The following is a 57671-nucleotide window of genomic DNA, read 5'->3' on the forward strand; positions in this document are numbered from 1 at the left end:
CAAGGCGATTATTTCTTAAAGTTTGGAATAAAACCGTCTTCAAGAAGCAGAGATAAAGAGCATGGAATTTCAAAAGACACCTTGGAAGCTTTTCATAGGGAGCTCAAAAAACTGATTTTAGAGATTTGTAATCCTGAAATTGATTTTATTGAGAAAGAGGTCCGGAAATTTTAATTGAGACATTCCCTTTTAATAATTTTGAAAGACCTATTTGTAAGTTAAACTCAACTTTCAATTATTAGCAAAATGAACAAAACAAAAAAAGCAACGCTTTCACGTTGCTTTTTCCTGTGGAGAAGATCGGGCTCGAACCGACGACCTCTTGACTGCCAGCCAAGCGCTCTAGCCAACTGAGCTACATCCCCAAATTTATTTTAATGAACGGCAAACTTACTATATTTTTCTATATATCCGCTTCAATTTTGCCTTTTAATTCTAATGATTAAAAGAAGTCTATTTTAATCCGCTCAAAACTAACACTGGCAATTTTGAACTATTAAAGTCTTTCTTTAGAATGGTATTATTTTCCCATATTTTGGTAAAAAAACCGCGCTTTCTGCGTACCACACATAACAAGTCTGGATTACTTACTTTATAGTTTTCCAAAACGCCCTGAAATGTTGTGGCATTTTCACTATAAATCGTGTTGTCCACCAAACTTGCCAATTCCGCGTTGACTTCAAAATCGCCTTCGTTGTGAAATGGTGTTTGCACCAAAAGCAATTCAATTTTGGACTTGAACTTATTTTTCATAGAAATTAAGGGATCTAAAACATCTTCTTTTTTAATAACAGCTGATTTTAAGGCTACTAAAATATTTTCGATGGGCGCAAACTTATAGTTTTCTGGAACAATCAACGCAGGAATATTTGTGCGCTTAATAATCTTACCTGAAGTTTTCCCTAAATAGACCTCTTCTTTGATAGAATTGGTTCTTGGCTCAATTAAAATCAAATCAATATCTGCCGTCTGACAAATCAATTCTATAGTATCTACCAATTTTCCTTTGAAGGTCTTTACAACGACCTCAACACCGGCAGTATCCACTTTTTCCACGTGTGCTTTTAAGAAAGCTAAACTTTCTCTCTCTAAGATATCATCAACTTTTATCATGGTGCCCGCCTTAGTGTAGACATTAAATATTTGAACAACATATAACTTTGCACCAAATGCCCTGGCAAAATCCACTGCATATTGCAAATGACTTACTGCATTATTTGACGTCCCTACTGGAACTAATATATTTTTCATATCTAAATTTAACACTAAATTTAGGCAAAAATAAACATTAAAATGATTCGGAAAGCGACTTCCTCAGATATTGAAAATATTATGCTCTTGACAAATGCCTGCGCCAAGAACATGACTAGCAAGGGCATCTATCAATGGAATGAGCACTACCCTAATGCCGAAGCCTTTCACAACGATATTAAACGTGATGAACTGTATGTATTGGCGCATGACCATAAAATCGTCGGTGTTATTGTAATTTCTACCTTTATGGATGATGTATACAAGCCTATAACATGGCTGACACCAAGTGGTAAAAATATTTATATCCACCGATTAGCAGTGGATCCCGAATACCAAGGACGAGGATTTGCTCAACGACTAATGGACTTTGCCGAAAAATATGCTTTAGATAATATGTATAACTCAGTCAGATTGGACACTTTTTCTCAAAACGAGAGAAACCAAAGATTTTACGAACGCCGTGGTTATAAGCGTTTAGGATCCATTTATTTTCCCAACAAAAGTGAACATCCGTTTTACTGTTATGAAATGGTTTTATAACTTAGAAATGTTATTTTGCCAAGCGAACAAAACAAGTACCTTTGGAACTATATATTTTAAAAAAAACTATGGAATTTCTTGAATTTATGAGTGGCAATGGCTTGTTTTTAGTATTAGCCGTGATATTGGTTGTTATTTATGTTTATAACCGAAGAAAAAAGAAGTAAGATTATCTAGTTTTTAACCACCCTGTAATGCTCAATCGTTCCGTTTTGACCGGCCTTACTTCGTGTTCAATAATCTGACTTTCAAAAATAACCACGCGACCCGGAAAAGGATAAATTATTTTTTCGACCTCCATGCCTTGGTCATCTAAATATAACACCAATTCCCCGCCATTCTCTGGCAACCAACCGGCCTCGTTCAAATAACACACAAAGGATAATTTGCGTCGGTCATCATTCTGAAAGGTATCAATATGACGTTTATAAAAGGTGCCTGTAGGATATAAAGCATAATGAAATTCTTTACGCAGAATCCCCAAAAAGCAGGTTTTATTCAAATAAGTGATTAGATGATTAATTTTATTAAAGAATAAGGATTCAGCCGCGTTGGTATGTGCTTCATCAATCCATAAAATGACATCGCCTCTTATAGACTTTACAATAATTTCATTGACTCTATTTCCAATTGCTGCTTTTTTAAAGACGTCTTCTTCATGTTTAGCGATTAAAGACTGTCTTAATACGGAAATCTCCTCTGCAGTGAAAAAATCTTCAACGACGGCATACTTTTGAGTCACAATATCGTTGATAATCCTCTCATATAAGGGATTTTCAACAAATTCAATATCTTCGAAAAGCGCGTTCATTTTATCATAACTATTTATTGACTTTGGATATAAAAAAGTGCCAAATTTCGATCAAATGTAATCTAAAATCAGATTCCTTTTACAAATTGAATATCTTTGCAATAAATTGACGTTATATGAGCAAAATTCGAATTACAAAGCAATTTTCTTTTGAAACTGGTCATGCCCTTTATGGCTATGATGGCAAGTGTAAAAATGTGCACGGACATAGTTACAAATTATCGGTCACGGTGTTTGGAACTCCAATTAGTGATACTTCCAACGTAAAATATGGGATGGTCATTGATTTTTCAGATTTAAAGAAAATCGTTAAAAGTGAAATTGTTGATGTTTTTGACCACGCTACGGTATTCAACAAAAACACGCCACATGTAGAATTGGCCAAAGAATTGGAAATTCGCGGCCACAATGTACTTTTGGTCGATTATCAACCTACTAGTGAAATGATGGTCATTGATTTTGCTGGGAAAATAAAAAAATATTTACCTGAAAACATTCAATTGCACTCTTTAAGACTTCAGGAAACTGATTCGAGTTTTGCAGAATGGTATGCGAGCGATAATTAAGTCCTCAGTGGGCAGTCCACAGTTAGCTGCGTTCACGAAACATTCGTAAATTCGTGGCTGTTTTCAATATCTCTATTTAATGAATATTCCAAAAGGAAAAAAAATATACTTTGCTTCTGACAATCATTTGGGAGCTCCTACTAAAGAAGAATCCTATCCACGCGAAAAAAAGTTCGTTGCTTGGTTAGACGAAATCAAGGAGGATGCTGCTGCCATTTTTTTGCTTGGCGATCTCTTTGACTTTTGGTTTGAATACAAAACGGTGGTTCCAAAAGGTTTTACCAGAACCTTAGGCAAGCTCGCTGAAATTAGTGACTCCGGAATTCCCATCTACTATTTCGTAGGCAACCACGATTTGTGGATGCATGGGTATTTTGAAGAAGAATTGAATATTGATGTCTTCCATAAACCAAAAGAGTTCATTTTTAATGACAAAACCTTTTTTATAGGTCATGGCGATGGTTTGGGGCCTTATGATAAAGGTTACAAACGCATGAAGAAAGTGTTTACCAATCCGTTTTTCAAATGGTGCTTTAGATGGTTACATCCGGATTTGGGCGTTAAAATTGCCCAACATCTTTCTGTTAAAAATAAATTGATTTCGGGAGATGACGATGCCAAATTTTTAGGAGAAGATAAAGAATGGCTGGTACAGTATTGCAAAAGAAAACTCCAAGACCAACATCGCGACTTTTTTGTTTTTGGACATCGACATCTTCCCATGGAGATTAAGTTAAACGAAAATTCTTCATATGTCAACTTAGGCGATTGGATCCAATATTATACCTATGGTGTTTTTGATGGTGATAAAATGGAACTAAAAACCTATTAAGTTTCCTTCTCATGCTCCTCCAAATCCTTCATGAGATCTAATTTTCTAAAGTATGGAGAGACGACTCCAGTAGTCACAACAGTTAATAAGGTCATGACGCCACCAAAAACGACGGCCGTCACTGTTCCCATGAGTTTTGCGGTCAATCCACTTTCAAAGGCGCCCAATTCATTGGAAGACCCAACAAACATGGAGTTCACCGAAGCCACACGTCCGCGCATATGATCTGGTGTTTTTAATTGTAAAATAGTTTGACGGATCACCATCGATACCCCGTCAGTAACGCCACTGAAAAACAAGGCCATCACGGAAATCCAGAAAATGGAAGACAAGCCAAACACAATAATACAAACGCCAAAGCCAAATATGGCGGTTAGGAGTTTCATTCCAGCATTTTTACTAATGGGAATATAAGCTGTAATCAACATGGTTAAAAAGGCACCGACTGCCGGCGCTGCTCTTAAAACGCCAAAACCTTCTGAGCCCACTTTCAGGATATCTTGTGCAAATATGGGTAATAAAGCCACGGCACCACCAAAAAGCACGGCCACCATATCTAGAGTTAAGGCACCTAAAACGGCTTTAGTCTTAAATACAAATTTGATGCCTTCCTTTAAACTTTGCATCACAGGTTCGCCAATTTTAGGATTTAAGATTGGTTTCTTAGAAATACGGAGCAAATTAATTAAAGCCATAAGCGCAAAGGCCATAATCAAGCACATGGACCAATGCACACCAATCCAACTAATGCTGAATCCAGCCAATGCAGGCCCAAGAACTGAACCTACTTGCCACGTGGAACTGCTCCAAGTTGCAGCATTGGGATATAATTTTTTTGGAACTATTAAGGCGATCAAAGAAAATACGGTGGGCCCTATAAACGCTCTGACCAATCCTCCCATAAATACTAAGGCATAAATACCGTAAAGAATCGTGTTTGTGGACCAATTTGCCACAACCATAGGCCAGGTCAATAAAAAGAGACCTAAGCTGATGACCGAAAAACCAATAATGCATTTGATCAGTAGCCCTCGTTTTTCATTCTGATCTACAATATGACCGGCGAACAAAGCTATTGAAAGTGCGGGAATAATTTCCATGAGTCCGATAAGACCAAGTGACCATGGATCTTTTGTTATGGAATAAACTTCCCATTCGATCACAACAAATTGCATGGACCATGCAAAAACAAGTGCAAAACGCACCAATAGAAACGTATTGAATTCCTTTATACGAAGGGCAGCGTAGGGGTCTTTTTTAACTGGTTTTTGTTTCATAGATATCAGACCTTTCGCAGTCAATGGATTTATAATCCTGAAAGGCGATTAATTTTAATAAGATAACCAAAGTTATAATTTTCTTTTTTCGTCAAATTCTGAATCAATTCTAAGATTTTAAATCTCTTAATTTCAATTGCAAACTCACAGTGCCTTGCCAGTGATTTTCGTCCACGGAATACACGGCTTTAAACGGTTTCTTGTTGGTAATTAATTCGCATTTATCTCCAAGATTAAAGCCGATGGCGACGATTCTATCCGAGTTATTCTGCTGGACGGTCACTCTTAAATGTTTATCATCTTCGCCAACACACTTGCCGTAACCGGTATCCTGCAAATTTTCAGTCATAAAAACAGGTGCCATATTTCCTGGTCCGAAGGGTGCAAATTGCTTTAGAATTCTGTAGAATTTCGGAGTAATATCTTTCAAATCGATGGGCATATCCACTCTGATTTCTGGAACCAACAACGCCCGATCGATGGTTTTGGAAACCTCATCTTCAAATGCTTGTTTAAACGCTTCATAGTTTTCTTCCTTGAGCGTTAAACCTGCGGCATATTTATGACCGCCAAACTGCTCAATATGTTCACTGCACGCTTCTAAGGCATTGTACACGTCAAATCCAGATACAGATCGTGCGGAAGCGGCCAATCTATCGCCACTTTTAGTAAACACCAAAGTTGGTCGGTAGTACGTTTCAATCAAACGCGACGCCACAATACCAATCACGCCTTTGTGCCAAGATTCTTGATAAACAACCGAAGTGAAGCGTTCGTGCTCCTCAGATTCTTCAATTTGCATTAAGGCTTCTTGAGTAATGAGCTGATCAGCTTCTTTTCGGTCGGTGTTGAATTGTTCAATTTGAAGCGCGTAGGTTTTTGCAAGTTCAGCATCTTCTTCAGTCAGCAAAGCCACGGCATGATTCCCGTGTTGCATTCGTCCTGCGGCATTTATTCTTGGCGCCACAATAAAAACGACATCGGTTATGGTCAACTCCGTTTTTTTAGTCTGATCAATAATGGCTTTAATTCCTGCACGCGGATTTTGGTTAATCACTTGCAATCCAAAATAAGCCAAAATCCTATTTTCTCCAGTAATAGGAACGATATCGGCACCAATCGCCATAGCAACCAAATCCAGATATTCGATTAAATCCTCAATGGTTTTGCCGTTTCTGGAAGCTAAAGCCTGAACTAATTTAAAACCCACACCACAACCGCACAACTCATCATAAGGATAAGAACAATCGTCTCGTTTTGGATCTAAAATAGCAACGGCATCAGGAAGTTCGGCACCTGGCCTGTGATGGTCGCAAATGATAAAATCGATACCTTTCTCTTTAGCATAAGCAACTTTATCGATGGCTTTGATACCACAATCGAGCGCTATAATCAGCGAAACATCATTGTCATGTGCAAAATCAATTCCTTTTATGGAAACGCCATAACCTTCCTCATAACGATCAGGAATATAAGTGGCAACAGCATCTGTTCTTGTTTTTAGATAGGACGACATTAAGGCCACTGAACTCGTTCCATCCACGTCATAATCACCAAACACCAAAATATTTTCCCCGTCGGCAAATGCTTTTTCAATGCGTTCCACGGCCTTGTCCATATCCTTCATTAAAAAAGGATCATGTAACTCATCAAGACTTGGCCTAAAAAACTGTTTGGCGTCTTCATAAGTCTCAATGCCACGTGAAAGCAATAAGGACGCAATGGCATCCTCCACTTGAAGTGCCTCACTCAAATGCTTTACTTTAGAAAGTTCTGGTTTTGGTTTTAGAGTCCAACGCATTTTTTAGTTTCAAGTTTCGGGTTTGAAATGTTTCAAGTTTAGTATTTATTAGACCTGACAGGTTTTCCGCCTGCGCTGAAGCTTCGGCGGACAAGTAAAAACCTGTCAGGTCTTGATCCAAACTATTTATTTATTATGATAATGTATTGACGTGTTTACTTTGGCAAATTTCCGGAACATTTCCATAACGCCACAATATTTCTCGATGGATAAATCGACTGCTTTTTTAATTTTATCTTCGTTTAAGTTTTCGCCATAAAAGTGATATTCTACAGAAACGGTATGGTAAATTTTTGGATGCTCTTCGGTCAATTGGCCATAAGTATCCATTCTGAAATCTGAAATCTGAACTTTCATTTTGTCCAAAACAGATACCACGTCTAATCCTGAACATCCCGCCAAAGCAGAAAGCATCATAGCTTTTGGGCGTAATCCAGAATTATGGCCGCCGTGTTCTTCAGAAGTATCCATAAAAAGGGTTTTTCCGCTTGGGTTATCGGATTCAAATTGTGAGTTGCCTTTCCAGTGCGTGATGACTTTATCTTCCATTTGTATAAGTTTTAAGTTAAAAAGTATTTGAAGTGCCAAGTACTTCTAAGGTTATATTCTTTTATCCAAAAATACCACTAAATATTAAGATTAGGCCTTCTAGGAAAGCGCAATATATTTAGTGTCAAAAAGAAATTGATAATTTACAAAACCTAACAAAGTTTGTTATGAAATTTTCAAAAATTCATGTTCTTTGATAATCAAAAAGATTAGCTAAACCATAATTTGGGTCAAGTCACGTCACAGTAATATTCTGTGCACCGATTTATTTTAGCGTTAAAATGGAAAATCATGAATACACCTGGGAAAACTTTTACTTATTTATTTATAATAATAATTCTAATTTTAGAAATAATGAAATCTGTCAGAATTTGCCAACTTAAAGAGGTAGAATCCCCAACAATTGAATCGATTGGAAATTATGAAATGAAATCAAAAATAGATTATCTAAAAAGCACAGATTCCATCATAAAGATCAACAAGCCTAATTGAAAATTATTTATAATCCAATTTAAGAATTCAGGATAGCTTTGATTGCTAGATTCAACTCCGGCACAACCTCCTTCTCAAACCATGGATTCCGAGTCAACCAAAACCGATTTCTCGGACTTGGATGCGGCAATGGAAAATAGTTAGGTAAGTATTCTTGATAATTATCTACCGTTTCCGTCAAGGTTTTCTTCGCATCTTTCTTCAAATAATAACTTTGAGCATACATTCCAATCAACAATACGAGTTCAACATTGGGCATAAATTCTAATAACTGTTCATGCCATTGTGGAGCGCATTCTGAGCGCGGTGGTAAATCGCCACTTTTACCTCTACCGGGATAACAGAAGCCCATCGGCACAATGGCGAACAATTTCTCGTCATAAAACTGTTCGTTCGTCACGCCTAGCCATTTTCTCAATTGTTTGCCACTGGCATCATCCCATGGAATTCCAGAAGCGTGCACTTTAGTGCCAGGCGCTTGACCAATAATCATAATCTTGGCATCGGCATGAGCAGTCACTACCGGCCTTGGTCCAAGTGGCAAATGAGCTTTGCACGTACTACAGTTTCTTATATTTGAGAGCAAATCCTTCATAACTTATCGTCTCCTATTTTCATTCTCCATCATCTTTTTTAAGTCCATGCTAAAAGAAGGATACGACATGATCATATGCTTAAATGCCTTAACGGTCATTTTATTATATATTGCCGTGGCGAAAACGTTGATACTCTCATTGGCTTCAGGACTCAACAGATGCGCGCCCACAATTTCGTCAGTGCGCTCATTCACTAAAATAGTGTAGGCATAAGTATCCTCATTTTCCTTTTTCGCATTGTACCAACCGCTGCAATCGCCTTGATAAACCTTGACGTTTTTATATCGCGACTTGGCTTCTTCCTCCAAATAACCGACGGATGACAAATTTGGAGTTGTAAAAACGGTTGAAGGCACACAGGGCACATCCAAAGTTTTCGAGTTCTCCTTGACGACATTGTTCCCGACAATATATCCCTGTAACCCAGATAAAGGCGTCAATGGCAAGGATTTATTCGAAACATCGCCACAGGCATAAACCTTTGGATTGGATTTGCTTTGTAGATGATCATTAACCACAATACCGTTGTCATCGGCTTCAATCCCAGCTTTATCCAAATCGAGCACAGCAATTGATGGCACTCTTCCCGTCGCATTAATTACTTTTTTGGATTTATGGGTTTTGGACTCGCCGTCTTGATTATAGGAGACTTTTAAATTCTTTTTTAGTTTTTTAAGCGCAGCGACCTCAGCATTAAAAACAAATTTAATTCCTAAACTTTTTAATTTCCCTATTAATTTTTCAACCAAATACGGATCAAAATCTGCAAGAGCATTATTTTCCTTTTCGACAATTGTGACCTTACAACCTAACGTCGCCAACATACAGGCAAATTCCATAGCGATATAACCTGAGCCAATAAACGTGACGGATTTTGGAATTTTCTTCCAGTTGAGAATGTCCTCACTTACCTTTAAATATTCTTTGCCTTCAACATCTAATGGCCTTGGAATATTTCCGGTAGCGATCACAAAATAATCAGCAGATATCACCTTCCCTTCTAATTCGACCTCATTGTCACTGATAAATTTAGGCGAATGATGGTAAAGTGACATGCCTAAATCGGTTAACTTTTGTTCAGTATTTGGTGGAATTGGATCAGAAAACGATCGTTTAAACTTCTGAACTTTTTTCCAGCTCAGCTTTGGCTTTTCCTCAACTCCGAACCCTTTTAAATTCTGGCTTTTATAGAGGAGTTCTGAAAACTGAAGCATGATGCGTTTGGAATCACAACCTCTGTTGGCGCAAGTACCACCAAATTCCCTATTGTCCGTAATGGCAACGTTTAAGTTTTGAGCTCTACAAATTTCTGCAGCGGTTTGTCCTGCGACGCCACTTCCAATAATCAAAACGTTATAATGCTTTTTTTTCATAATCTTCTTATCTGAGCAAAAAGATACTGAAGTTTTAAGCAGAAAATGTTATGAAAAATCTAAAGTTTGAAATGCGCTAAGATTTATGCTTTCCAGCAACAACGATCACAATTTCGCCTTTTGCAGGTTTTGCAGTGAAGTGTTCGAAGACTTCTTTTGCAGTTCCTCTAACGGTTTCTTCATAGAGTTTCGTCAATTCCCTCGATACGGAAATTGAGCGATCTTCGCCAAAATACTCGCAAAAATGAGCTAAGGTTTTAAGAAGTTTGTGTGGACTTTCATAAAAGATAATTGTTCGGGTTTCTGCCGCCAGAAGTAGTAATCGGGTTTGTCTCCCTTTTTTAACCGGCAAAAAACCTTCAAACACAAATTTGTCGTTTGGCAATCCACTATTGACCAGCGCCGGGACAAAAGCAGTTGCACCTGGCAGACAATCCACTTCAATATTATTTTCAATACAGGCACGCGTCAATAAAAATCCTGGATCAGAAATGGCAGGCGTTCCTGCATCACTAATTAATGCCACTGTAGTACCCGATTTGATCTTTTCAATCAAATGCTCCACCGTTCTATGCTCATTGTGCATGTGATGCGATTGCGCAGGCGTTCCAATTCCATAATGCTTAAGGAGTTTACCAGAAGTACGCGTGTCTTCGGCCAAAATTAAATTAACTTCTTTTAGAACCTCAACAGCCCGAAAAGTCATATCCTTTAAATTTCCTATAGGTGTGGGTACGATGAATAATTTGCTCATTAATTAATCGAACTTGCCTTCTATAATAGTCATAAAACGCGCTTCAACATCTTCCTTTCCTAACCAACCATTATAGTCTGGCTTCACAATATTTTGAATTAAATTCTCAGCTTCACCAAAAGAACTTGACGTATTGATTTGAGAAAGTACGCGTTCATAATCTTCACGTTCGCCATCAAAAAGATACTTTATAAAAGCAATTTTATCATTTAAACCAATATTAAGACCGTGTTTAAGTTTGTCGTTCAGAGATTTTTTGTGAGGATCCTGAGATTTTGAAGACGGCACCGGATCAAAAACTGGCATGTTTTTAAAATCGGCAGTCAAGGAATCAAAATCATTTTTGGACTCTACTATTTTGACCTCCTCAACCTTATTCTCTTCAGCTTTAGCTTCTTCAATTCTGGACTCTTCAACTTTAGTTTCCTTATTTTTGGTTTCTTCAAATTGAGAAAGCGGCTCGTCAAAAAGCGCATCAATTGCATGGGCTTCATGTGGCATTTGCGCCACAATATCCTTAATCTTCTCCATGACGGGCTCCATGATGCCATCATCTTCTATTTCATCAAGGTTGACATAAATTCTATCGCCACGTTCAATATTATCACTCACTTCATTATTGAAAGCTACATCCAACATGTCAAAAAATGACGAATCAACGCCAATAGTCGGCGAATTTTGTTCTAAATTTTCATGGGCAAATTTCAAAACACTTAGTTTTTCATATAAAAGACCGGTCTCACGATGAAGCTCAATCACATTCTCTCTACCCTTCAGTTTTAGAATTCGATGTGCAATGCTCATTAGTTCAGACTCCAACTTCTTCTTCATAACTTTTAACTTTAATTCGATTTTATACTTTTGATTTTTAATAAATTTGCGCCACCTTTATAGAATACAAAGGTAAGCTTTGTTAAGTGTTAAAATTACAAAATGTTTCTTGAAAATACAGTAAATCCTAAAGAACAATTTGGGTGGATTGAGGTTATTTGTGGCTCTATGTTTTCGGGAAAAACCGAAGAATTGATCAGGCGTCTTAAGCGTGCGCAGTTTGCAAAACAAAAAGTTGAAATTTTTAAACCTGCCGTCGATGTGCGGTATGACGATGCTTTCGTGGTATCTCATGATGCCAATGAAATCCGTTCTACGCCGGTTCCTGCCGCGGCTAATATTCCTATTTTAGCTGATGGTTGCGATGTGGTGGGCATTGATGAAGCTCAGTTTTTTGATGATGAAATCGTCCGGGTTTGCAATGATTTGGCAAATAAGGGCGTTAGAGTTATCGTTGCCGGATTAGACATGGATTTTAAAGGCAATCCCTTTGGCCCAATGCCAAACTTGATGGCCACGGCTGAATATGTCACTAAGGTTCATGCTGTTTGTACCCGCACCGGAAATTTAGCACAGTATAGCTACAGAAAAGCTAAAAGCGATGCCTTAGTACTTTTAGGAGAAGTGGAAGAATACGAACCCTTAAGTCGTGGCGCATTTTACAAAGCAATGGCCCATGACAAAGCAAGAAACATGAAAGTCAAAGACGCCCAAGAACTTATCCCAAAACCCAAAAACCCCAATGCCTAAAGCGCAAGAAACCGTACTCGAAATTGATCTTTCTGCCTTAAAACACAATTTTGAATACCTCAAATCCAGATTAAATAAGAACACCAAATTTTTAGCTGTTGTCAAGGCATTTGCCTATGGCAACGACGCTGATGAAATCGCACTTTTTCTGCAAAACTTGGATGTCGATTATTTTGCGGTGGCGTATACTAATGAAGGTGTTGCCTTAAGAAATGCAGGAGTCACAAAACCTATTTTAGTATTGCATCCGTTGCCTATCGGTTTTGAAAACCTTATAAAACATGGTTTGGAACCCAGTATTTATAATGCAAAAGTACTCCATGAGTTTTTACAGGTTGCTTCTGATAAAAAGCAAAAACACTATCCTATTCATCTCAAATTTAATACAGGACTCAACAGATTGGGTTTTTCTGAAGATGATATCGAAAGACTCTATTCAAAGGTAAACACGTCGGAAGCTGTTGAAGTTAAATCGATTTTTTCACATTTGGCGGCCAGTGAAGATTTGAAAGAAAAGGAATTCACACTGCAACAAATAGCGTCGTTTAAAACTATCACAGAAAAGTTTACAACGATTTTCGGCTTTCAACCGATGCTGCATTTAAGTAATACCTCTGGCATTTTAAACTATCCGGAAGCTCATTTGGATATGGTACGCAGTGGAATTGGTCTTTATGGCTTTGGCAATTCTGAAAAAGAAAACAAACATTTCAGACCTATTGCTTCGCTTAAATCGGTTATTTCACAAATACATGAAATTCCAGAAGGCGAAACGGTTGGCTACAATCGTGCCTATAAAAGCAAATCATTAATGAGAACGGCCACTATTCCCATTGGTCATGCCGATGGTATTGGCAGACAATACGGGAACGGAAAAGGATTCGTCATTATTAATGAGAAAAAAGCACCAATCATTGGTAATGTTTGCATGGACATGATTATGGTTAATGTTACAGACATTAATTGCGAGGAAGGCGACGAAGTTATTGTATTTGACGCTTTGCATACTGCTGAAAACCTAGCGAGTTGTGCAAACACCATATCATATGAATTAATTACAGCTATTTCCCAACGTGTTAAACGAGTTATCAAAAAATAATTTCTTATGAATAATTTAACTTTTATATAATTTTATTACCTTCGTTACTAAACAGTTAACCAAATATACCTATTATGTGGAAAGACTTTAAAGATTTTATTATGACCGGCAACGTCATTGACTTGGCAGTTGCGGTTCTTTTGGCTGGAGCTGTTGGCTTGGTTGTCAATGGTTTTGTCACCGACATTATGATGCCAATCGTAGGTTATTTCTCTGGAGGCATGGATTTTTCAAACATGTTCATCTCCTTAGATGGAAAAGAATACGCCTCTTTAGCCGCTGCAAATGAAGCTGGAGCAGCAGTAATTGCTTATGGTAAATGGATCAACTCCATCATCAATTTAATAATTGTTGGTTTCGTATTATTTATGATTGTTAAAGCCTACGCTAAGGTAAGAGCTAAAAAAGTAGTTGCTCCTGCACCTCCTGCTGGTCCTACTGAAATCGATTTATTGAAAGAAATCAGGGATGCATTAAAAAAATAATCGCGCTACTCCCATATTCTAACTTAAGCCCGATTTTCAAAAAATCGGGCTCTTTTTTTTATATCAGGTTTTTTAAATACATTGAATTAATGGTTAATTTAGCAACTTAAAAATTTTTAATTATGAAAGTAGCTGTTGTTGGTGCCACTGGAATGGTGGGCGAAGTAATGTTAAATATCCTTGAAGAACGTAATTTTCCATTTACGGAATTGATCCTGGTAGCTTCAGAAAGATCGGTTGGCAAGGAAATTACCTTTAAGAATAAAACCTACAAGGTCATAGGATTAGCTGAAGCAGTTTTAAAAAAACCAGATATCGCTTTCTTTTCTGCAGGCGGAACCACCTCATTAGAATGGGCTCCAAAATTTGCAGAAGCCGGCACGACGGTTATTGACAATTCCTCCGCTTGGCGCATGGATCCTTCAAAGAAATTGATCGTTCCAGAAATCAATGCACATCTGCTAACTAAGGACGATAAAATCATTGCTAACCCAAACTGTTCAACCACTCAAATGGTCATGGTTTTGGCACCGCTTCATAAAAAATATAAAATCAAAAGAGTGGTCGTTTCTACCTACCAATCCATCACAGGAACTGGGGTAAAGGCAGTAAAACAACTGGAAAATGAGTTGGCTGGCATTACAGGAGAAATGGCTTACCACTACCCAATACATAAGAATGTCATTCCACATTGTGACGTGTTTGAAGAAAACGGCTACACAAAAGAGGAGATGAAGTTAGTTCAGGAAACTCAAAAAATTCTTGAAGACCGATCGATCGCAGTAACGGCAACCGCTGTAAGAGTACCAACGCAAGGCGGGCACAGCGAAGCGGTTAATATCGAATTTGAAAATGATTTTGACGTTACTGAAGTTCGTAAATTACTAAGCCAAACTCCTGGCGTTGTGGTTCAAGATAATACGGATGTCAACACTTATCCTATGCCTATATATGCCAACGGAAAAGACGATGTTTTTGTGGGACGTATCAGACGTGACGGCTCACAAGCTAACTCATTAAATCTATGGATTGTAAGTGACAACCTAAGAAAAGGTGCCGCTACAAACACCATTCAAATTGCTGAATATTTAATTGAAAGACATCTTGTTTAATCAGATGGTTTTGAAAAAAGAATACTATTATTAAGAAATAGATGTCTTAACATTATATTAAAAAAGCTCTTACACCTGTTTGTAGGGGCTTTTTTGTTTATTTTTGGAACTCAACATTTAACACGTTTACTTTTATGAAAAAATTAGCGCTTGCAATGGTCGTTCTTACTACAATTACCGCTTGCAAAAATGAAAACGAACTTAAAAAATCCAATGCGATTGCTGTGACTTATCCTGAAACCAAAACGGTGGATACCGTTGATACTTATTTTGGAGTACAAGTAAATGATCCCTACCGCTGGCTTGAAGATGACAGAAGTGAAGAAACCGGAGCATGGGTAAAAGCTCAAAATCAAGTTACGGGCGATTATTTAGCACAAATCCCATACCGTCAAGAATTGAAAGATCGATTGACAGAAATTTGGAACTACGAAAAAATCGGCGCTCCTTTCGTTGAGGGCGATTATACTTATTATTACAAAAATGATGGTTTACAAAACCAATCGGTTATATACAGAAAGAAAACTGGAGAAGATAACGATGAGATCTTTTTAGATCCGAATACGTTTAGTAAAGACGGCACCATTTCATTGGGGGGTCTTAATTTCTCTAAAAACGGAAAACTTGCTGCTTATCAAATTTCTGAAGGCGGAAGCGATTGGCGTAAAGTCATTATTTTGGATGTCGACACCAAAAAACAAATTGAAGATACACTTGTCGATGTTAAATTCAGCGGTATTTCATGGAAGGACAACGATGGCTTTTATTACTCAAGCTATGACAAACCTAAAGGCAGTGAGCTTTCAGCTAAAACTGATCAACACAAGCTTTTCTACCATAAATTAGGAACGTCACAAAAACAAGACCAATTGATTTATGGTGGCACTGCTGAGCAAAAACACCGTTATGTTGGTGGTGGCGTTACTGAAGATGGTAAATATCTATTCATCTACCCAAGAAGCTCTACCTCTGGCACAAAGCTATTAATGCAAGATTTATCACAGCCGAATGGTAAAATGATTACCATTTTAGATAATACCGATACCGATACCAGCGTCATTGAAAACGTAGGAAGCACGCTTTATTTAATCACCAATAAAAATGCGCCAAATCAAAAAATCGTCACTGTTGATGCTTCAAATCCAAGTCCAGAAAACTGGAAGGATTTCATTCCTGAAACAGAAAATGTATTGAGCGTTTCTACTGGTGGTGGTTATATTTTTGCCAGATATATGGTGGATGCTGTTTCTAAAGTATTGCAGTATGATTATGACGGCAAGTTGAATAGAGAAATCAAACTTCCAGGGGTTGGAAGTGCTGGCGGTTTTGGTGGTAAAAAAGAAGATAAAACACTCTATTTTTCCTTCTCTAACTATATCACTCCAGGTACTATCTATACTTTGAATCCTGAAAGTGGTGTTTCTGCAGTTTATAAAAAACCAGCTATCGATTTCAATGCCGACAATTTTGAAAGCAAGCAAATATTCTACACTTCAAAAGACGGTACTAAAATACCAATGATCATTTCTTATAAAAAAGGTGTCAAACTTGATGGTAAAAACCCAACCATTTTATACAGTTACGGCGGATTTAATATTTCTATGACTCCTGGATTTAACATTGCCAATGCGGTCTGGATGGAACAAGGCGGTATTTATGCCGTTCCTAATATCCGTGGTGGTGGAGAATATGGCAAAAAATGGCATGATGCCGGTACCAAAAAAGAAAAGCAAAATGTGTTTGACGATTTTATCGCTGCCGCAGAATATTTAATTGACAACAAATACACGTCGTCAGATTATTTAGCGATTCGTGGAGGATCAAACGGCGGATTGTTAGTTGGTGCAACCATGACCCAACGCCCAGATTTAATGAAAGTAGCACTTCCAGCGGTTGGCGTATTGGATATGTTACGTTACCACACCTTTACATCAGGAGCTGGTTGGGCTTATGATTATGGAACATCTGAAGATGACAAAGAAATGTTTGAATATTTAAAAGGCTATTCCCCTATCCACAACGTTAAAGAAGGTGTGGCATATCCTGCAACGATGATCACCACAGGCGATCATGATGACCGCGTGGTTCCTGCGCATAGTTTTAAATTTGCGGCCGAATTACAGAGCAAACAAACTGGCGACAATCCAACGTTGATCAGAATTGAAACCGATGCTGGCCATGGTGCCGGAACTCCTGTAAGCAAGACCATTGAAGAGTATGCTGATATTTTCGGTTTTACGCTTTACAATATGGGCTATGAGGTGCTTCCTAATAAAACCAATGCAAAAATAAAAGGATAAATAATTCAGAATTGATTTCAGACCTGTCAGTTCCGAAGTATCGGAAGTGACAGGTTTTTATTATAAAATTACCATGCTAAAAGTCGATAACCTTACCTTTTCTTATAATACAAAAAACACAGGTTCCCCTGTCCTTAGTAATATCAACTTTTCGGTAAATAGAGGCGAACATGTTTCTATTATTGGCGAAAGCGGCTCCGGAAAATCCACGCTTTTAAAATTGCTTTACGGCGAATATGATTTGAACGAAGGTTATATTTTTTGGGAAGACACCGAAATTTTAGGCCCAAAATACAATCTTGTGGTAGGCTATGATTTTATGAAATATGTCGCACAGGAATTCGATTTAATGCCGTTTATAACGGTTGAAGAAAACATTGGCAAACACCTGTCCAATTTCTTTCCAGAAGAAAAAAAAGAACGTGTGGCAGAACTTTTGGAAGTGGTTGAATTAACCGATTTCGCAAAAACGAAAGTGAAGACCTTAAGTGGCGGACAAAAACAACGTGTGGCCTTGGCAAGAGCTTTGGCAAAAAAGCCCGAAATCATCTTGTTGGACGAACCCTTCAGTCATATTGATAACTTTCAGAAACAATCCTTACGCAGAAGCGTATTTAATTATTTAAAAGAAAAAAACATCGCCTGTATTGTGGCTACGCACGACAGTGAAGATGTGTTGGGATTTGCGGATAGAATGATTGTTCTGCACGATTCAATCGTTATGTCCAATAAATCGCCTCAGGAACTTTATAAAAACCCAGAAATGCCCTTAACCGCATCCTTTTTTGGCGAGTTTAATCTCCTCAATGATGACATCATCTATGCACATCAACTTAAAATTGTTGAGAAATCAGATTTAAGAGTTGATGTCTACCATAATTATTTTAAAGGCCACTATTATTTGATTGAAGCGCATACAGAGGATGATATTATTTATTTTGAGAATCGAACTGCATTAGAAATAAACTCAAAAGTCTTTCTTGAAATTCTCAAACGGCAATAGCCAAGGCTCCAAAATGACCGTGATGCGTGAGCGATAATTGAGCTGCTAATAAGCGACCGTTGCTATAAAAATGTGGGACGCCATTGTCATTTTTAATGATTGCAAGAGTTTCTTGAGACAGGTTCATCCATAGGGCATAAGCCGTAACAGCCTTCTGATTGCTTTGCTGATTTTGCAGATTAGAATCCGCATTTAAGAACTGAAATACTTCAGAAATATAACGCTGCTCTAAAAAAGCCGTTGTTTGAATGAACTTCTCCGTTGATTGAGAAACTGTAGGGATCACTTTATTATCAAAGACAACATATCCTTTAGTGGCATTCGTGGTAAAACAGCAAAAATCCTTCGGATTAAAACGAACCATACCATCGGCTCTCGAAATGATTTTATAAGCACTTTCCTTCATGCTCCATAAACGCCAGATGTTTTGAAATCGATTCCCGTCTGACAGAATAAAGTCCTGTTCCTCCTTAATAAAAAGCTTGTCCAAAAATCGTTGTTCTTGCCATCGGGAATTACATTTCGCAAACTCCAAATCGACAATATCGTTGCCAATCATTAGCTGGCAATTTTTGAGGTTACGATCGCCATGGCCGCCTTAACGGAAAGCATTTGTTCCATCTCTTCATTTTCGATCCGAATATCAAAGGCATCTTCCACATCCAAAATCACATCCACTAAATTGGCAGAATTAATTTTTAAATCGCCCACAAACGTCGTGTCTTCTGACAGATTTTCAAAAGCTTCTTCATCTTGAACATAGGGTTCGACAATGGCTTTTAATTTGGCAATTAAGTCTTCTTTTTTCATGCGATTCTATGTTCTTAATATAGTTGGAAATTTCTATATCTATTAGTTAATTATACCTTTTAAAGATAATACATGCATTGACATCTCCAAAACCGAAACTTGCTTTTGCGGCAATATTCAGTTCTTTTTCTATCATTTTTTTGGGGATTTTTTCTTCAGCAATGCACTCTAGAATTTCCGGATGCACATCGTCACAATTGATATTTGGAAAAACAAACTGCTCCTTTAACTGTAAGACTGTCGCCACACTTTCGATGCTTCCGGCGGCAGCGAGACAATGCCCAACCATCGACTTTAAAGAATTGACATAAGGAAAATCGGCCCCTTTTCGATCTAATGCTATCGTCCAGTTTTCAATTTCGAGACTGTCTTTGGAAGTCGCAGTCAAGTGCCCGTTGATGGTATCAATATCTTCTGATTTAATCCCTGAACTTTCAATTGCTTTTATGATACAGCGTTGAACAGCCTCCGCATTCGGCGCGGTCAAAGTGCCACCATTACGTTGTCCGCCAGAATTGACATGACCACCTAAAACTTCGGCATAAATTGGAACACCACGTTCCAAAGCGCTTTCTAAAGATTCCAAAACTAGCGCGCCTGCACCACTGCCAGGCACAAAACCGCTTGCCGAAGCGCTCATTGGGTGTGAGCCTTCTTCTGGCGTATCGTTGTGCTTATAAGTCATGACCCGCATGGCATCAAATCCGCCCCAAATATAAGGGCCATCATCACTGCAACTGCCCACCAACATCCGTTTGGCCTGTCCGTTTTTAATCCGTTCAAAACCCATTAAAATAGCTTCCGTTCCAGTAGAGCATGCCGAAGAATTGGTCGTAACCTGATTCCCCAAACCTAAAATACCACCAAGATAAGCGCTAATACCACTGGCCATCGTTTGTAAAACGACGGTGCTTCCCAAACGTTTCACTTCTCCGGCATCCAATTTATAAATGGCTTCCCTGAATTTTTCAACACCTGAAGTTCCAGTTCCAAAAACACAACCACTGTCATAATCGAGTTCACTTTCGGGATCGATTTCGAGACCTGCATCCTTCCACGCATCCATTCCCGCCATACAGCCGTATAAAATGCCAGAACTATTAAATCCTCGCAGTTGCAATGCTGTGAGATATTCTAGCTTTTTTTCTTCGGAAACTTGAGGAATACCACCAATACAACAGGAAAAATTAAGATCTGCTAGATTTTGATGAAAGGTAATTCCTGAAATGCCCGATTTGATAGCATTTTGGAACACCTCCAAACCAACACCATTTGGCGCAACAACTCCCATTCCTGTGATGACGACTCTATTCATGTTTACTTCCCACGAAGGTGGGAATCTCATTAATTAAATATTACAATTTAAATTCTATAAAGCTTTTATCCCTGGTTAAAACTATTTCCACGGAAAGCGGTCACTAGACTTTGAGTTTATATTAAAATATTATAGATTAAAACAAATCATTCATAAATGTAGTTTTGTTATTCTAAACTTCAAGATTCCTGCCTTCGCAGGAATCCATCATTCCCGAAATCCTTCCTCTGCATACCAAATCTCTTTTTTCATTATACATTTTCACTTTGCACTTCAACTTATTAAACCGAAACACTTCTTTTTCTGAAACAACGGTCACTTTTTCGCCAGGAAAAACCGGTAAATAAAAATCGATTTGACTTGAAGTCAATGCAATTTGTGGCTGAAAATTTTCAGAAATTTGATCTTTCATCAGATAAATCCCTAGGCAAACAACGCCTATTTGCGCCATACACTCGGTTAAAATAACACCGGGTGTTATTGGTTTATCCTTAAAATGTCCTTTATAAAAATATTCGGTTTTTTTAAAGATATAATGACCTGTGATGCCTTCATCAGAAACCACATCAAGGCCATCCACAAATTGAAATGGCGGTTGATATGGTAATAGATTGATGATTTGTTCTTTTGTCATTTTATTCAGAAACCTTTCAGGTTTTAAAAACCTGAAAGGTTGTTATTTTTTATGAAATATGTTCGCCACCATCTACAGGAATCACGCAACCATTAATCCAGGTTGCCTCATCTTTACTCAACAGATAAACCGCATTGGCCACATCTTCTGGCGTCGTCAGGCGTTTAAAGGGGTTTCTCTGCCATGAATGGGCTTTAAGTTGTTCGCTGCCTGGAATCATTCGTAAAGAGGCCGTGTCCGTCACGCCAGCCTGAATGCAGTTGGCACGAATTCCGAAGGGCGCAAATTCCAAGGCAATATTTCGCGTAATCGCTTCCAATGTTACTTTTGCTGCAGAAACTGCCGCATAATTTTTCCAGGCTTTGGTATTTCCCTCACTCGTAAAACTTATAATTCGTGCATCTTCAGCAAACAAATTTGAATTGAAAATTGCTTGCGTCCAGTCGTATAAACTGATGGCCATGGCGTTGATCGTCAAATTGAAATCGTCCGTGTTTAAAATGGGCAGATTTTCTGAAAGCATCGGTTTTAAATTGCCTTTGGCGACACTGTGAACCAAAGTGCGAATTCGGCCATTTTCTCCTAAAATCACTTTTAATTCTGAAAGCATTTCATTGCGTTTTTCCACTTTAAATGCATCTGCATTGAATGCTTTAAATTGCACCCCAGTTTTACGAATGCTATCAAATTCCATTTCGATAGCTTCTTGTTGCGCTCTCGGATTGCGATGGACAATACAGATATTCATGCCATGTTGCGCCAACTTTTTAGCCGTTGACAAACCCAAACCACTAGAGCCACCCAAAATGAGCGCCCAATAATTTTTATCCTCAAATTCCTTAGTCATCATATTTCCCACGTCAGTGAAACTCACATTAGTTACCATTTTAATAAAATGCGTTGTGCTGAAAATCCAGGTCCGAAGCTCAACATCAATCCGATATCGCCTCCAGGCAGATTTTTATCCATAAAACGTTCTAGCACATAAAGCACCGTAGCACTACTCATGTTGCCATACAATTTAAGCACTTCTTTGGTATCTTCAATATTTTTTCCCAAGGAACCGAACAAGTCTTCAACGGTTTGAACAATTTTTTTCCCTCCCGGATGAAAAATAAGATGATCAACATCTTCAATAGTCATTTGATTACGCTCTAAAAATGGGCGGACAATTTGTGGAAAATGACTCGAAATAGTTTCGGGAACCGCTTTGTCCAAAATCATTTGTAAACCGGTATTAACCAATTTAAAACCCATCATTTGTTCGGCGTCATAAAAATGGTACATGGCTTCATCAAGGATTTCTGGGCCTTCTTCATCTTCATAAGACGACAAAATCACGCTAGCCGCACCATCACCAAAAATTGCGGCACTTACAATGTTGGCCATAGAATAATCATCGAGTTGAAAAGTTGCGGTGGGCGATTCTACTGCAATAACTGCTGCACGTTTATTTGGGTTTGCCTTTAAAAAATTCTTAGCATAAATAATTCCCGAAACGCCAGCGGCACAGCCCATTTCAGTGACTGGCAAACGCACAATATCCTGGCGCATTTTTAATTTATTGATGAGATAAGCATCTAAAGATGGAATCATAATCCCAGTGCAACTTACTGTGATGATGTAGTCAATATCAGTAGGCTGAAGCTTTGCTTTTTCTAAAGATTTCAAGAGCGCTTGTTCGCCCAACTTGATGACTTCGCGAACATAAATATCATTTTTTTCTTGAAAGGAACTATTTAAAAAAACTTCCTCAGCATCCATAATAGAGTAACGGCGATCCACACCAGCATTCTCAAACAATTTGATCACTTTCCGTTGAAAGCGTTCTTCCTGCCCGGTTAACCACAAATTCAAATACGGAATAATATCCTTGGTTTCTCGAGTGTATTTTGGTAATTGCTTGGCGACTGTTATTATTTTTACTTTCATGTTTTGACACTAATTTCACTAATTATCTCAAATAAATACGCTCATAGAATTGACCTGTATTTCACAAATTCCATATCTTCCTCTCTTCCTTTTTCAACTCGTCAACTCGTCAACTCCTCAACTCCTCAACTCCTCAACTCATAACTTTTGAACTCCACAAAACCCACTGATAACGAAACGCCCATTTCCATTTCAATTGATACCTGATGTTCAGTTGTTTTGATAAAGCGACAAGCTCTTTTCTTTTAAAACCTCGCAACACTGAAGTCAATCCGTCTTCAATGATCATTTTATTTGTAATAGGAATAGTAATCAACTTAAATAGGTAATAAGCCAATCGATGCCTTTGCAAATCATTGACGACAACACCTATTGTGGCCGTTTTTAATAGATGTTTCAATAATTGTAACACTTGTGTTTCCTTAAAATGATGGAGGAATAAAGTGGTTATCACCACATCATAATGTATCGCTTTGAATTCATCTGAAAACACATCTACATGCACAAACCTGATATTTTCATAGTCTTTGGATAAAGTTTCGGCATAATCCGTGGCATTTTTATTGGCATCCACGCCAATCAGTTGAAAATTATAACCTTCTTTTTCTCCGAATGCAGCAATACTTCTTAAGATATCGCCACCGCCACAACCTAAATCGACGATCGTAATAGGAATATCTTTGGAATGATTTTTTAATAAGATTTTAAGGCCATCAAGCGTCACGCCATTACCACCGAGCAATTTATTAATGATCGCCAATTTGTCGAGCGCATCGTGAAGCATGACGCCATCAATGGAAAAATCGTCCATGATTTCAACTGCTTCGGTGCGATAAGTGGTATCAACTAAAAAACTCATTTTATAGACATCGGTTTTCCATGGGTTTGTTTGATAATCAGTGGTACTAAAAACGGCATTATTTTGAGCATCCTTAGTGATATTTCTGACAATGTGCTATTATTAAACAAATTGGCGACGACATGACCAACTTTTAAGCGGTTTTGAAATGCATTGTTCCATGCTTTTTGATAGGACGCTTCCAATACATCCCTTGAGGTTATTTTTTTATTAAGGTAATCAATTATCAGTTCGGATGCTATTTGCGCACTTCTAAGCGCCATGCTCATGCCATTGCCACAAAGCGGATGAATCATGCCTGACGAATCGCCACACATGAGCATATGTTGTTCCACGGGCGATTTACGATCAAAAGAAATCTGGCTAATCGTTAAAGGCGCTTCAAAAACTGGCGTAGTGTTTTCAAAAATTGACTTCAAATAGACATTTTTGAAAAGCACTTTTTCTTGAAACTCGTCAATATCCTTATATTTTTTAAAAGCTTCAAAATTGGTTATATAACACAGATTAATGCTATCATCTTCCACTTTAGAAATCCCACAATAACCACCTTCAAAATTGTGTAAAGCGACCAAGTCTTCAGGAAAACTGCCTTTAACATGCGTTTTTACGGCTAAATAAGGTGATTTATTTTTGATGAATTTTCGGTTCAGTTTTACATCCAAGTTGGTTCTTTTGCCATATGAACCAATTACGATTTTAGAGCAAAATTGTCCATTATTTTTAGTGGACACTTTAAATTCATCCTCTATAAACTGAACGTCGCCAACCGTATCCTGAACAACCAACACGCCAATTTCTATGGCTTTGGAATAGAGCGCATAATCCAAGGCATAACGACTGATGCCAAATCCGCCCAGCGGTAAATCGGCAGAAATTAGTTTATTTTGGGTGGTGGACACTTCAAATTTCGTGATGTTTTTGGCTCCTAAGGCGAACACATCAATGTCCAAATAACCCAAATACGGAAGCACTTCACTTGAAATATATTCACCACAAACTTTGTGCTTGGGATAGTCGTTTTTCTCAATAAGAAGGATATTAAAATCATATTTCCGCAGATGGATAGCAGCAGACAAACCCGCCAAGCCTCCTCCAATAATGACGACATCGTAATAACTTTTTAATGACACCTAGCAATAGTTTTCTTAAAGATACACGCAATGCAGTCATTAAAATGTTCTTTATTACTTAAATTGTTTCTCTTTTTCTGATAAATCTGAATGAACTTGTCACATTATTAAAAGTTAAACGCATTGGAAGCAAATTCAAGAATGCAGTTGTATCATCTGAACAATACCGTTAAATTTATGATTATTCTATTTGAACAATGGCTATTACTCGAATATATTCAACTTGACTTTTACTTTTTTTAACTAAATAGATTGTATTATTATTCAAGTCCTCCCAAAGTCTATAATCATTAAGCTTAACATTTTTGCGCTTATCATAGTATTTTGAGGCACGAACATATTTCTTAAGACAAAGAACTTCTTTTGGGTTTTTATTACTTTCGTTTCCAATTATTTGAAATAAAAATGTACCTCTCCCAACATCACTGCTATCTTCTAATAAATAGAAATTTTTGTCATATTTTGATGCAAAAATATACTTCTCATCTAATTTGAAATACAATGTATCCTTTTGTGTTTTTTGAGCAGATAAGCTTAATGTTGAACAAAGGAATATAAGTACATTAAATAAAATTAATTTTTTCATAGTATTATAGTATTAATCTGAACAGTTTACCGCTTGTGTTAAAAAATCGACTCTAAGAGATAAATTATTAATTTCTTCTTTCCTTTCAGTAGATAGATCAGTCCATGCTTTCACATTATGCTCTTTTAACCCTCTCCAAGCTAAAGCTTCATAAAAATCGTCATTGGGAACTTCTTCATAATAAGAGATATATTTATTATAATCTTCCGTGAGGACATTTTTATGAAAATGTTTTAAAGCATCTCTCATACTGCTCACATAAAGCGCACCTATTGCCTCATGTTGATCTTCATAAGCAGTATAGGTCTTTTTGAAGTCTAATTTGCCACTTGCACTATATTTAGTATTTAGTTTTCTGTAAATATCAGCATGTATATATTCATGTAAAATGGTTTTATTTACAGGCGGCCATGTCTCACCATTTATTTCATTCCCCGTTTTTTGAGATACAATCTTATCTTGAGACTGAATTTTAATATCAAATTCCGATTGCCCCTCAAAATTCTTAAGGAGGTTTTTAACAAAGTTTGCTCCGCCTTCACTAAGCAACTTATTTATACATCTTTCTTTCCCAGTAAGCTCATTAATAATTTCATAGCCACGCCTGTCTTCGATTTTTTTTATAGTTGCTTCTTCACGGGAGGCTATCCTCATGTAAGTGGTTCCGTAAGGTTCATTACCTCCAGATTTGTCCACACTGCCACTTCGGTCCCAGAATTCATAAAGATAATAATCATCTTGGTTCCAAATAACTTCTTCTGTTTAGCCATTATAGGTAAAAACTCACAAAACATCCTGTAATATAGGTTTGTTCCCATTTTTCTAGTCATATTCTCTAACAAATGGAACAACTCTTAGTTTCATTGCTTTTCCTTGATCTTGTACAATTAAATAAAACTCCTGGTCTACATCCTTTGATTTCCTTTGAGGTAGTGCATAATGCAATTCAGGAATTAATTTTATAAGTGAATCTACAGAAATTACATTTAAACCCTTCACCTTCTTCACCTCTATTTTACTGCTGTCCAATACCATAAAACCAAGAGCTAAATTATTGGCAACACCCACACTATATTCCATAACACCATTTTTCGTTTGAATTGTTTTTCTTGGATATTTGAAAAGAACATCGTGTATGCTATCAAACTTAAATCTTTGTTCATCACTAAGTTTAGATAAGTCTGAAATATTCTCCCTAATCATCATCGGATTAAAATTCTCTGTAAATAAACTTTCATACTTGCTCCAATCAACAGGTACATATTTATCCTTTTGAGTATCAAAAACGATGTATATTTTATCCTTCATAAAAACACTCTTGAGGTCTGATTTATAAATAAAAAAAAGAGCAACGCAAATCAGACCAACTAATATGAGTATCTTTTTTACAAATGATTTCATTTAATTACAGTTTAAACCTCTATTCCTAGCCTTGACTTTATTATTTGCTATTCTATCCTTTTCTTCTTGTGACAAAAATTGATGTAATCCATCCCAAGCTATACTTTCATAGAATGAGATGTTTTCCTGATTGTTATCAAACTGTTTTAAAGCATTTGCAATTGCTGGAATATAATTGTCCCTCATAATTGCATGGGTTATATCATTTGAACCTGTCTTTTCTTTCATATATTTACCAAATAAATCCACAAATGAATTAGTCGCATTAATATAATGATTTCTTAAAAGAGCATGTACAGACTCATGTAAAATGGTTCTGGCAACTTCTAAAGGAGCTCTATTGTGAAGATTATCTTTATTTAAACTTATAATATAATCATTCCCAATTTTTTCAAAATGACCTAGTGGTGGCAGATTTCCATCCGTAACCATATCCTTAAAAAAAAATCAGGTTCGAGTTTATAAATCAGATTGCTATTAAATGGATTTCCCTTCCCAAAATACAAGAAAGTTTCAGTAATAATATTATGATTATTGATAGCTGAATTTATTAATTTCCCATAAACACAATTGGCCTTCCCTGTTAATTCATTTTTAATTTCATAGCCACGCCTATCTTCAATTTTCTTTATTGTGGCTTCCTCACGCGAGACTATCCCCGTGTAAGTGCTCCCGTAAGGCCCATTGCCTCCACCTCCAGACTTGTCCACATTGCCACTTCGGTCCCAGAATTCATAAAGATAATAATCATCTTGGTTCCAAATAACTTCTTCTGTATAACCATTGTTTGTAGTATGCGTTTTTCTCCAACCGCCTCCACCGTCCTGTGTATACCAATCTGTAACATGGAATGTTATCAGCACTATATAACTTCTTTCCAAAGGCATTTTATTTTGACTTAAGCCCGAATCTGGAGTCGAACTGGGATTTTTTAAATCTGATAAAAACGTGCCTTTTTCATACCATCGCGAAGCAAGCGTTTCGCCATGGTCGTCCATGGTTTGAATATTTCTGGTAAATTAATTTATATCGTCAGCTTTTTATCCTAATCAATTATCTGAACACGATAGTTTAATTTCCTATTATTCAATTTCAAAATTGGGCTGAACATGGATGTATTCAACTTTGTTGTTGGTCTTTTTGACCAAATAGATGGTATAATTGTCCAAAGGCTCCGCAAGCCTATAATCATTAAGCCTCACTTTTTTATGTTTATCATAATATTTTGATGATCGGATATATTTTTCAAGACAAAGAATTTCTTTAGGATCTTTATTAATTTTAATGTCAATTTTTTCGAAAAAAAATGTACCGTCATCACTACTATCTACGATGTAAATTTTATTTGGAGTGACATCATATATTAGAATATAATTTTCTGAATAATCAAAATAAAGGGTATCTTTTTGCTTTTCTTGAGCAGATAAGCTTATCGTTGAAAAGAGGATTATAATGAAATTAATTAGAATAAAATTTTTCATTGTTTTTATAGTATTAATTTGAACAATTTACCGCTTTAGTTAAAACATCAACAGCACCAATATATTGTCAAGTATCATATTTCAATTTCTCAATTTCAGTTTAGATTCTCCTAAATATTTTACAACGATTAGTATAAACGCAGGAGCGGGATTAATGCACAACCTTTCGGCTTATTACTTACTTAGATTTATAAAATTACTTTTGGTTAAGTACTAACTCCGCTATTGCTTTTATATTCGTGTTGTGGTCTGTATTTTTATAATTTAACTTATAATTTTTATTGGTTTGACATTGATAATTTCATACCCTTTATCCTTTTTTATAATTAGAATTAAGTTCATATCTTTAAACTTGTTAAAATCTATTTTGAAAAATTCATCTTTAGAAATTAACTTAAATTTTTTAATATCATTTATTTCATATTCTTTTTCATTTTTATCTTTTTTGAAAAAGATTTCATCATTTTTGTAACACATTCCATAATACATCAATTTTTCATATTCTCTAACATTCTGGCAGTCTTCAAAATTGTCATATAAAATGTAGATATCTTTCTTTCTAGAATAATTATATAGAATTAAAAAACAGAAAAGGAACACCAGTAAAGCTCCAAAAGCATACTTATATTTTTTGAGATAATTAATCTTTGCATTTTTTATCATTACTTCTAGCTTTATTTTTTATAGTATTTAATACACTTTTTTGAGAGGAGGTTAAGTCAAACACTCCTTGAGAAGCTAAAATTTTATAATCCTCAAAATCAGAAAAGATTTGATTATCATAATTTTGTAAAACGGTAGCCATTCTGTTGATGAATTGATCATTCATGATATCATGACTATAATTTTTAAGACCTTTGTCATTTATGTAATGATTATAAAGGTCTTTAAAAGACAAGTATGAGTTGTTATATTGTTTTCCTAAAAAGGCATGAGAAATTTCATGAACTAGGATAGCTGCTACTTCTATCGAGGACAATGTATTCATTAAATTAGCGTTAATCAGGATTTGAAAATTTCCATCACTATCTAATTCGGTTTTTCCTCCCACATTTATTGGTAGGTCTGTGGACATTAAGAAGGTTAAATCATTACCATCAATATTACCATTTCCGAATTCTATAAATAAATCTGTAATGAGGTTGTGAGGATTTCTAACTCCACTTTGCAATAAATGGTCATAGGCACAATTGGCCTTCCCTGTTAATTCATTTTTAATTTCATAGCCACGCCTATCTTCAATTTTCTTTATTGTGGCTTCCTCACGCGAGACTATCCCCGTGTAAGTGCTCCCGTAAGGCCCATTGCCTCCACCTCCAGACTTGTCCACATTGCCACTTCGGTCCCAGAATTCATAAAGATAATAATCATCTTGGTTCCAAATAACTTCTTCTGTATAACCATTGTTTGTAGTATGCGTATATCTCCAACCGCCTCCACCGTCTTCTTTATACCAATCTGTATAAAAATTAACTATCACAATAATATAGCTTCTTTCCAAAGGCATTTTATTTTGACTTAAGTCCGAATCTCGAGTCGCACTGGGATTTTTTAAATCTGATAAAAATATTCCTTTATCATACCATCGCGAAGCAAGCGTTTCGCCATGGTCGCCAAAGGTTTGAATATTTCCAGTAAACTGGCTTAAATCGTCAGAATCACTTTTGTCCAGATTGACATATTTATTAATATAAAATTCAGGAGCCTCCTTATTGGCTATGACCATTAATTTAAAGCTAAGATCACTTTTAATGTTTAAAGTTTCTGGTGTTAGTGCGGCAGTATAGATAATAGGATACTCCACAGCAATAGAATCAAAACCATATAGTGATACTTCATTCCCTCCATTCCAATCGACTGTAAATGTATAGGGCACCACGTCCATAAAATGGTCAGGATTAAAACGATCCTTCAATGAAAGGTTATTAATCTCCCCATGAATATCCTCCTTTTGGCAAGACCCTACTAATAAAAATAAGCTAATGAGTAAGTAAATGTTTTTCATAAAAGTAGTTGGATTAGAAATCAAGACCGTTGCAAAATTCAATAAATTACCTCAATCCATTTTTCAGATGGATTTTTGATTGGTTTTTATCCTAAACAGTAGTTTTCACTTCGTTTTGTTGACTTTAGAGCTCAATTTCTTATTGTTTTTTCCTTAATTTTTACAATTGGACGCAATTATCCCTGGACTTCGATACAAATTATAACATATAGCCTCCATCAGGTTTTGGGTGTGCATTTTTTCAATTCCCCGATATCTTGCCAACCCTCCGTTAAACCATCTTTTTATTCCTCCAAATGTTCGCTCTACCTTGAATCTTGTTTTGCCGATCAACTTATTGAACTTCTTCTCCCACGGGGTCAGCGGTTTATTCTTTTTTGCCTTTTTTAGAATATGGTTTTTTAGATTTCTTTTTTTCAATAACACTGCATTCTTCTTTGATTGATAGCCTTTGTCGGCTTTTAATGGAATGTCCTTTGGTAGATCTACGTTGACTGTTTCCAGAACTTCTTCTAAATTGGCTATCTCATTTTTACTTGCTGTGGTGGTTGCCACTCCTAAAACAAGTCCTTCTTCGTCCGTAACATGGTGCTTTTTAAAACCAAAATGATATTTCCCTCTTTTCTTTAGCCACGTAGCATCTTTATCAACACTTTCGGCATACTCTTTTTTCACTGCTACCTCTTTGTCCGAGCGGTCTTCTGCTACCTCGTGATTGGTCTTTCCTTTTGGTCGAAGCGGCGTTTCTATAACGCTGGCATCCACTATGATTCCCGTTTTGACAATTATATTGTGGATCTCCAGTTGGGCATTGACAGAACCGAAGAGCTTTTCAAAGGTTTTGGTTTTGGTCAATGCGGTCCTAAATCTACTTAGGGTGCTATGGTCTGGAGCAACTTCATCTATGTGCATGCCACAAAAATAACTGAATGAGATACTATCGTTCAATCGGTCTTCCACTTCATAATCGCTCAATCCATACCAGCTCTGTAAAAGGCACATCTTAAATAATAACAGACCGCTATAGGAAGGTTTGCCTACAGCGCTTTTTCCTTTGGAATAATCAGCATCTATGAGTTTTTCGATTTTATCCCAATCAATTAACGCATTGATCTGACTGAAAAATGTCGTTTTTATCTTTCTCGCTCGCAAATCACAGATTGTGTCTGCTAATGTGGGTTGTTCCTGTAATTTCATACATTAAAAATACGATTTAAATAACTGATTATCAACTATTTGAATGATTATTATGTGCTTGTTTTAAACAGTTTGCCCTTGCAACGGTCTTTAATCTTTAAAATTGTATTCAATAGATTTTTACATTTCTCTAAAATAGTCCAATGTTTCTGCGTGGGTTGTTAATAAAACGTTAAATATCATTGAGGGTCAGCTTATTACGTTACGGTTTTACCGTAAATTATGTACTGGAAGGCCGTAAAATCGATCAGAGACCAAGGTTGCAGTGCAGAAATTGAAAGTGGAAAAAGAAATACGATGTACAGGTTTAGAAAGGATTCTTCAATCATCTTCGATGACTTCTATACAAAAGGTTTTAACCCTTTTAGTCATACCATCAGAGTCAATTCCCAAGTTGCCAGTTCTAGATGTTGGTTAACAAAATTGTGAATATCGGCAATAAACTCCTGTAAATCTCGCTTTTGTAACCCTAAAATTTTTAATCATTTATAGATACCACCAATTATTGTCACAATATTTGATTAGGATTAAAACATAATATATGTTTCAAAATACAGAATAATTTGACACAGGAAATGGAGAAAAAAAGAAAATCGTGAAACCAGAAAAGACAGTAGTTTTTTAATGGAATTACAGCTTCAGACCTCACAGGTTTCCCTAACCTGTGAGGTCTTTTAAAAAACAATTTTTATCAAAGAACGCTGATCTCTAAATACAATTTCGTCATCTGCTTTTTTTCCCATCAGCAATAACCCAATTGGCGTATTTGGAGAAATAGCGAAAAATTGATGCGATGCAGTATCCAATTGCCCTGCGCTTATCGCAATAAAATAATTGGATTTTGAGGTAAACACCACACTTCCCAAACCGATTGTTCCAGAAGACTTGGTCACATCTATTTTAGATAAAGCTTCTTTTAATTTTTCAACTTCCGCCAATTGTTGACCTGACTTTTCACGTTCCAATTGCAACATAGCTCGCCCTGTTTCGTGCTTGTCTCCTGCGCTACTTTTAGTTTCTGAGTTGAGCGATTCCTGAATTTCCCTAATTTGATTCTGGATGGTTATAAGACGTTCTTCTACAAAATCAGCGCATTGCGTATAAAGTTGCTCTTTTATTTTTAAATTACTTTGCATCTCTAGAATCATAATTTAAAGTTCCAAAAAACGACATTTGTTTCATGATCCATAACTTTCTATTGGCAATATAGGCAGTTGGTGGATTGGCCCGATATTTTAAGGGTCTTGGCAAAATCGCAGCTATAGCGGCGGCTTCACTTTTACTCAATTTTGAAGCCGGTTTTTTGAACCAATATTGAGAGGCCGCCTCTGCTCCATAAATTCCGTTACCCATTTCAATACTGTTCAAATACACTTCCATGATGCGTTCCTTGGACCAGATCAATTCAATCAAGAATGTGACATAAGTTTCCAATCCTTTTCGAAGCCAGCTCCGGTGTGGCCACAAAAATACGTTTTTTGCAGTTTGCTGACTGATCGTACTTGCGCCTCTAACTTTTTTCCCTTTCTGATTATAATCCAAAGCTTTTTCAATTGCTTTCATGTCAAAGCCGTTGTGTTTTACGAAGTTCTGATCTTCGCTACAAATTACTGCTAACTGTAAGTTTTTTGAAATTTCGTCTATAGACACCCAATCGTGTTTCCAAACGGTTTCTTTCTGTTCAAAATATCTTATGACCATCAAAGGTGTTGCTGGAACTGGCACCCATTTAAAAATGATCACAGCTATAATAGGGATGGCCAATAACCATAAAATAAGCTTAAAGAGAAATTTGAATAATTTTTTTATCATAGCAATTAAAAGGATTCAGTTAGAATCTGGAAAGGTGTACATCAAAATGTTTGTCACTATCGCGCAAAGTTACACAAAGTAGACACGAAGTTGCGCAAAGGGATAAGCAAGAAAAGGAATAATTAGTCTATTAAATCAGCCACTTCCCTGCCCACATGACTTCCAATGGCAATGCCCATACCTCCCAATCTTACGCCACAAAATACGCGAGAACTCAATTGTTTGACGATTGGTTTCTTAGCACTTCCAACGCCCATGATACCACTCCATCTGTGTTCAATTTCAAAAGGCGTATGGGGTAAAATGGTGGTTTTTAGAAGTTCTTCCAACTTGTTTTGGATGAGTTCTGTTTGCCCCATTTCAGTGGTTTCCTCTGTTTTAAAATCGAGATTTCTGCCACCACCGAACAGAATCCGATCATCAATATTACGAAAATAATAGAACCCTTTATCGAGATGGAACGTGCCTTCAATTTGGAGATTTTTAATCGGTTTGGTGATCAAAACTTGCGCTCTTGCAGGTTTAACTTCAACATTTATCAATTTAGAAGCGAAACCATTTGTGCAAATTAACATTCGGTTCGTTTTGAATTCGAATTGATTGGTTTTAATTTGAACATATTCTTTGAATTCCTCAAAATGCTCGACAGAAACAGAATTTAGGATTAAAACACCTTTGCTCAGTACCAAATCGGTTAAGGATCGCATCATTTTGCCAGTGTCAATCTGGCCTTCAAACGGTGTAAAACTAAGTTGAGTTTGAATATTTCTAAAGTTGAAAGGATTATTTTTGATTGTAAATACCTTCTCTTTAAAATGCGGTTTTAGAAGTGAATTTACGGCCTCCATGTGCGACATACAATACTCGTAGGTTTCGTGGTCTTTCTGATCAAACAATTCATAACCGCCATGTTGTTGATAATCGATCGCTTTATCAGATAAGGTTTGGCGCAACAAAGAAAGTCCTTTGCGACGCTTTTCTATGAGTTGAATGACTTCTTCTTCAGAATGTGTTTTTAAATCATCTAAAATCTCACTAAGGCTTCCAAAACATGCAAAACCAGCATTTTTAGTACTTGCACCTTGCGGCAAACAGCCTCTTTCTAAAATAAGAATGTTGGCTTTCGGAAAGCGTTCTTTCAATCGCAATGCACAATTGAGTCCAACAATGCCACTGCCAACAATGGTATAATCAATGTTAGAGAGGTAACTTTTTATTTCCCAGTAGGAAAGGTTGATCATAGCTTTTACAAATGAATTATACTGAAAAGATACTTTAAAAACCTGGAATGTATATCAGTATTAACCGATAAAAGAAGCAAGACCGCTTTGCTTTTAGAACCAAGAACGAAGACTAATTTCAGATGCTTTGCACGTACAAGACAACTGTTTATTAAAAAAACTACAAGATAAAATCTACGGTTTTAATAAAAAAACTCCGAAATTACTTTCGGAGTCTTAATATTATTCTTCAACTGGCTTTTCCATTTTAAAGCTTTCCATGAACTTGGTCGTATAATTACCGGCCAAATAATCTGGATTGTCCATCAATTGTCGATGGAATGGAATGGTCGTTTTGATACCTTCGATAACGAATTCATCCAAAGCACGCTTCATCTTATTGATGGCTTCATCACGTGTTTGCGCAGTGGTAATCAACTTTGCAATCATGGAATCATAATTTGGCGGAATTGTATAGCCTGAATACACATGCGTATCCAAGCGCACGCCATGTCCACCTGGGGCATGAAGTGTGGTTATTTTTCCTGGAGAAGGTCTGAAATCATTATACGGGTCTTCCGCATTGATTCGACATTCTATAGAATGTAACTTTGGGGTATAGTTTTTACCTGAAATTGGCACACCAGCAGCAACAAGTATTTGCTCTCTAATCAAATCAAAATCAATAACTTGTTCAGTAATCGGATGTTCCACTTGAATACGGGTATTCATTTCCATAAAATAGAAATTTCGGTGTTTGTCTACCAAAAATTCTATTGTTCCCGCACCTTCATATTTAATGTATTCGGCTGCTCTAACCGCGGCTAAACCCATTTCATTTCGAAGTTCATCCGTCATAAATGGCGACGGTGTTTCTTCAGTTAATTTTTGGTGACGACGTTGAATTGAACAATCTCGTTCTGATAGATGACATGCTCTTCCAGTAGAATCCCCTACAATTTGTATTTCGATATGTCGTGGCTCTTCAATAAGTTTCTCCAAGTACATGGCGTCATTTCCAAAAGCTGCTCTAGCTTCATGACGTGCTGAGTCCCAAGCATCTTTAAGATCTTCATTTTTCCAAACGGCACGCATGCCTTTTCCACCACCACCAGCGGTAGCTTTTAGCATAACCGGATACCCCATTTCAACTGCTAACTTTTCAGTTTGCTCAAAGGATTCCAATATACCTTCACTTCCCGGTACGCATGGCACGCCAGCTTCTTTCATGGTTGCTTTGGCAGATGCCTTGTCGCCCATGCGTTCAATCATTTCAGGAGATGCCCCAATAAACTTGATATTGTGCTCTTCGCATATTTTTGAAAACTTTGCGTTTTCTGATAAAAATCCGTATCCAGGATGTATCGCGTCTGCATTGGTAATTTCTGCAGCAGCAATAATATTGGACATTTTAAGATATGATTGAGCACTTGCCGGTGGTCCTATACAAACGGCTTCATCAGCAAACTTAACATGCAGACTTTCTGCATCGGCAGTTGAATAAACCGCTACCGTTTTGATGCCCATTTCCTTACAGGTTCTGATAACACGCAGTGCTATCTCGCCTCTATTGGCTACTAATATTTTTTTAAACATAGACTCTTCAAATTAAAAATTTCAAATTCCAAGCACCAAATTCCAGGTTTTGGATTTTGAGATTTGTTTATTGGAATTTTTAATTGGTTATGATGGATCAACCAAGAATAACGGTTGATCAAATTCTACCGGTGAGGAATCATCAACTAAAATTTTCACGATTTTACCTGAAACTTCAGACTCAATTTCATTGAATAATTTCATGGCCTCAATAACGCATAAAACATCCCCTTCTTTTATTGATTTTCCAACTTCCACAAACATTGGTTTGTCAGGAGAAGGTTTACGATAGAAAGTTCCAATAATTGGAGATTTTATAGTAATATACTTTGAGTTTTCGTCAACTACAGGTATTGCAACAGCAGGCACCTCTGCTTGAGGTGCAGGAGCGTGCGCAACAGGGGCAGCACCCATTGGGATTTGCTGTACATAAGTTGTAGTTTCTCCTCTATCTTCACCACCAGTTTTAATGGTAATTTTAATATCGTCCATTTCCAATTTAACCTCGCTTGCACCAGATTTAGCAACAAACTTAATTAAGTTTTGAATTTCTTTTATATCCATAATAATTAGATTTTAAAATATTTAGGTTAGTTAGTTTATGAATTATATGCCCAAGTCAGATATACAGAGCCCCAAGTGAAGCCACCTCCAAAAGCAACGAAAATTAATTTATCGCCTTTTTTTAGTTGTTTTTCATAATCCCATAAAAGTAAAGGCAATGTTGCTGACGTGGTATTTCCATATTTCTCAATGTTCATCATGACCTTACTTTCTTCAAGATCGATCCTACTTGCAGTGGCATCAATAATACGTTTGTTAGCTTGATGTGCTACTAACCAAGCAATATCATCTTTTGTAATATTATTTCTGACCAATATTTTTTCTGTAATATCAGCCATATTGAAAACAGCATTCTTAAATACCTGTTTCCCTTCCTGAAAAATATAGTGTTTCCCTTCGGCTACTGCTTCTGGAGTTGATGGATAGGATGATCCGCCATATGTAGCCTGTAAGAATTCTCTTCCGTTACCGTCACTTCTCAAAAGTTCGTCCTGAAGACCGAACCCTTCCAAATTAGGTTCAAACAAAGCGGCACCAGCACCATCACCGAAGATAATACATGTGGCCCTATCTTTGTAATTAATCATTGACGAATTCTTATCAGCACCAATCAATAATACTTTTTTATATTTTCCGGATTCGATATATCGTGCAGCTACCGACATACCAAACAAAAAACTTGAACATGCTGCTTCCAAATCAAAGGCAAACGCATTGGTCGCACCAATTTGTGTTGCGGTGTAAGAAGCCGTAGCAGCAGCTTTCATGTCTGGTGTTGCAGTTGCAACGATAACTAAATCTATTTCTTTGGGATCTAACCCTTTCTTGTCTATAAGATCTTGAGCCGCTTTAATGGCTAAATAAGAAGTGCCTTTGCCATCTTCTTTAAGGATTCGTCGCTCTTTGATTCCTGTTCTGGAGGTGATCCATTCATCATTTGTATCGACTAATGTTTCCAAAATTTGGTTGGTCAACACATATTCGGGTACATATCCACCTATGGCAGTAATTGCAGCAGTGATTTTACTCATTGTTTTGTATTAGAATGACCTAAAATTTGACCAAAATCGGCCAAATCAGTAAATTCCAATTGAATTTACTGAATATTCAGTCAAATGAGATGCAAATTAAGTTGTTTTTAAATTAACCACAAAAAAAAACGCTCAGGAGTGAGCGCTTTCTTGTATGCGTGCATAATACTTATGCTAAATTCTCCTCTTTTTCAGAGTTATCTATAAGCACTTGACCTCTGTAATAAAGTTTTCCTTCATGCCAATGAGCTCTGTGGAATAAGTGTGCTTCTCCTGTAGTAGGACACGTTGCAATTGTAGGAACAACTGCTTTGTAATGTGTTCTTCTTTTATCTCTTCTGGTTTTAGAAATTTTTCTTTTAGGATGTGCCATTTTATATCGTTATTTATCCGTTAATAGTTTTTTTAATGTATTCCAACGAGGATCAATATCCTCTGATTCTTCTTTTTCTTCTATGCCTTTTGGGCTCAACTCTTCTAGTTTCTCAAGTATTTCTGATTTCAAAGTACCATCTGCTATTCCCGGATGGATCCGTTTTATAGGCATGGATAAAATGATCAATTCATAAATGTACTGTGCCACATTTATTTCATACTCGCCATGAGGTATGATTAAAATCTCTTCATTTTCGTCATTGTACTCATCTCCAAAGTTAACCACCAAATTAAAGTCGCCTTCAATTTTTTGATCATAAGGCTCATTGCTAGTGTCACAATTAACATTTACGATGCCCTTGGCTTTAAAATGTAGCTCTAAAAGTGTTGTTTTCTTTTCAAAAAGCAAATCCACTTCTACATTGACGTCATTAAAATCATCATACTCAAAAAGCTCAAAGAACTTTTCATCGATTTGATAATCAAAATGGTGCTTTCCTAATTTTAATCCTACAAATTGTATGGTATACTCTTTTAAGGGTTTCATGATCACATTCATTTTGAGGGCGCAAATATAGAAATTATTTTTATATTAGAAGGAAGCTATTAACAAAAAATGTTTATATCTTTTTAGATGCCTTTTTTAAAGGGTTTTTGGTAAGCTTTTTATATTCCTTTCTATTCCTATAAATTTCGAGGGCCATAAACACCGCAGCTTTAAATGAACTTTCATCTGCAGTTCCTTTGCCTGCAATTTCAAAAGCAGTCCCATGATCTGGTGAAGTCCTCACTTTATTGAGCCCAGCAGTATAATTTACACCTTCACCAAAAGTGAGGGTTTTAAAAGGAATAAGACCTTGGTCGTGATAGGACGCAATTATCGCATCAAAATTCTTATAATTTTTGGATCCGAAGAAACTATCGGCTGAATACGGCCCATAGACCAGTTTGCCTTTTTCTCTGATTTTTAGAAGTGTTGGCTTTAAAACTTTCTCATCCTCGTCACCTATCACGCCATTATCTCCAGCATGCGGATTAATGCCCAAAACAGCAATTTTCGGTTTACTGATTCTAAAATCTTGAATTAACGAGTCATAAACGGTCTGAACTTTTTCTTCAATAAGCTTTGCAGTGATATATTGCGGCACATCTTTAACAGGAACATGATCTGTAAGCAAACCCACTTTAAAATCTTCAGTGACCATAAACATGAGACTGTTTCCTCCGAGTTCCTTGGCCAAATAATCCGTATGCCCTGGAAACTTGAAACTGTCCGATTGAATGGTCAATTTATTAATAGGGGCAGTGACTAAGACATCGATATCGTCATTTTTCAAAGCTTCAGTGGCCTTCTCCAAGGATTTAAAGGCATATTCTCCTGCTTTCAAATCTTCTTCACCAAAAGCTATGTCAACATTTTCTTTCCAAACATTCAACACATTGACTCTACTTTCAAGAACCTGGCTCATATCATTAATGCCATGAAAATTTATAGCACTGTCAAAATGCTTCTTAAAAAAGGACATGGTTTTTATGGAGGCAAAAATTATAGGCGTGCAAAACTCAAGCATTCTAACATCCTCAAAAGTTTTTAGAATGATTTCAGCACCAATGCCATTTAAATCACCAATTGAAATCCCCACTCTAATTAACCCTTCTCTTTTCATCCTTAATTTTAATTAGTCCTTTACAATAGCATTTTTATAAAATCCTTTTCTAAACAAGACGCTATCCTGAAATCTTCATTAAAGTCTTATCTTTGTAAACCATTGTACAAATGCAAATTTAACTAATTATTCGACAATATGTTTACTGGAATCATTGAAGATTTAGGGGTTATTACAAAATTAGAACAAGATGATGATAATCTTCACATCACATTAAAAAGCAATTTCACACCTGAATTAAAGGTAGATCAAAGTGTATCGCATAATGGGGTGTGCTTAACGGTAACGTCTTTAAACGCTCCATTTTATACGGTTACGGCGATAAGAGAAACGTTGAGCAAAACCAATTTAGGCAGTCTAAAAACTGAAGATCAAGTTAATTTAGAACGCGCGATGAAACTTGGCGAACGATTGGATGGGCATATTGTACAAGGCCATGTGGACCAAACAGCAATTTGCAAATCTGTTGAGTTTCAAAATGGGAGTTGGTTGTTTACTTTTGAATATGATGCATCATTAAACAACATTACCATCGAAAAAGGCTCCATTACCGTAAATGGCGTAAGCTTAACCGTAGTGAACAGTCAGAAAAATGAATTTAGCGTGGCCATCATTCCTTATACTTATGAACACACTACTTTCAAATATCTAAAAGAAAATAGTGTTGTGAATTTAGAATTTGATGTTCTTGGGAAATATATTAAAAGACTATACGAACTTAAAATCTAAGCTTGAGTTGATTTTTTGGAAAGTTTGATGGTCATATAAATACCTAAAATAATTGCGGCAATAAATAGAATTATCAGACCGCTGTCAATTGGAAAACCTGGAGGTGGCGGAGGAACATTCATCGGCCGTGGCTGCGGCAGTTGCTCACGTTGAGCAGCCGTACAAATAAAACTTATCAATATTAATAAGACTGAGGCTAAAATTTTCTTGTTATATACAATCATTATAGTGTAAATGTATAAAATACCTGAGTTCACATCCTAAAAAGGAATAAAATAACACCGTAAAACGCAATATTACCCGACGAAATACAGTATCTCTAATTCAATTAGATGTTAATCCGCTAAGTCAAATATATGTATTTTTTGGACACATATATGTGTTTTTTGGACACACTCTTAAACACGTGTATTTTTTTGTTTAAAAATAGCCAGAATTAATAACGCAAACAATTACGCATTAGTATTTTAGTCAGAATGCAGAAAACATACGATAAAATGAATAATAATTCTTCTTAAAATGTTTAGCCTATAATTAAACGCATAAGCTCCAATACCAATCCTAACAATATCAAGAATTTACGGACATCTTACTGAGCTTCTTCTTGTCTGTGTACTTTCTTTTCCAAACGTATAATATTGGCTAAAGTCTTGATTAATCTATCGTGATTTTTTACAAATGGATTGGTTTCATCCCAGACATAGCCGGCCAAAACAGCACATATTTGCCTTTTAATGTCTTGATTGTTTGCGCCATCAAAAAAGATGGTCTGTAAATTTCCAGTATACCATTCCTTGACATAGGAAGCAAATACCGAAACACCATTTTTCATGTACTCTGAGTATTCCTTTTCCCAATCGACGGGTATGTCTTTTAATTCATTCGCGATCAATTTTGCTGCCTTTAAACCAGATTCTGTGGCAAAAGTAACTCCCGACGAAAATACCGGATCTAAAAACTCTGCACTATTTCCAGTTAAGGCATAGCCCTTTCCGTAAAGTTGTGTGACAGATTTTGAATAATTCTGGATAATTTTAGGTTCAAATAAAAAGTCAACATCTTTAAATCGTTCATAATAGTAGGATGATTTTTTTAGCATTTGCGACAACCGCTCCGAAGATGTGCCTTTAAAACTATCAATAAAGTCTGTTTTACCAACAAACCCAATACTAGTATTGCCATTACTAAAAGGAATGACCCAAAACCAAGTATCGGTATCGAGTACATCAAACGTGATAAAGGTGCCCTCTGTTCCTTTCGGTCGGTCAAGCTCCTTAACATGACTGAATATTGACGAATGCTCAGGAATTGACGAAGGTTTGTCGAGTTTTAACAGTCGCGGCAAAACCCTTCCGTAGCCACTGGAGTCAATGACAAATTTAGCATACACTCTATATTCATCATTATTTTTGATCTTTATTGTGGTTTGTGATGAACCATCTTCCTTAAAGTCAACCGCCACAACTTCTTGTTCAAATACAATGTCAACGCCTTGTTTTTTCAACTCTTCTGTCAAGGCATAATCAAAATCAGCTCTCGGCATCTGCCAGGTCCAATCATAGCCTTTGGTATGTTTTTCAGCAAAGTCAAATTCACAGATAGTTTCTCCTCTTATAAATCGCGCGCCATTTTTAATCTCAAAATTTTGAGCGATCAAGCAATCCAACAAACCCACTTCTTCAAAATGATCCATACATCTGGGCAGCAAACTTTCGCCAATCACAAATCGCGGAAAAACACTTTTCTCCACAACTTTTACATTTATACCTTGTTTTTGTAAATAAGCAGCCGCAACACAACCTGAAGGGCCAGCACCTATAATCAAAACATCAACATGAACATCCTTCATACCTCAAATGGATTTAAATGATTTATTACTTTACATTTGTAGCGCAAAAATAATCACTTTCCCTCCTGGTTATAGAACGATTTAAAAAACATTGTGAACCCACTCTAAATGTTAACACTTAACGGAACCCTAGGAATCAAAGATTTTCAAAAAGTTTTATTTGAAAACCAACTGATTCAAATTGACAAAAATGTCCTTGAAACTGTTGAAAAAAGCTTCGAGTTTTTAAAGGCATTTTCAGAAAATAAAATCATTTATGGTGTCAACACAGGCTTTGGCCCCATGGCTCAATATAAAATTGAAGATTCCGAACGCAAACAGCTTCAATATAATCTTATAAGAAGTCATGCCTCAGGAACTGGAAATCCCATTCCGTCGTTATATGTCAAAGCCTCCATGTTAGCGAGGCTGAATACGCTATGCCTAGGGAATTCTGGAGTCCACAAATCTGTTATTGATCTGATGGTACAATTGATCAACAAAGATATTACACCCGTTATATACGAACATGGCAGTGTTGGGGCCAGTGGTGATTTAGTGCAATTGGCACATCTAGCTTTAGTGTTGATTGGTGAAGGGGAAGTAATGTATAAAGATCAAAAGTGCAGAACTGAAGATGTATTTAAAAAGGAAAATTTAAAGCCCATCATCATTGAACTTCGTGAAGGAATAGCCCTTATGAATGGAACTTCCGTGATGACAGGAATTGGAATTGTCAATATTATTTTTACCAGACAGCTTTTAAATTGGATGATTACTGCATCTTCGGCAATCAATGAAATTGTCAAGGCTTATGACGATCACTTGTCATTTGAATTAAATCAATCTAAAAAACATAAGGGTCAGCGGGAAATTGCCAAACTCATGCGTGAACATTTAAAAAATAGCACGTTGATAAAAAAACGTGAACACCATTTATATAATGATATTGAAAACGTTACTGTTTTTGAAGACAAAGTGCAAGAATATTACTCCTTGCGTTGCGTGCCACAAATTTTAGGCCCTGTATTGGATACTCTAAATACTGCAGAAACTATTTTGATTGAAGAAGTGAATTCGGCAAATGATAACCCTATTGTCGATGTTGAAAACAAAAATGTATACCACGGCGGAAATTTTCATGGCGATTATGTGTCCTTAGAAATGGACAAATTAAAATTGGTTGTGACGAAGACTTCTATGTTAGCAGAACGCCAATTAAATTATTTATTAAATCCAAATCTTAATAAAATCTTGCCTCCATTTGTCAACCTTGGGAAACTCGGATTGAACTTTGGAATGCAGGGCGTTCAATTTACAGCCACCTCAACTACAGCAGAAAACCAAATGTTGTCCAACCCAATGTATGTGCATAGTATCCCTAATAATAACGACAATCAGGATGTTGTAAGCATGGGAACCAACGCTGCTTTGATTACCAAAAAAGTAATTGAAAACGCTTACGAAGTGTTAGCCATTGAATTAATCACTATTGTGCAGGCTATTGAATATTTAGATGTAAAAAACCAAGTCACATCCAAAACGAGAGCGATGTTTGATGATATTCGAGCTATTGTTCCTAACTTTAAGGAGGATATAGTGATGTATCCTTATGTGAATGCGGTGAAGAAATTTCTTATGGATCAGTGTAAATAAAATTTCTCGCAGATATCGCAGATTAACGCAGAAGCATTCTGCCAAAATCTGCGAGAAACAAAAAGCCAATAATAAAAATGCCTAAACAAACTAAATACGCCCTAATTACCGGAGGTTCTAGAGGCATCGGAAAAGCTATTTGCATCCAGCTTGCAAAGGATTCGGAATATCATATTATCATCAATTATAATCAGAATAAAGAAGCTGCTCTTCAAACTCTAAAGCAGATTGAAGCTGCTGGTGGTTCGGGCCAAACCATTCAATTTGATGTGTCCAACTTTGAAAACGTCCAAACATCTCTAAACGCATGGCAGGAGCAACATTCTGGCGCCATCATTGAAGTATTGGTAAACAATGCAGGAATTACCAACGACGGACTCTTTATGTGGATGAAGCCTCAACAATGGAATGATGTGATCAATACCAATCTCAACGGGTTCTTCAACGTGACCAATCATCTTATAGAAAAAATGCTATTGAACCGCTATGGGCGCATTATTAATATGGTATCTATTTCTGGACTCAAAGGCGTTTCAGGACAAACCAATTATTCGGCTGCTAAAGGTGCCATTATTGCCGCTACAAAATCACTTTCGATGGAAGTTGCCAAACGCAATATTACTGTTAATGCTGTAGCTCCCGGTTTTATCAGAACAGACATGACAGAAGGACTTGATGAAGCAACCCTGAAAAAGATGATTCCTGCGAATAGATTTGGAGACCCGGAAGAAGTTGCGCATTTAGTCGCTTTCTTAGCGTCAAAAAAAGCGTCTTATATCACTGGGGAAGTGATCAGCATCAGTGGGGGCGTACACTAAATGATCAGTGAATTTCAGAACCGAAAAATTCGTGTAAATTTGTGCCTTTAATAATTCGCTTTATTCATAAGGCTAAACCTCACAATTAGAATGGCAGAATGGGATGGAAAATCGAGAGGCACTGTTCTCGGTTTTAAGGTCTTTGTGTTCTTTATAAAGAATTTCGGCATCAATGCAGCTTATGCGTTGATGCATCTTCCTGTACCCTATTTTTGCTTATTTTCAGGAAAAAACGTGAAAGGCTTACGCTTTTACTTCAGAAAGAGGATGGGCTATTCTCGTTTTAAAACCATGGTCAGCATTTACAAAACCTATTATACTTTTGGCCAAACCTTGGTTGATAAAATTGCCATCTCTTCTGGATTACGAAGTGATTATACCTACGAATTTGATGGTGAAGTCAAAATTTCGGAAGTCTTAGAAATGAATAAAGGTGGCATCCTTATCAGTGCTCATATTGGTAATTTTGAATTGGCACAATATTTCTTCAAGGAACGCTTGGCAAAAGATTCCATTAGCATTGTCGTGACGGATCAAGATCATGAGGACATCAAGGTATATTTAGGACAATACGTTAAAAAAGAAACGCATTTTATTATTGTTAAGGATGATTTGTCGCATATTTTTGAAATTAATGCAGCATTGACTAAAAACAAAATTATTTGCATCGCGGGAGACCGCTATATGGACAATACAAAATATTTGGAAGAAACACTATTAGGTAAAACCGCTAAATTCCCTTTAGGGCCTTTTTATTTGGCCAACCGATTAAAAGTACCCGTTTTGTTCGTTTATGTGATGCGCGAACCCAAACGTCATTACCATTTATATGCCAAATGGATTGATAACCAAAAAGGAGACGTACAGGATTTATTGAAAAAATACACAGAAAACGTCGAGGAAATGGTTAAAAAATATCCTTTGCAATGGTTTAATTTTTATGATTTTTGGGGCGACAAAAAATGAAAACATTGAAACTTCCCATAACAGACATAACAAGTATAAAAATGTTATTACCACATCGTGAACCCATAATTATGGTCAATTCATTATTAGAATTTGTTGATGGTAAAGCAACCGTTGGTTTTACTATTTTGAAGGATAATCTGTATGTTGACAATGACGGATTTTCAGAAACCGGCTTGATTGAGCACATGGCACAAGCGGCTGCATTATACTCTGGATTTAAAAACCATTCTGAAAATAATCCTGCAAAAGAAGGGTTTATCGCTTCTATCAAAAAATTAAATATTCAAAGGTTACCAAAAGTAGATGCCGTTTTAAAAACAGAAGTTTCCATTATTCATGAAATCATGCATATGAGCACTGTAAAACTTTCTACCTTTATCAATGGCGTTGAAATTGCCAATGCCGAAATAAATACTGTTCTCAAAGCAGAATGAAAAATTCAGATCAACCGGAATCGTCGCTAAAATCTACACATCAAATCAGGGTGCGCTTTAATGAAGTTGATTCTTTAGGAATTGTTTGGCATGGACATTATATCAAATATTTTGAAGATGGCCGTGAGGCTTTTGGTCGTGAGTTTGGTCTGACCTATTTGGATGTGGAAAGCCATGGTTTTGCCGCACCCATCGTAAAAATGTCATCAGAACACCAATTGCCATTAAGATATGGAGAGGTAGCCATTATTGAAACCACTTACATAAATTCTCGCGCTGCCAAACTGATATTCTCCTATCTTATCAAAAATGAAGCTGGTCAAACCGTTTGCACTGGTGAAACCACACAGGTATTTACCAATTTTAAAACTGGAGTGATGTCATTAAATCTTCCAGATTTTTATAGATCTTGGAAGGAAAAACATGGCTTACAGCATGACTAAATGTTATCTGTCATATAATAATATCACATCCGCTTTAGGATTCGACACACTTAGTGTTTTTGAAAATCTCAAAAACGAAGGAAGTGGAATTCAATTAGTGCAAGACGCATCCCGTTTTTATAAACCCTTTTTTGGAAGCGTAATTTTAACAGAAACTTTACAAACGGCTTTCAAATCGATTGAATCACAAAATGACCACACACGTTTAGAGAAAATGATGATTTTGTCACTCTCAAAAACGATCAAATCTTCAGGAATTAAATTCAATGATCGCGTCGGTTTCATTATTTCTACCACAAAAGGCAATATTGATGTTTTAGATAAACGTAGCCAATTTCCAAAAGAGCGGGCATATTTAGGCCAACTCGGAACCGTCATCAAAGATTACTTTGGTTTTGAGAATGACGCTATCGTTGTATCTAATGCCTGTGTTTCTGGCATTCTATCAGTTGCCATCGCAAAACGCTATATTCAAGAAGGTATTTACGACCATGTATTTTTAGTAGCCGGAGATTTGGTTTCTGATTTTGTACTCTCGGGCTTCAACTCGTTTCAAGCCTTGAGTAATACTGTTTGCAAACCTTATGACCTGGAGCGCACCGGAATTAATTTAGGAGAAGTAGCTGCAAGTGTTCTGGTCACTTCAAAAATTAATCATCTCTCTGAAGATGCCGTGGAAGTTTTGGGTGATGCCAGCTGTAACGATGCGAATCATATTTCTGGGCCTTCACGCACTGGAGAAGGCTTGTATAGATGTGTCAAATCAGCCCTAAAAGAGGCAAATATCAATTCAAGCGACATCGATTATATTTCAGCGCACGGAACTGCTACTGTATTCAATGACGAAATGGAAGCCATTGCCTTTAACAGATTAGGATTAAACCATACACCCTTGAACAGTTTAAAAGGTTATTTTGGTCACACTTTGGGCGCATCAGGTTTACTGGAAACGATTATTGGCATGCAATCCTTAAATCAAAATACTTTGATATCCTCCGCAGGATTTGAAAATTTAGGCGTTTCACAACCGCTCAATATTATCACAAAAACAACATCAAAAGAATTAAGAACGTTCTTAAAAACCGCATCTGGATTTGGAGGTTGCAACACGGCAGCACTTTTCAGAAAAGTATCCTAACGAAGTATGACCAACAAAACAATTAGAGCTGCAGATGCCTTATTGGAAGCACAAAAAATAGCTTTCGCACCATTTATTTTCCAATCTTCGGTGACTTTAAAAAAGTTGGGCGTATTTGACTTAATTTTTAATAGCCGTCATGAAGGTGGTCTTACCATCGAGGAGATTGCAAAAAAACTATCCATCCCGCTCTACGGACTTGGTGTACTTCTCGAATTTTCTGAAAGTGCCGATATCGTTTGTAAATCTGAAAAAAGAACCTACGAACTTACCAAAACCGGTTACTTCCTGAATTATAATAAAGCCGTCAGCGTCAATCTCAACTTCACACATGACGTTTGCTACAAAGGCTTATTTCATTTAGATGAAGCTATTGCAACGGGCAAACCCTCAGGACTCAAGGAGCTTGGACAATGGGATACCATTTACGAAGGTCTTTCGAAGTTAACGCCCAAAGAGCAACAATCGTGGTTTGAGTTTGACCATTTTTATTCTGACGGCATTTTTGAAGATGCCTTAAAACGTGTTTTTAAAAATCAGCCAAGACTCCTTTTTGACATTGGCGGTAACACTGGAAAATTTGCCTTGCAATGTTTTAAATACGACGAAAACATTCAGGTAAAAATCATCGATTTACCTGGGCAATTGAACAAAGCCATAAAAAACATCAGTGATGCAGGTTTCGAAAATCGAATCAGCGAACAAGAGATTGATTGGCTGAAACCAAATCCACATATTCCTAATGGTGCCGATGTGATTTGGATGAGTCAGTTTTTAGATTGTTTTTCGGAAGATGAAATTATTACAATCCTATCCACTTGTGTCGCCTCTATGAATGCCGACACCGAATTGATCATCATCGAAACTTTTACCGATCGTCAGGAATATCCGATGTCAAAATTTATCTTAGAAGCCACATCGTTGTATTTTACGGTTATGGCGAATGGCAACAGTAAAATGTATACGTCGTCAGTTTTTGAAGAATTGATATCTAAATCTGGATTGACCATTAAGGAAGATTTAATCCTTGGTCAATACCACACGATGTTGGTTTGTAAAGAAAAATAAGAATTTTTGGAAAAAACACATCACATATCATCCTATTGCCACATTAAAGACAGCCGTGTATCTCTTAATGGAAATACGTTATTCATAAGTGCAATTGCGGAATTTTCGGCATTTATAAAAAGTGCTTCGCAACATTTGGAAACCAAGTATTCCAAATTCTATAAAATGGACAACTTGAGCAAAATGGCTTTTTTGGCGTCCGATGTAGTGTTGAACCATGCCAAATTACCTTCTGATAAAGAAAACAATATTGCTATCCTATTATCCAATAGAGCGTCCAGCCTTGATACCGATAGAAAATATCAAGACTCCATCAGCGAGGCCGATAACTTCTTTCCAAGTCCATCGGTATTTGTCTATACCTTACCTAATATTTGCATTGGCGAAATTAGTATCAAACATCAGCTTCATTCTGAAAATTGTTTTTTTATCTTTGACACCTTTGATGCAAATCATTTATGGCTCCATGCGGAAAGCTTATTGAAGTCGAAAAAAGCCAAAAAAGTCCTTTGTGGCTGGGTCGATTTTGACGAGAATAACTATGAAGCTTTCATATATTTGGTAGAAGAAAATGGTACTATTGCACATAGCCCTAATGAAATTAAGAGATTATACAAATCATGACAGAACTAAGACTGGAATTAAAGGAAAAGATTATAGAGCAACTGAATTTGGAAGAATTCACAGTTGCCGATATTGCAGATGATGATGCACTTTTTGGCAATGGATTGGGACTGGATTCCATTGATGCCTTGGAACTTATTGTCATGTTGGATAAAGACTACGGCATCCAATTGACCGACCCGAAAGAAGGTAAAGAAATCTTTAAATCTATCGCTGTTTTGGCAGATTATATTGCAGACAATAGAGGAAAATAACACCAAAAGTATGGGCGTTGCAATTACCGGAATGGGTATTATTTCTGCAATTGGCCATTCCATTGAAGACAATAGAGCCTCTTTATTGGCTTCAAAAAGTGGCGTTGGCACCTTAAAACATATTCAAACCAAACACTCTGAGCTCATAAAAGTTGGCGAAGTTTCGTTTTCCAATTCGGAATTAACAAAGCAATTACATCTTGACCAAGACCACAATTATACAAGAACAGGATTGTTGGGACTTTTCGCCACAAAAGCAGCACTTAAAAATTCCAACATCACTACTATTTCAGAATATAGAACAGGTATTATATCTGCCACAACCGTTGGTGGCATGGATATGACGGAGCTTTATTTAAAGCAATTTGCAACAAACGCAGACGTCCAGAAATACATTCAAACCCATCATGCGGGCATTTCTACTCAAAAAATTGCGGATGCTCTTGGCATTACAGAATTCGCAACAACGATTAGTACGGCCTGTTCCTCTGCGGCTAATGCGATTATGCTTGGCGCACGCTTAATTAAGGCTGGAAAACTAGATCGTGTCGTCGTAGGTGGCACAGATGCATTGTCAAAATTTACCATCAACGGATTCAAAACTTTAATGATCCAATCGGATGCACTTTGTGCACCTTTTGATGCGGATCGTAAAGGCTTGAATTTAGGAGAAGCAGCAGCTTATTTGGTTTTGGAATCGGACGCTGTGGTTCAAAAAGAAAAGAAAGAGGTATTCGCCTATCTTTCCGGTTATGGCAATGCCAATGATGCATTTCATCAAACCGCTTCCTCTGAAAATGGAGAAGGCGCATTTTTAGCCATGCAAAAAGCCTTGAAAATGGCTGAATTAAATCCGGGACAAATCGATTATATCAATGCTCATGGTACGGCAACCCCCAACAATGATTTTTCTGAAAGCATCGCTATTCAACGTGTTTTTGGAGAAAATGTTCCACATTTTAGTTCCACAAAGTCGTTTACAGGACATACTCTAGCTGCTGCAGGTGCAGTAGAAGCAGTATTTTCTGTTTTAGCATTACAAGAGCAGACTGTTTTCCCTAATCTGAATTTTAAAACAGTAATGCCAGAAACTGGTCTAAAACCAGTGACTTCAGTCGTCAAAAAAGAGTTGCAACATGTGTTGTCAAACTCCTTCGGATTTGGTGGCAATTGTTCCACGCTCATTTTTTCAAAGGCATGAAAAAAATATTCATCCATAGCGCAGCATGTATTTCGGCTCAACATACTTTTGACTCCGAAGGATTTTTGGATGATATCATAGAAATATCAGGAAAAACGTTTCCTGCACAGTACCCAAATTACAAAGACTATATCTCCCCAGCAGCATCAAGACGTATGGCAACAGCAGTTAAATTGGGCGTTACTGCAGCAAGTAAAGCACTTGAAAAAGCCAACTTAAAACAACCTGATGCCATTATTACCGGAACGGGAATGGGGTGTCTTGAGGATACTGAGAAGTTTTTGAACAACATTATTGCCAACGATGAAGAGTTTTTAACACCCACTGCCTTTATCCAATCTACACACAATACCATTGGTGCACAAATTGCTTTGGGACTCCAATGTAAAGCCTATAATAGCACTTACGCTCATGCTGCTTTGTCTTTTGAATCGGCCCTTTTAGACGCACAATTGCTATTACAAGAAGAAGCACATAATATTTTGGTTGGTGGTGTTGATGAATTGGGCAAGGAAATGATCCATTACATACGAATGATGGAGGATGCTGAATCTATTGGAATCCAAGTGCCCTTTAGTGAAGGTGCCTCTTTTTTTGTGATGTCTTCAGAAACAAAAAAAAATGCCATTCAATTGGTGGACATGGAGGTTTGCAGTACAGCTTCTGAAGAAATTATTCAAAAAAATTTAAAATACTTTTTAGAACGTAATACTATTAATTCATTAGACATTGACGTCTTAATACTAGGAAGAAATGGAGATGTTTTTGACAGTTATTATGAGGAGGTTGCAACACATTTCAATGACATTTCTCAACTCCATTACAAACATTTAAGTGGTGAATTTTATACTGCTTCTCCCTTCGGATTATGGGCAGCTTGTGAAATCCTTAACCGTCAGGAAATACCGAAACCCTTAATTTATAAAGGAACTGCAAAACCTAAAATCAACACTATTTTACTTTATAACCAATTTAAAGGTCGCGATCATAGCTTTATCTTGCTGAAACGATGAAAAATCTTAAAATCACAACGTTCTCAGCGTGTGGATTATTCTTACTTTTGGTAAGCCTAGATACATTAATAGGGATTGCATTATGGTCGTATTTTGTTCTGATTATAACTTGGTTTTTAATAATGGCCATGGGTTCATTTTCCATGAGTTGGAATTTTTATTTGAAGGCTTTCACATCAAAAAAGAATATAAAGGAGAAAAAAATCGCGATTACTTTTGATGATGGCCCAAACTCGAAATTCACTTTAGAAATTTTAAAAATTCTGAAGCGTTATAATGCAAAAGCCACCTTTTTCTGCATTGGCAAAAACATTGAAAAACATCCTGAGATTCTGAAAGTGATTTCAGAAAACGGGCATGCTATCGGAAATCATTCGTTTTCCCATGATGTGATGATCGACTTTAATTCTACAGAAAACTGGATGAATGAAATCAAGCAAACTGACAATTCCATTCAGAGAATCATTGCTAAAAAAACTACGCTATTTCGGCCGCCTTTTGGAGTGACCACGCCCAAATTGGCAAAGGCTTTGAAAGTTACAGAACATGATGTGATTGGTTGGAACATTAGGTCGTATGATACGATTATCAAAAACCCAAAACACATTGTCAAAAACATTACAAAACAGATACAGCCTGGTTCTATAATCTTGTTACATGACAAACAAATTAATGTTTTGCTTGTTTTGGAACATTTATTGCAATTCCTCCAAAAACAGGATTATCAATCTGTGACCATAAATGAACTTCTCAATGAAAAATAAACACTTTATACTTCTTTTCGCATTCGCACTTAGTTTTGCCTTCAGCGGAATTTCCCAAACCAAGTTATTGGCATCTGAACAACAGGGCTTTAAAGCTAAAGTTCAAAAAACAGCACAGAATACAAAGACCATTGTCAGTGATTTTACGCAAACAAAACATATATTCGTTTTCGATAATGTGATTACTTCAGAAGGAAAATTAGTGTTTAAAGCCCCTAATTTAGTGCGATGGGAATATGTAAAACCTTATTTAAATGTCGCTATTTTTAAAGATGATCAACTGCTTGTTAACAATGAAGGTAAGAAACAAAATATCGATTTGGGTTCCAATAAAATGTTCAGAAGCTTGAATTCTTTGATTGTCAATAGCATTAAAGGCGATATGTTTGACGAGTCTCAATTTGATTTGGAGTATTTTAAATACGGTCGCGGGTTTTTAGTGAAATTCATACCAAAAGATAAACGCATGAAAAAGTTTATAGCGTCTTTTGAATTGACATTTTCCAATGCTACTGCGGAGGTCGAAGAAGTTAAATTAATGGAGCCGAATGATGATTATACTATAATTACCTTTCATAACAGAAAACTGAATACCGAGGTTTCTGATGCTAATTTCATTAATTAATAGCACGCAAAGTCGCAGAGAATCTTTGCGCCTCTGCGAGAGAAAATAAAGAAGCGATAAAGACAAAACCCCCTATGCTACTAAAAAACTTCTACACTGTCCTAACATCTGAATCTCTTGAAGCACATTCTTTTGGGGCCACTGTTAGGATAAATAAAGAACACCCCATTTTTGAAGGCCATTTTCCAAACTTTCCTGTCACACCCGGAGTAACAATGCTCCAGATCATTAAGGAACTGACAGAAAATCAGCTCAACCAATCCTTGTTTTTGTCATCAGCTTCTAATGTGAAGTTTATAAGCTTGGTAGATCCCAATGTAAATGCCATCTTAAAATTTAATATCACATTTCAGGAAGATGATCAACATATTAAAGTGAAAAACACCACTTCTTTTGAAGACGGAACAGCAGTATTGAAATGTAATGTTACATTTGTAAAACGATAATTGCAGTTTCAATTCATGACGCTCCCTGAAATTCAATCCAAAATAAAATCTTATCGCTGTTGCGTGGTCATGCCCACTTACAACAATCCCAACACCTTGGCTCGCGTTTTGGATGGCGTTTTGGAATTCACTGAGGATATCATTATCGTCAACGATGGCTCAACCGATACCACGTCTGAAATTCTAAAAAATTATCCCCAAATTGTTCAGCTCCATCAGGCTAAAAACACTGGAAAAGGACACGCCTTGAAAATCGGTTTTAAGCATGCTGTTAATTTAGGCTTCAATTACGCGATCACATTAGATACGGATGGTCAACATTTTCCTTCAGATATCCCAAATTTTATTGAAGCCCTTGATGCTTCAGAAAATAAAAATATGCTGATGATTGGCGATCGCAACATGAATACTGCCGATGTTTTGGCACGGAGCGCGAAAGGTAATCGGGTGTCCACCTTTTGGATGAAAGCCGCCACAGGACTGAAACTTGAAGATTCTCAGTCAGGATTTCGTTTGTATCCAATCAAGGCTATCGACCACATCAAATTCATGAAGTCTACCAAAAAATTTGAATTCGAAATTGAAGTCATCGTCAAATCCTATTGGGCAGGGATTGCAATTGGACACGTGCCTATTGATATCCTCTACGACATGAAAGAGCGTGTGTCTCATTTCCGACCATTTATGGATATTGGCAGAATGGTGGTGCTTTACATCTGGTTTTTACTCTTAAGATTATTTTATATCACGCCACGGAATTTCTTCCGCAGATTAAAAAAAAAAGGCTTAAAGCGATTTTTTCTTGAAGATTTTTTAGGAAACCAAGACTCACCAAAAAAGAAGGCACTGTCTATTTCCTTAGGAGTTTTTATAGGCTTGTCGCCGCTTTGGGGCTTTCACTCTGTGATTGTAATCTTCTTGGCCATTTTGCTAAAACTGAATAAGGTGATTGCCTTTGCATTTTCGAATATCAGCTTTCCTCCATTTATTCCTTTCGTACTTTTGCTGAGTTTGCAAACTGGCAATTGGGTATTGGGTATCGAATCTCACTACACCTTGGAAGGCATTCAAAAAAATTTTGATTTGATGAAACACTTGGAATCTTACCTTGTAGGTAGCGTTGTCCTTTCAACGTCGAGCGCATTGGTTTTTGGTGTATTAGGCTATTTGTTTTTCTCAATAATTGACAGGAAAAAAGTACTGACTCATGGCTAGATTTTTTCTCAATTCTTACTACCTGATCCAAAAGCATAAATCCCTATCTAGGATTGCTTTGGTCATGATTTTTGGAGTTCTTATTTGGATGGCTTCAACGCTTAAGTTTGATGAAGATATCTCCAAACTAATTCCTACCAATTCCGAAAACGAGCAACTTCAGAAAGTCCTAAAAACCGTTCAATTCGCAGATAAAATCATCGTCAATATCCAAAGAGAAAAAAATGGTTCTACCGATGATTTGACGGATTATGCCACGCGATTTTTAGATTCATTGTCTGAACATTCCAATCAATTTATAGTAGACATTCAAGGCAAGATTGAAGATGAAGCTATTTTTGAAACCTTGGATTTTGTCTATAACAATGCCCCGATTTTTTTAAAAGATGCAGATTATAAAAACATTTCAAACAAATTACAATCCGATTCAATTGCCAAAATCACAGAGAACAATTATAAAACCTTGATTTCCCCTTCGGGAATTGTGGCAAAAAAAACCATCATCAAAGATCCGTTGGGAATTTCAATAATGGCCATACAACATTTGCAACAACTCGGCATTTCGGATGATTTCACACTTAAAGACGGTTTTTTGGTCAGTAAAGACGAACAGCATTTATTATTGTTTATCACTCCAAAATATCCCAGTAATAATACTACAGAAAACGGTCTATTTTCACAACAACTCTACCAACTGCGAGACGATCTAAATGGTGTTTTTAAAGATAAAGTGACAAGCTCCTATTTTGGTGGGACACTTATCGCTGTTGCCAATGCACAACAAATTAAAAGCGATATTCAGTTAACGGTCACGATTGCCATGATTTTACTCATGAGCGTTTTTATTGTGTTTTATAGAAAACTGACCATTCCGATAATTTTATTTGTGCCAACACTTTTAGCTGGACTTTTGGCTATTGCAATTTTATCAGTCATACGTTCTGAAATTTCTGCGATATCTTTGGGAATTGGTGCCGTGCTTTTAGGCGTCACTTTAGACTATTCTCTGCATATCCTAACCCATATCCGAAACAATGAAACGATCGAACAACTTTTTGAAGGCGTTTCAAAACCCATTTTAATGAGCAGTTTAACAACGGCAATGGCATTTTTATGTCTGCTGTTTGTAGATTCACAAGCGCTGCAGGATTTGGGCGTTTTTGCAGCCATAAGTGTACTTGGTGCTTCGGTATTTGCACTGATTTTTATTCCGCAAGCCTATAAAGGAACTTCGAGAAACACTTCAAAAACATCATTCATTGACAAAGTGGCGGCTTATCAGTACCATAAAAACAAAATCCTGATTGGAAGTATCGTCGCTTTTCTTATTTTAAGTGCTTTTACCTATCATCGCGTAACGTTTAATAAAGATATTTCGAAGCTCAATTTTCAACCAGAAGCTATTAAATCTGCGGAAGCGGCATTGGACAAATTGATCAATATCTCTTCGAAATCATTGTACGTGATTGCCTTTGGAACCAATGAACAAGACGTATTGGAAACCAATGATGGCATATTCAACAAGCTCCAAAATTTAGAAAAAAATCAAAATATCTTAAGCTTCAATTCGGTTGGTGCCTTGGTAACTTCGGATAAAAAACAAAAAGTAGCCATACAAACTTGGGAACGATTCTGGACTCCAGAGATCAAAGCACAAACTCAGATCAATTTGATTGAAAATGGTAATAAGTTCGGATTTAAACCGGCCACTTTTCACGAGTTTTATTCGCTTTTGGATCATGAGTTTCAGCCTTTAACTATTAACGAATACAAAGAAATCAACGTCGTCCCTATTGACGATTTTATTGCTAAGGATGGAAATTTCATGACCATTTCATCAGTCGTAAATGTTGATGAGGCAAATATTCAAGAGGTCAAAAACGCCTTTAAAGATACACAAAACACACTGGTTATTGACCGTCAAGCCATCAATGAAACCCTTCTTGGACATCTCAAAAATGATTTCAATAATCTGTTAGTCTATTGTTTTATTGCGGTGCTTCTGTTGTTGTTTTTGTTCTATAGAAATCTAAAATTGACACTCGTAACTGTCATCCCAATTATCATAACTTGGTTTGTCACGATCGGAATTATGGGATTATTATATCTAGAATTCAATATTTTTAATATTATCATTTCCACCTTTATTTTTGGATTGGGTGTAGATTACAGTATTTTTATAACCAATGGTATGCTGACAGGTACGTCGTCGATGGCAACACATAAAACATCCATTATTCTATCGGTTTTAACCACGATTTTGGGGGTTGGGGTATTGATTTTCGCAAAACATCCAGCATTGCATTCTTTAGCAACGATCTCAATTATTGGGATTCTTGCGGCGATGTTGATCTCGTTTGTGGTGCAGCCGATATTGTATAAACTATTAATTTCGAAAAACTC

Annotated in this window: 64 protein-coding genes and 1 tRNA gene (2 of these 65 cut by a window edge); 27 read left to right on the top strand and 38 right to left on the bottom strand. The window is 36.7% G+C overall.

Translation table 11 applies throughout. The features are described from left to right. On the top strand, positions 1-174 hold the final stretch of the coding sequence (locus ACOH2D_RS06065) for a PD-(D/E)XK nuclease family protein (protein WP_449534687.1). The gene continues 2589 nt to the left of window position 1, outside the view; 174 of the gene's 2763 nt are visible here — the last part of the coding sequence; the start codon falls outside the window, past its left edge; it ends in the stop codon at positions 172-174. A gap of 117 nt (positions 175-291) precedes the next feature. Here ACOH2D_RS06065 and ACOH2D_RS06070 read toward each other — a convergent pair. Both ACOH2D_RS06070 and ACOH2D_RS06075 read right to left on the bottom strand, forming a co-directional pair. Beyond that, positions 292-365 (bottom strand) — tRNA-Ala (locus ACOH2D_RS06070). 88 nt (positions 366-453) lie between these two features. Next, complete coding sequence (locus ACOH2D_RS06075; RefSeq protein ID WP_449534688.1) at positions 454-1251, bottom strand: universal stress protein; 798 nt, start codon at positions 1249-1251, stop codon at positions 454-456. Positions 1252-1293: 42 nt separating this feature from the next. Between ACOH2D_RS06075 and ACOH2D_RS06080 the strand changes: the two genes are divergently transcribed. Continuing rightward, complete coding sequence (locus ACOH2D_RS06080; protein ID WP_449534689.1) at positions 1294-1794, top strand: GNAT family N-acetyltransferase; 501 nt, start codon at positions 1294-1296, stop codon at positions 1792-1794. Between the two features lie 169 nt (positions 1795-1963). Here ACOH2D_RS06080 and ACOH2D_RS06085 read toward each other — a convergent pair whose 3' ends face one another. Then, complete coding sequence (locus ACOH2D_RS06085; RefSeq protein WP_348037098.1) at positions 1964-2605, bottom strand: 2OG-Fe(II) oxygenase; 642 nt, start codon at positions 2603-2605, stop codon at positions 1964-1966. A 116-nt stretch (positions 2606-2721) separates the two neighbouring features. On the opposite strand from ACOH2D_RS06085, the gene ACOH2D_RS06090 reads away from it, so the two are divergent. Next, positions 2722-3171, top strand: coding sequence for a 6-pyruvoyl trahydropterin synthase family protein (locus ACOH2D_RS06090; protein WP_348037100.1), 450 nt, complete (start codon positions 2722-2724; stop codon positions 3169-3171). A 79-nt stretch (positions 3172-3250) separates the two neighbouring features. Continuing rightward, on the top strand, positions 3251-4003 hold the full coding sequence (locus tag ACOH2D_RS06095) for a UDP-2,3-diacylglucosamine diphosphatase (protein ID WP_348037102.1): 753 nt from the start codon (positions 3251-3253) through the stop codon (positions 4001-4003). Here ACOH2D_RS06095 and ACOH2D_RS06100 read toward each other — a convergent pair. From ACOH2D_RS06100 to ACOH2D_RS06130, 7 genes are all read right to left on the bottom strand, one after another. Beyond that, entirely contained in the window at positions 4000-5280 is a 1281-nt protein-coding gene (locus tag ACOH2D_RS06100) for an MFS transporter (protein WP_449534690.1), read from the bottom strand. The genes ACOH2D_RS06095 and ACOH2D_RS06100 overlap by 4 nt on opposite strands. A gap of 109 nt (positions 5281-5389) precedes the next feature. Further along, the gene (recJ, locus tag ACOH2D_RS06105; protein WP_449534691.1) at positions 5390-7081 is read right to left on the bottom strand and encodes a single-stranded-DNA-specific exonuclease RecJ; all 1692 of its coding nucleotides are present in this window, start codon (positions 7079-7081) and stop codon (positions 5390-5392) included. A gap of 126 nt (positions 7082-7207) precedes the next feature. Continuing rightward, positions 7208-7630, bottom strand: coding sequence for an OsmC family protein (locus ACOH2D_RS06110; protein WP_348036563.1), 423 nt, complete (start codon positions 7628-7630; stop codon positions 7208-7210). Positions 7631-8141: 511 nt separating this feature from the next. Then, positions 8142-8717, bottom strand: a complete 576-nt coding sequence (locus ACOH2D_RS06115; RefSeq protein WP_449534692.1) for a uracil-DNA glycosylase family protein — start codon at positions 8715-8717, stop codon at positions 8142-8144. A 3-nt stretch (positions 8718-8720) separates the two neighbouring features. Continuing rightward, a complete protein-coding gene (locus ACOH2D_RS06120; RefSeq protein ID WP_449534693.1) occupies positions 8721-10091 on the bottom strand; it encodes a dihydrolipoyl dehydrogenase family protein in 1371 nt (456 codons plus the stop codon). A 76-nt stretch (positions 10092-10167) separates the two neighbouring features. Beyond that, positions 10168-10845: a 16S rRNA (cytidine(1402)-2'-O)-methyltransferase gene (rsmI, locus tag ACOH2D_RS06125; RefSeq protein WP_348035827.1), complete on the bottom strand. Its 678-nt coding sequence runs from the start codon at positions 10843-10845 to the stop codon at positions 10168-10170. A gap of 3 nt (positions 10846-10848) precedes the next feature. Then, positions 10849-11676 carry a DUF8457 domain-containing protein gene (locus tag ACOH2D_RS06130; RefSeq protein WP_348035828.1) on the bottom strand — a complete coding sequence of 276 codons (828 nt, stop codon included), beginning with the start codon at positions 11674-11676 and terminating at the stop codon, positions 10849-10851. A 102-nt stretch (positions 11677-11778) separates the two neighbouring features. Between ACOH2D_RS06130 and ACOH2D_RS06135 the strand changes: the two genes are divergently transcribed. The 6 genes from ACOH2D_RS06135 to ACOH2D_RS06160 all read left to right on the top strand — a co-directional run bounded on the left by ACOH2D_RS06135 (position 11779) and on the right by ACOH2D_RS06160 (position 18425). Further along, on the top strand, positions 11779-12426 hold the full coding sequence (locus ACOH2D_RS06135; RefSeq protein ID WP_449534694.1) for a thymidine kinase: 648 nt from the start codon (positions 11779-11781) through the stop codon (positions 12424-12426). Beyond that, a complete protein-coding gene (alr, locus tag ACOH2D_RS06140) occupies positions 12419-13525 on the top strand; it encodes an alanine racemase (RefSeq protein WP_449534695.1) in 1107 nt (368 codons plus the stop codon). Before ACOH2D_RS06135 ends, alr begins: the two co-directional genes overlap by 8 nt. 74 nt (positions 13526-13599) lie before the next feature. Next, positions 13600-14010, top strand: a complete 411-nt coding sequence (gene mscL / locus ACOH2D_RS06145; protein ID WP_348035831.1) for a large conductance mechanosensitive channel protein MscL — start codon at positions 13600-13602, stop codon at positions 14008-14010. A 122-nt stretch (positions 14011-14132) separates the two neighbouring features. Further along, entirely contained in the window at positions 14133-15122 is a 990-nt protein-coding gene (locus ACOH2D_RS06150) for an aspartate-semialdehyde dehydrogenase (RefSeq protein WP_348035832.1), read from the top strand. 134 nt (positions 15123-15256) lie between these two features. Then, a complete protein-coding gene (locus ACOH2D_RS06155) occupies positions 15257-17422 on the top strand; it encodes a prolyl oligopeptidase family serine peptidase (RefSeq protein ID WP_348035833.1) in 2166 nt (721 codons plus the stop codon). Between the two features lie 73 nt (positions 17423-17495). After that, positions 17496-18425, top strand: a complete 930-nt coding sequence (locus ACOH2D_RS06160; protein WP_449534696.1) for an ABC transporter ATP-binding protein — start codon at positions 17496-17498, stop codon at positions 18423-18425. On the opposite strand, the gene ACOH2D_RS06165 is transcribed toward ACOH2D_RS06160, so the two are convergent. From ACOH2D_RS06165 to pdxA, 26 genes are all read right to left on the bottom strand, one after another. After that, the gene (locus ACOH2D_RS06165; protein ID WP_449534697.1) at positions 18412-18984 is read right to left on the bottom strand and encodes a 4'-phosphopantetheinyl transferase family protein; all 573 of its coding nucleotides are present in this window, start codon (positions 18982-18984) and stop codon (positions 18412-18414) included. The two genes, ACOH2D_RS06160 and ACOH2D_RS06165, sit on opposite strands and share 14 nt — an antisense overlap. Then, positions 18984-19235, bottom strand: coding sequence for an acyl carrier protein (locus tag ACOH2D_RS06170; protein ID WP_449534698.1), 252 nt, complete (start codon positions 19233-19235; stop codon positions 18984-18986). Before ACOH2D_RS06170 ends, ACOH2D_RS06165 begins: the two co-directional genes overlap by 1 nt. A 46-nt stretch (positions 19236-19281) precedes the next feature. Continuing rightward, a complete protein-coding gene (locus ACOH2D_RS06175; protein ID WP_449534699.1) occupies positions 19282-20580 on the bottom strand; it encodes a beta-ketoacyl-[acyl-carrier-protein] synthase family protein in 1299 nt (432 codons plus the stop codon). Between the two features lie 142 nt (positions 20581-20722). Then, positions 20723-21184 (bottom strand): 3-hydroxyacyl-ACP dehydratase FabZ family protein, encoded by a 462-nt coding sequence (locus tag ACOH2D_RS06180; RefSeq protein WP_348034833.1) that lies wholly within the window; start codon positions 21182-21184, stop codon positions 20723-20725. 49 nt (positions 21185-21233) lie between these two features. After that, complete coding sequence (locus ACOH2D_RS06185; protein ID WP_348034834.1) at positions 21234-22031, bottom strand: SDR family oxidoreductase; 798 nt, start codon at positions 22029-22031, stop codon at positions 21234-21236. 32 nt (positions 22032-22063) lie between these two features. After that, positions 22064-23116 (bottom strand): type III polyketide synthase, encoded by a 1053-nt coding sequence (locus ACOH2D_RS06190; protein ID WP_348034832.1) that lies wholly within the window; start codon positions 23114-23116, stop codon positions 22064-22066. A gap of 133 nt (positions 23117-23249) precedes the next feature. Continuing rightward, a complete protein-coding gene (locus ACOH2D_RS06195) occupies positions 23250-23975 on the bottom strand; it encodes a methyltransferase domain-containing protein (RefSeq protein ID WP_449534700.1) in 726 nt (241 codons plus the stop codon). Continuing rightward, on the bottom strand, positions 23972-25108 hold the full coding sequence (locus tag ACOH2D_RS06200; RefSeq protein ID WP_449534702.1) for an NAD(P)/FAD-dependent oxidoreductase: 1137 nt from the start codon (positions 25106-25108) through the stop codon (positions 23972-23974). The genes ACOH2D_RS06195 and ACOH2D_RS06200 overlap by 4 nt, the downstream gene beginning before the upstream one ends. Before the next feature lie 181 nt (positions 25109-25289). Next, entirely contained in the window at positions 25290-25694 is a 405-nt protein-coding gene (locus ACOH2D_RS06205) for a hypothetical protein (RefSeq protein ID WP_449534703.1), read from the bottom strand. A 12-nt stretch (positions 25695-25706) separates the two neighbouring features. Next, positions 25707-26348: a hypothetical protein gene (locus tag ACOH2D_RS06210; RefSeq protein WP_449534704.1), complete on the bottom strand. Its 642-nt coding sequence runs from the start codon at positions 26346-26348 to the stop codon at positions 25707-25709. Between the two features lie 168 nt (positions 26349-26516). After that, the gene (locus ACOH2D_RS06215) at positions 26517-27095 is read right to left on the bottom strand and encodes a hypothetical protein (RefSeq protein ID WP_449534705.1); all 579 of its coding nucleotides are present in this window, start codon (positions 27093-27095) and stop codon (positions 26517-26519) included. Then, a complete protein-coding gene (locus ACOH2D_RS06220) occupies positions 27096-27527 on the bottom strand; it encodes a hypothetical protein (protein ID WP_449534706.1) in 432 nt (143 codons plus the stop codon). Further along, entirely contained in the window at positions 27497-28093 is a 597-nt protein-coding gene (locus tag ACOH2D_RS06225) for a hypothetical protein (RefSeq protein ID WP_449534707.1), read from the bottom strand. Before ACOH2D_RS06225 ends, ACOH2D_RS06220 begins: the two co-directional genes overlap by 31 nt. 84 nt (positions 28094-28177) lie before the next feature. Next, entirely contained in the window at positions 28178-28576 is a 399-nt protein-coding gene (locus ACOH2D_RS06230) for a hypothetical protein (RefSeq protein ID WP_449534708.1), read from the bottom strand. Positions 28577-28840: 264 nt separating this feature from the next. Continuing rightward, positions 28841-29239 (bottom strand): hypothetical protein, encoded by a 399-nt coding sequence (locus ACOH2D_RS06235; protein WP_449534709.1) that lies wholly within the window; start codon positions 29237-29239, stop codon positions 28841-28843. After that, positions 29217-30581: a hypothetical protein gene (locus ACOH2D_RS06240; RefSeq protein WP_449534710.1), complete on the bottom strand. Its 1365-nt coding sequence runs from the start codon at positions 30579-30581 to the stop codon at positions 29217-29219. Before ACOH2D_RS06240 ends, ACOH2D_RS06235 begins: the two co-directional genes overlap by 23 nt. Positions 30582-30734: 153 nt before the next feature. Continuing rightward, positions 30735-31778: an IS5 family transposase gene (locus tag ACOH2D_RS06245; RefSeq protein ID WP_449534711.1), complete on the bottom strand. Its 1044-nt coding sequence runs from the start codon at positions 31776-31778 to the stop codon at positions 30735-30737. 674 nt (positions 31779-32452) lie between these two features. Further along, complete coding sequence (locus ACOH2D_RS06250) at positions 32453-32926, bottom strand: 3-oxoacyl-ACP synthase (RefSeq protein ID WP_449534712.1); 474 nt, start codon at positions 32924-32926, stop codon at positions 32453-32455. After that, a complete protein-coding gene (mtgA, locus tag ACOH2D_RS06255; protein ID WP_348062806.1) occupies positions 32904-33590 on the bottom strand; it encodes a monofunctional biosynthetic peptidoglycan transglycosylase in 687 nt (228 codons plus the stop codon). Before mtgA ends, ACOH2D_RS06250 begins: the two co-directional genes overlap by 23 nt. A 122-nt stretch (positions 33591-33712) precedes the next feature. Then, positions 33713-34828 carry an NAD(P)/FAD-dependent oxidoreductase gene (locus ACOH2D_RS06260; protein ID WP_449534726.1) on the bottom strand — a complete coding sequence of 372 codons (1116 nt, stop codon included), beginning with the start codon at positions 34826-34828 and terminating at the stop codon, positions 33713-33715. Positions 34829-35053: 225 nt separating this feature from the next. Then, entirely contained in the window at positions 35054-36406 is a 1353-nt protein-coding gene (gene accC, locus ACOH2D_RS06265; protein ID WP_348036445.1) for an acetyl-CoA carboxylase biotin carboxylase subunit, read from the bottom strand. 87 nt (positions 36407-36493) lie between these two features. Next, positions 36494-36970, bottom strand: coding sequence for an acetyl-CoA carboxylase biotin carboxyl carrier protein (accB, locus tag ACOH2D_RS06270; RefSeq protein WP_348036444.1), 477 nt, complete (start codon positions 36968-36970; stop codon positions 36494-36496). A gap of 35 nt (positions 36971-37005) precedes the next feature. Next, positions 37006-38001 (bottom strand): beta-ketoacyl-ACP synthase III, encoded by a 996-nt coding sequence (locus ACOH2D_RS06275; protein ID WP_348036443.1) that lies wholly within the window; start codon positions 37999-38001, stop codon positions 37006-37008. A 169-nt stretch (positions 38002-38170) separates the two neighbouring features. Beyond that, on the bottom strand, positions 38171-38374 hold the full coding sequence (gene rpmF, locus ACOH2D_RS06280) for a 50S ribosomal protein L32 (RefSeq protein WP_066430995.1): 204 nt from the start codon (positions 38372-38374) through the stop codon (positions 38171-38173). A 9-nt stretch (positions 38375-38383) separates the two neighbouring features. Next, a complete protein-coding gene (locus ACOH2D_RS06285) occupies positions 38384-38923 on the bottom strand; it encodes a YceD family protein (protein WP_348036442.1) in 540 nt (179 codons plus the stop codon). Between the two features lie 73 nt (positions 38924-38996). Next, entirely contained in the window at positions 38997-40043 is a 1047-nt protein-coding gene (pdxA, locus tag ACOH2D_RS06290; protein WP_348036441.1) for a 4-hydroxythreonine-4-phosphate dehydrogenase PdxA, read from the bottom strand. Between the two features lie 138 nt (positions 40044-40181). On the opposite strand from pdxA, the gene ACOH2D_RS06295 reads away from it, so the two are divergent. Next, positions 40182-40772 (top strand): riboflavin synthase, encoded by a 591-nt coding sequence (locus ACOH2D_RS06295; RefSeq protein ID WP_449534713.1) that lies wholly within the window; start codon positions 40182-40184, stop codon positions 40770-40772. Here the strand turns inward: ACOH2D_RS06295 and ACOH2D_RS18270 are convergent. Then, positions 40769-40996, bottom strand: a complete 228-nt coding sequence (locus tag ACOH2D_RS18270) for an Fjoh_0651 family PID-CTERM protein (RefSeq protein ID WP_510172135.1) — start codon at positions 40994-40996, stop codon at positions 40769-40771. The two genes, ACOH2D_RS06295 and ACOH2D_RS18270, sit on opposite strands and share 4 nt — an antisense overlap. A 365-nt stretch (positions 40997-41361) precedes the next feature. After that, positions 41362-42621: an NAD(P)/FAD-dependent oxidoreductase gene (locus ACOH2D_RS06300; RefSeq protein ID WP_449534714.1), complete on the bottom strand. Its 1260-nt coding sequence runs from the start codon at positions 42619-42621 to the stop codon at positions 41362-41364. A 108-nt stretch (positions 42622-42729) separates the two neighbouring features. Between ACOH2D_RS06300 and flxA the strand changes: the two genes are divergently transcribed. The 16 genes from flxA to ACOH2D_RS06380 all read left to right on the top strand — a co-directional run. Further along, the gene (gene flxA / locus ACOH2D_RS06305) at positions 42730-44256 is read left to right on the top strand and encodes a flexirubin biosynthesis tyrosine ammonia-lyase FlxA (RefSeq protein WP_348035208.1); all 1527 of its coding nucleotides are present in this window, start codon (positions 42730-42732) and stop codon (positions 44254-44256) included. Between the two features lie 77 nt (positions 44257-44333). Further along, complete coding sequence (flxB, locus tag ACOH2D_RS06310) at positions 44334-45074, top strand: flexirubin biosynthesis SDR family reductase FlxB (protein WP_348035207.1); 741 nt, start codon at positions 44334-44336, stop codon at positions 45072-45074. A 90-nt stretch (positions 45075-45164) separates the two neighbouring features. Then, on the top strand, positions 45165-46040 hold the full coding sequence (locus ACOH2D_RS06315; RefSeq protein WP_348035206.1) for a lysophospholipid acyltransferase family protein: 876 nt from the start codon (positions 45165-45167) through the stop codon (positions 46038-46040). Beyond that, positions 46037-46477, top strand: a complete 441-nt coding sequence (locus ACOH2D_RS06320; RefSeq protein ID WP_348035205.1) for a hotdog family protein — start codon at positions 46037-46039, stop codon at positions 46475-46477. Before ACOH2D_RS06315 ends, ACOH2D_RS06320 begins: the two co-directional genes overlap by 4 nt. Continuing rightward, positions 46474-46920, top strand: coding sequence for an acyl-CoA thioesterase (locus tag ACOH2D_RS06325; protein ID WP_348035204.1), 447 nt, complete (start codon positions 46474-46476; stop codon positions 46918-46920). Before ACOH2D_RS06320 ends, ACOH2D_RS06325 begins: the two co-directional genes overlap by 4 nt. Beyond that, a complete protein-coding gene (locus tag ACOH2D_RS06330; protein WP_348035203.1) occupies positions 46913-48058 on the top strand; it encodes a beta-ketoacyl synthase N-terminal-like domain-containing protein in 1146 nt (381 codons plus the stop codon). The genes ACOH2D_RS06325 and ACOH2D_RS06330 overlap by 8 nt, the downstream gene beginning before the upstream one ends. 6 nt (positions 48059-48064) lie before the next feature. Continuing rightward, positions 48065-49126: a methyltransferase gene (locus ACOH2D_RS06335; RefSeq protein WP_449534715.1), complete on the top strand. Its 1062-nt coding sequence runs from the start codon at positions 48065-48067 to the stop codon at positions 49124-49126. A 6-nt stretch (positions 49127-49132) separates the two neighbouring features. Continuing rightward, a complete protein-coding gene (locus ACOH2D_RS06340; RefSeq protein ID WP_449534716.1) occupies positions 49133-49750 on the top strand; it encodes a 3-oxoacyl-ACP synthase in 618 nt (205 codons plus the stop codon). Beyond that, a complete protein-coding gene (locus ACOH2D_RS06345; RefSeq protein WP_348035200.1) occupies positions 49747-50004 on the top strand; it encodes a phosphopantetheine-binding protein in 258 nt (85 codons plus the stop codon). Before ACOH2D_RS06340 ends, ACOH2D_RS06345 begins: the two co-directional genes overlap by 4 nt. A gap of 10 nt (positions 50005-50014) precedes the next feature. Beyond that, entirely contained in the window at positions 50015-51205 is a 1191-nt protein-coding gene (locus ACOH2D_RS06350; protein ID WP_449534727.1) for a beta-ketoacyl-[acyl-carrier-protein] synthase family protein, read from the top strand. Continuing rightward, a complete protein-coding gene (locus tag ACOH2D_RS06355) occupies positions 51202-52218 on the top strand; it encodes a beta-ketoacyl synthase chain length factor (protein WP_348035198.1) in 1017 nt (338 codons plus the stop codon). Before ACOH2D_RS06350 ends, ACOH2D_RS06355 begins: the two co-directional genes overlap by 4 nt. Continuing rightward, positions 52215-52982 carry a polysaccharide deacetylase family protein gene (locus tag ACOH2D_RS06360; protein ID WP_449534717.1) on the top strand — a complete coding sequence of 256 codons (768 nt, stop codon included), beginning with the start codon at positions 52215-52217 and terminating at the stop codon, positions 52980-52982. The genes ACOH2D_RS06355 and ACOH2D_RS06360 overlap by 4 nt, the downstream gene beginning before the upstream one ends. Further along, positions 52972-53607 (top strand): flexirubin biosynthesis/transport protein LolA2, encoded by a 636-nt coding sequence (gene lolA2 / locus ACOH2D_RS06365; protein WP_348035196.1) that lies wholly within the window; start codon positions 52972-52974, stop codon positions 53605-53607. Before ACOH2D_RS06360 ends, lolA2 begins: the two co-directional genes overlap by 11 nt. Before the next feature lie 74 nt (positions 53608-53681). Continuing rightward, positions 53682-54053: an ApeI family dehydratase gene (locus ACOH2D_RS06370; protein WP_348035195.1), complete on the top strand. Its 372-nt coding sequence runs from the start codon at positions 53682-53684 to the stop codon at positions 54051-54053. A 15-nt stretch (positions 54054-54068) separates the two neighbouring features. Beyond that, positions 54069-55268 carry a DUF2062 domain-containing protein gene (locus ACOH2D_RS06375; RefSeq protein WP_348035194.1) on the top strand — a complete coding sequence of 400 codons (1200 nt, stop codon included), beginning with the start codon at positions 54069-54071 and terminating at the stop codon, positions 55266-55268. Then, positions 55261-57671 carry the 5' portion of an MMPL family transporter gene (locus ACOH2D_RS06380; RefSeq protein ID WP_449534718.1) on the top strand. It continues 34 nt past the right edge of the window, so the window shows 2411 of its 2445 coding nt (coding positions 1-2411); its start codon is at positions 55261-55263; its stop codon lies beyond the right edge, outside the window. Before ACOH2D_RS06375 ends, ACOH2D_RS06380 begins: the two co-directional genes overlap by 8 nt.

This window comes from Gelidibacter sp. (assembly GCF_053579655.1).

What these genes read in the sequence shown, in the direction of transcription:
- ACOH2D_RS06075 (WP_449534688.1), bottom strand. Translation starts at nt 1,251, where the DNA reads ATGAAAAATATATTAGTTCCAGTAGGGACGTCAAATAATGCAGTAAGT.
- ACOH2D_RS06080 (WP_449534689.1), top strand. Translation starts at nt 1,294, where the DNA reads ATGATTCGGAAAGCGACTTCCTCAGATATTGAAAATATTATGCTCTTG.
- ACOH2D_RS06085 (WP_348037098.1), bottom strand. Translation starts at nt 2,605, where the DNA reads ATGAACGCGCTTTTCGAAGATATTGAATTTGTTGAAAATCCCTTATAT.
- ACOH2D_RS06090 (WP_348037100.1), top strand. Translation starts at nt 2,722, where the DNA reads ATGAGCAAAATTCGAATTACAAAGCAATTTTCTTTTGAAACTGGTCAT.
- ACOH2D_RS06095 (WP_348037102.1), top strand. Translation starts at nt 3,251, where the DNA reads ATGAATATTCCAAAAGGAAAAAAAATATACTTTGCTTCTGACAATCAT.
- ACOH2D_RS06100 (WP_449534690.1), bottom strand. Translation starts at nt 5,280, where the DNA reads ATGAAACAAAAACCAGTTAAAAAAGACCCCTACGCTGCCCTTCGTATA.
- recJ (WP_449534691.1), bottom strand. Translation starts at nt 7,081, where the DNA reads ATGCGTTGGACTCTAAAACCAAAACCAGAACTTTCTAAAGTAAAGCAT.
- ACOH2D_RS06110 (WP_348036563.1), bottom strand. Translation starts at nt 7,630, where the DNA reads ATGGAAGATAAAGTCATCACGCACTGGAAAGGCAACTCACAATTTGAA.
- ACOH2D_RS06115 (WP_449534692.1), bottom strand. Translation starts at nt 8,717, where the DNA reads ATGAAGGATTTGCTCTCAAATATAAGAAACTGTAGTACGTGCAAAGCT.
- ACOH2D_RS06120 (WP_449534693.1), bottom strand. Translation starts at nt 10,091, where the DNA reads ATGAAAAAAAAGCATTATAACGTTTTGATTATTGGAAGTGGCGTCGCA.
- rsmI (WP_348035827.1), bottom strand. Translation starts at nt 10,845, where the DNA reads ATGAGCAAATTATTCATCGTACCCACACCTATAGGAAATTTAAAGGAT.
- ACOH2D_RS06130 (WP_348035828.1), bottom strand. Translation starts at nt 11,676, where the DNA reads ATGAAGAAGAAGTTGGAGTCTGAACTAATGAGCATTGCACATCGAATT.
- ACOH2D_RS06135 (WP_449534694.1), top strand. Translation starts at nt 11,779, where the DNA reads ATGTTTCTTGAAAATACAGTAAATCCTAAAGAACAATTTGGGTGGATT.
- alr (WP_449534695.1), top strand. Translation starts at nt 12,419, where the DNA reads ATGCCTAAAGCGCAAGAAACCGTACTCGAAATTGATCTTTCTGCCTTA.
- mscL (WP_348035831.1), top strand. Translation starts at nt 13,600, where the DNA reads ATGTGGAAAGACTTTAAAGATTTTATTATGACCGGCAACGTCATTGAC.
- ACOH2D_RS06150 (WP_348035832.1), top strand. Translation starts at nt 14,133, where the DNA reads ATGAAAGTAGCTGTTGTTGGTGCCACTGGAATGGTGGGCGAAGTAATG.
- ACOH2D_RS06155 (WP_348035833.1), top strand. Translation starts at nt 15,257, where the DNA reads ATGAAAAAATTAGCGCTTGCAATGGTCGTTCTTACTACAATTACCGCT.
- ACOH2D_RS06160 (WP_449534696.1), top strand. Translation starts at nt 17,496, where the DNA reads ATGCTAAAAGTCGATAACCTTACCTTTTCTTATAATACAAAAAACACA.
- ACOH2D_RS06165 (WP_449534697.1), bottom strand. Translation starts at nt 18,984, where the DNA reads ATGATTGGCAACGATATTGTCGATTTGGAGTTTGCGAAATGTAATTCC.
- ACOH2D_RS06170 (WP_449534698.1), bottom strand. Translation starts at nt 19,235, where the DNA reads ATGAAAAAAGAAGACTTAATTGCCAAATTAAAAGCCATTGTCGAACCC.
- ACOH2D_RS06175 (WP_449534699.1), bottom strand. Translation starts at nt 20,580, where the DNA reads ATGAGATTCCCACCTTCGTGGGAAGTAAACATGAATAGAGTCGTCATC.
- ACOH2D_RS06180 (WP_348034833.1), bottom strand. Translation starts at nt 21,184, where the DNA reads ATGACAAAAGAACAAATCATCAATCTATTACCATATCAACCGCCATTT.
- ACOH2D_RS06185 (WP_348034834.1), bottom strand. Translation starts at nt 22,031, where the DNA reads ATGACTAAGGAATTTGAGGATAAAAATTATTGGGCGCTCATTTTGGGT.
- ACOH2D_RS06190 (WP_348034832.1), bottom strand. Translation starts at nt 23,116, where the DNA reads ATGAAAGTAAAAATAATAACAGTCGCCAAGCAATTACCAAAATACACT.
- ACOH2D_RS06195 (WP_449534700.1), bottom strand. Translation starts at nt 23,975, where the DNA reads ATGAGTTTTTTAGTTGATACCACTTATCGCACCGAAGCAGTTGAAATC.
- ACOH2D_RS06205 (WP_449534703.1), bottom strand. Translation starts at nt 25,694, where the DNA reads ATGAAAAAATTAATTTTATTTAATGTACTTATATTCCTTTGTTCAACA.
- ACOH2D_RS06210 (WP_449534704.1), bottom strand. Translation starts at nt 26,348, where the DNA reads ATGAGGATAGCCTCCCGTGAAGAAGCAACTATAAAAAAAATCGAAGAC.
- ACOH2D_RS06215 (WP_449534705.1), bottom strand. Translation starts at nt 27,095, where the DNA reads ATGAAATCATTTGTAAAAAAGATACTCATATTAGTTGGTCTGATTTGC.
- ACOH2D_RS06220 (WP_449534706.1), bottom strand. Translation starts at nt 27,527, where the DNA reads ATGGTTACGGATGGAAATCTGCCACCACTAGGTCATTTTGAAAAAATT.
- ACOH2D_RS06225 (WP_449534707.1), bottom strand. Translation starts at nt 28,093, where the DNA reads ATGGACGACCATGGCGAAACGCTTGCTTCGCGATGGTATGAAAAAGGC.
- ACOH2D_RS06230 (WP_449534708.1), bottom strand. Translation starts at nt 28,576, where the DNA reads ATGAAAAATTTTATTCTAATTAATTTCATTATAATCCTCTTTTCAACG.
- ACOH2D_RS06235 (WP_449534709.1), bottom strand. Translation starts at nt 29,239, where the DNA reads ATGATAAAAAATGCAAAGATTAATTATCTCAAAAAATATAAGTATGCT.
- ACOH2D_RS06240 (WP_449534710.1), bottom strand. Translation starts at nt 30,581, where the DNA reads ATGAAAAACATTTACTTACTCATTAGCTTATTTTTATTAGTAGGGTCT.
- ACOH2D_RS06245 (WP_449534711.1), bottom strand. Translation starts at nt 31,778, where the DNA reads ATGAAATTACAGGAACAACCCACATTAGCAGACACAATCTGTGATTTG.
- ACOH2D_RS06250 (WP_449534712.1), bottom strand. Translation starts at nt 32,926, where the DNA reads ATGATTCTAGAGATGCAAAGTAATTTAAAAATAAAAGAGCAACTTTAT.
- mtgA (WP_348062806.1), bottom strand. Translation starts at nt 33,590, where the DNA reads ATGATAAAAAAATTATTCAAATTTCTCTTTAAGCTTATTTTATGGTTA.
- accC (WP_348036445.1), bottom strand. Translation starts at nt 36,406, where the DNA reads ATGTTTAAAAAAATATTAGTAGCCAATAGAGGCGAGATAGCACTGCGT.
- accB (WP_348036444.1), bottom strand. Translation starts at nt 36,970, where the DNA reads ATGGATATAAAAGAAATTCAAAACTTAATTAAGTTTGTTGCTAAATCT.
- ACOH2D_RS06275 (WP_348036443.1), bottom strand. Translation starts at nt 38,001, where the DNA reads ATGAGTAAAATCACTGCTGCAATTACTGCCATAGGTGGATATGTACCC.
- rpmF (WP_066430995.1), bottom strand. Translation starts at nt 38,374, where the DNA reads ATGGCACATCCTAAAAGAAAAATTTCTAAAACCAGAAGAGATAAAAGA.
- ACOH2D_RS06285 (WP_348036442.1), bottom strand. Translation starts at nt 38,923, where the DNA reads ATGAAACCCTTAAAAGAGTATACCATACAATTTGTAGGATTAAAATTA.
- pdxA (WP_348036441.1), bottom strand. Translation starts at nt 40,043, where the DNA reads ATGAAAAGAGAAGGGTTAATTAGAGTGGGGATTTCAATTGGTGATTTA.
- ACOH2D_RS06295 (WP_449534713.1), top strand. Translation starts at nt 40,182, where the DNA reads ATGTTTACTGGAATCATTGAAGATTTAGGGGTTATTACAAAATTAGAA.
- ACOH2D_RS18270 (WP_510172135.1), bottom strand. Translation starts at nt 40,996, where the DNA reads ATGATTGTATATAACAAGAAAATTTTAGCCTCAGTCTTATTAATATTG.
- ACOH2D_RS06300 (WP_449534714.1), bottom strand. Translation starts at nt 42,621, where the DNA reads ATGAAGGATGTTCATGTTGATGTTTTGATTATAGGTGCTGGCCCTTCA.
- flxA (WP_348035208.1), top strand. Translation starts at nt 42,730, where the DNA reads ATGTTAACACTTAACGGAACCCTAGGAATCAAAGATTTTCAAAAAGTT.
- flxB (WP_348035207.1), top strand. Translation starts at nt 44,334, where the DNA reads ATGCCTAAACAAACTAAATACGCCCTAATTACCGGAGGTTCTAGAGGC.
- ACOH2D_RS06315 (WP_348035206.1), top strand. Translation starts at nt 45,165, where the DNA reads ATGGCAGAATGGGATGGAAAATCGAGAGGCACTGTTCTCGGTTTTAAG.
- ACOH2D_RS06320 (WP_348035205.1), top strand. Translation starts at nt 46,037, where the DNA reads ATGAAAACATTGAAACTTCCCATAACAGACATAACAAGTATAAAAATG.
- ACOH2D_RS06325 (WP_348035204.1), top strand. Translation starts at nt 46,474, where the DNA reads ATGAAAAATTCAGATCAACCGGAATCGTCGCTAAAATCTACACATCAA.
- ACOH2D_RS06330 (WP_348035203.1), top strand. Translation starts at nt 46,913, where the DNA reads ATGACTAAATGTTATCTGTCATATAATAATATCACATCCGCTTTAGGA.
- ACOH2D_RS06335 (WP_449534715.1), top strand. Translation starts at nt 48,065, where the DNA reads ATGACCAACAAAACAATTAGAGCTGCAGATGCCTTATTGGAAGCACAA.
- ACOH2D_RS06345 (WP_348035200.1), top strand. Translation starts at nt 49,747, where the DNA reads ATGACAGAACTAAGACTGGAATTAAAGGAAAAGATTATAGAGCAACTG.
- ACOH2D_RS06350 (WP_449534727.1), top strand. Translation starts at nt 50,015, where the DNA reads ATGGGCGTTGCAATTACCGGAATGGGTATTATTTCTGCAATTGGCCAT.
- ACOH2D_RS06355 (WP_348035198.1), top strand. Translation starts at nt 51,202, where the DNA reads ATGAAAAAAATATTCATCCATAGCGCAGCATGTATTTCGGCTCAACAT.
- ACOH2D_RS06360 (WP_449534717.1), top strand. Translation starts at nt 52,215, where the DNA reads ATGAAAAATCTTAAAATCACAACGTTCTCAGCGTGTGGATTATTCTTA.
- lolA2 (WP_348035196.1), top strand. Translation starts at nt 52,972, where the DNA reads ATGAAAAATAAACACTTTATACTTCTTTTCGCATTCGCACTTAGTTTT.
- ACOH2D_RS06370 (WP_348035195.1), top strand. Translation starts at nt 53,682, where the DNA reads ATGCTACTAAAAAACTTCTACACTGTCCTAACATCTGAATCTCTTGAA.
- ACOH2D_RS06375 (WP_348035194.1), top strand. Translation starts at nt 54,069, where the DNA reads ATGACGCTCCCTGAAATTCAATCCAAAATAAAATCTTATCGCTGTTGC.